Origin of the sequence: Streptomyces sp. NRRL F-525, from assembly GCF_000716605.1 — a bacterium.
GTDB lineage: Bacteria > Actinomycetota > Actinomycetes > Streptomycetales > Streptomycetaceae > Streptomyces.
In genome coordinates this window covers 1-55,579 of record NZ_JNXE01000017.1, presented here as the reverse complement: position 1 = coordinate 55,579, position 55,579 = coordinate 1, and the positions used below count along the sequence as shown (strand labels likewise).

General features: G+C 70.3%; 54 protein-coding genes and 1 pseudogene (1 of these 55 cut by a window edge). 17 read left to right on the top strand and 38 right to left on the bottom strand.

What is annotated here, in order from left to right; all coding sequences use genetic code 11:
* Positions 1-357, top strand: the final stretch of a protein-coding gene (locus OO69_RS24515; RefSeq protein ID WP_033282913.1) for an alpha/beta hydrolase fold domain-containing protein. 579 nt of this gene lie to the left of the window's left edge; 357 of the gene's 936 nt are visible here — the last part of the coding sequence; the start codon falls outside the window, past its left edge; it ends in the stop codon at positions 355-357.
* 66 nt (positions 358-423) lie between these two features.
* On the opposite strand, the gene OO69_RS24510 is transcribed toward OO69_RS24515, so the two are convergent.
* From OO69_RS24510 to OO69_RS24490, 5 genes are all read right to left on the bottom strand, one after another.
* On the bottom strand, positions 424-1,503 hold the full coding sequence (locus OO69_RS24510; protein ID WP_033282912.1) for an Ldh family oxidoreductase: 1,080 nt from the start codon (positions 1,501-1,503) through the stop codon (positions 424-426).
* A gap of 21 nt (positions 1,504-1,524) precedes the next feature.
* Positions 1,525-3,234 (bottom strand): thiamine pyrophosphate-dependent enzyme, encoded by a 1,710-nt coding sequence (locus tag OO69_RS24505; RefSeq protein ID WP_033282911.1) that lies wholly within the window; start codon positions 3,232-3,234, stop codon positions 1,525-1,527.
* Positions 3,235-3,247: 13 nt separating this feature from the next.
* Complete coding sequence (locus tag OO69_RS24500; RefSeq protein WP_033282910.1) at positions 3,248-4,108, bottom strand: amidohydrolase family protein; 861 nt, start codon at positions 4,106-4,108, stop codon at positions 3,248-3,250.
* Positions 4,109-4,263: 155 nt separating this feature from the next.
* A complete protein-coding gene (lhgO, locus tag OO69_RS24495) occupies positions 4,264-5,472 on the bottom strand; it encodes an L-2-hydroxyglutarate oxidase (RefSeq protein WP_033282909.1) in 1,209 nt (402 codons plus the stop codon).
* A gap of 47 nt (positions 5,473-5,519) precedes the next feature.
* A complete protein-coding gene (locus OO69_RS24490) occupies positions 5,520-6,968 on the bottom strand; it encodes an aldehyde dehydrogenase family protein (protein ID WP_199811014.1) in 1,449 nt (482 codons plus the stop codon).
* Positions 6,969-7,205: 237 nt separating this feature from the next.
* Between OO69_RS24490 and OO69_RS24485 the strand changes: the two genes are divergently transcribed.
* On the top strand, positions 7,206-7,493 hold the full coding sequence (locus OO69_RS24485) for a putative quinol monooxygenase (protein ID WP_033282907.1): 288 nt from the start codon (positions 7,206-7,208) through the stop codon (positions 7,491-7,493).
* 54 nt (positions 7,494-7,547) lie between these two features.
* Here OO69_RS24485 and OO69_RS24480 read toward each other — a convergent pair whose 3' ends face one another.
* From OO69_RS24480 to OO69_RS24425, 12 genes are all read right to left on the bottom strand, one after another.
* Positions 7,548-8,576 (bottom strand): methionine synthase II (cobalamin-independent)-like protein, encoded by a 1,029-nt coding sequence (locus OO69_RS24480; protein WP_033282906.1) that lies wholly within the window; start codon positions 8,574-8,576, stop codon positions 7,548-7,550.
* 3 nt (positions 8,577-8,579) lie between these two features.
* Complete coding sequence (locus tag OO69_RS24475; RefSeq protein WP_033282905.1) at positions 8,580-9,089, bottom strand: GlcG/HbpS family heme-binding protein; 510 nt, start codon at positions 9,087-9,089, stop codon at positions 8,580-8,582.
* On the bottom strand, positions 9,086-9,871 hold the full coding sequence (locus tag OO69_RS24470) for an alpha/beta fold hydrolase (RefSeq protein ID WP_033282904.1): 786 nt from the start codon (positions 9,869-9,871) through the stop codon (positions 9,086-9,088). The genes OO69_RS24475 and OO69_RS24470 overlap by 4 nt, the downstream gene beginning before the upstream one ends.
* A 26-nt stretch (positions 9,872-9,897) precedes the next feature.
* Positions 9,898-10,269, bottom strand: coding sequence for a VOC family protein (locus OO69_RS24465; RefSeq protein ID WP_019069936.1), 372 nt, complete (start codon positions 10,267-10,269; stop codon positions 9,898-9,900).
* Entirely contained in the window at positions 10,266-11,036 is a 771-nt protein-coding gene (locus OO69_RS24460) for a fumarylacetoacetate hydrolase family protein (RefSeq protein WP_033282903.1), read from the bottom strand. Before OO69_RS24460 ends, OO69_RS24465 begins: the two co-directional genes overlap by 4 nt.
* A 6-nt stretch (positions 11,037-11,042) precedes the next feature.
* Positions 11,043-12,491: an NAD-dependent succinate-semialdehyde dehydrogenase gene (locus OO69_RS24455; protein ID WP_033282902.1), complete on the bottom strand. Its 1,449-nt coding sequence runs from the start codon at positions 12,489-12,491 to the stop codon at positions 11,043-11,045.
* Between the two features lie 31 nt (positions 12,492-12,522).
* A complete protein-coding gene (locus tag OO69_RS24450; protein WP_033282901.1) occupies positions 12,523-13,443 on the bottom strand; it encodes a VOC family protein in 921 nt (306 codons plus the stop codon).
* A 98-nt stretch (positions 13,444-13,541) separates the two neighbouring features.
* On the bottom strand, positions 13,542-14,453 hold the full coding sequence (locus OO69_RS24445; RefSeq protein ID WP_033282900.1) for a LysR family transcriptional regulator: 912 nt from the start codon (positions 14,451-14,453) through the stop codon (positions 13,542-13,544).
* Positions 14,454-14,634: 181 nt separating this feature from the next.
* Complete coding sequence (locus OO69_RS24440; protein ID WP_033283059.1) at positions 14,635-15,585, bottom strand: sugar ABC transporter substrate-binding protein; 951 nt, start codon at positions 15,583-15,585, stop codon at positions 14,635-14,637.
* A gap of 38 nt (positions 15,586-15,623) precedes the next feature.
* Entirely contained in the window at positions 15,624-16,637 is a 1,014-nt protein-coding gene (locus tag OO69_RS24435) for an ABC transporter permease (protein WP_051801181.1), read from the bottom strand.
* Entirely contained in the window at positions 16,634-18,055 is a 1,422-nt protein-coding gene (locus OO69_RS24430; protein ID WP_234444517.1) for a sugar ABC transporter ATP-binding protein, read from the bottom strand. Before OO69_RS24430 ends, OO69_RS24435 begins: the two co-directional genes overlap by 4 nt.
* Positions 18,056-18,132: 77 nt before the next feature.
* Positions 18,133-18,714 (bottom strand): carboxymuconolactone decarboxylase family protein, encoded by a 582-nt coding sequence (locus OO69_RS24425; protein ID WP_078652551.1) that lies wholly within the window; start codon positions 18,712-18,714, stop codon positions 18,133-18,135.
* Between the two features lie 234 nt (positions 18,715-18,948).
* Here OO69_RS24425 and OO69_RS24420 point away from each other — a divergent pair, with 234 nt between their 5' ends.
* Positions 18,949-19,359, top strand: a complete 411-nt coding sequence (locus OO69_RS24420) for a cupin domain-containing protein (protein WP_033282897.1) — start codon at positions 18,949-18,951, stop codon at positions 19,357-19,359.
* A gap of 185 nt (positions 19,360-19,544) precedes the next feature.
* Here OO69_RS24420 and OO69_RS24415 read toward each other — a convergent pair whose 3' ends face one another.
* From OO69_RS24415 to OO69_RS24380, 8 genes are all read right to left on the bottom strand, one after another.
* Positions 19,545-20,888, bottom strand: coding sequence for an MFS transporter (locus tag OO69_RS24415; protein WP_033282896.1), 1,344 nt, complete (start codon positions 20,886-20,888; stop codon positions 19,545-19,547).
* 137 nt (positions 20,889-21,025) lie between these two features.
* Positions 21,026-21,976 carry a catechol 2,3-dioxygenase gene (locus OO69_RS24410; RefSeq protein ID WP_033282895.1) on the bottom strand — a complete coding sequence of 317 codons (951 nt, stop codon included), beginning with the start codon at positions 21,974-21,976 and terminating at the stop codon, positions 21,026-21,028.
* Complete coding sequence (locus tag OO69_RS24405; RefSeq protein ID WP_033282894.1) at positions 21,957-23,084, bottom strand: 4-oxalomesaconate tautomerase; 1,128 nt, start codon at positions 23,082-23,084, stop codon at positions 21,957-21,959. The genes OO69_RS24410 and OO69_RS24405 overlap by 20 nt, the downstream gene beginning before the upstream one ends.
* Positions 23,081-23,785, bottom strand: coding sequence for a 4-carboxy-4-hydroxy-2-oxoadipate aldolase/oxaloacetate decarboxylase (locus tag OO69_RS24400; protein WP_033282893.1), 705 nt, complete (start codon positions 23,783-23,785; stop codon positions 23,081-23,083). Before OO69_RS24400 ends, OO69_RS24405 begins: the two co-directional genes overlap by 4 nt.
* 2 nt (positions 23,786-23,787) lie before the next feature.
* Positions 23,788-24,537: a PIG-L deacetylase family protein gene (locus tag OO69_RS24395; protein ID WP_019057005.1), complete on the bottom strand. Its 750-nt coding sequence runs from the start codon at positions 24,535-24,537 to the stop codon at positions 23,788-23,790.
* 61 nt (positions 24,538-24,598) lie between these two features.
* Entirely contained in the window at positions 24,599-25,249 is a 651-nt protein-coding gene (locus OO69_RS24390) for a GntR family transcriptional regulator (protein ID WP_033282892.1), read from the bottom strand.
* Positions 25,250-25,433: 184 nt separating this feature from the next.
* Positions 25,434-27,311 (bottom strand): tannase/feruloyl esterase family alpha/beta hydrolase, encoded by a 1,878-nt coding sequence (locus tag OO69_RS24385; protein ID WP_234444516.1) that lies wholly within the window; start codon positions 27,309-27,311, stop codon positions 25,434-25,436.
* 58 nt (positions 27,312-27,369) lie between these two features.
* Positions 27,370-28,224 (bottom strand): LysR family transcriptional regulator, encoded by an 855-nt coding sequence (locus OO69_RS24380; protein ID WP_033282890.1) that lies wholly within the window; start codon positions 28,222-28,224, stop codon positions 27,370-27,372.
* Positions 28,225-28,292: 68 nt separating this feature from the next.
* Here OO69_RS24380 and OO69_RS24375 point away from each other — a divergent pair, with 68 nt between their 5' ends.
* On the top strand, positions 28,293-29,189 hold the full coding sequence (locus OO69_RS24375) for an EamA family transporter (RefSeq protein WP_234444515.1): 897 nt from the start codon (positions 28,293-28,295) through the stop codon (positions 29,187-29,189).
* A 24-nt stretch (positions 29,190-29,213) separates the two neighbouring features.
* Here OO69_RS24375 and OO69_RS24370 read toward each other — a convergent pair whose 3' ends face one another.
* The 6 genes from OO69_RS24370 to OO69_RS24345 form a co-directional block, all read right to left on the bottom strand.
* Positions 29,214-30,995: a flavin-containing monooxygenase gene (locus OO69_RS24370; RefSeq protein ID WP_033282889.1), complete on the bottom strand. Its 1,782-nt coding sequence runs from the start codon at positions 30,993-30,995 to the stop codon at positions 29,214-29,216.
* Positions 30,996-31,089: 94 nt separating this feature from the next.
* Positions 31,090-31,929 carry an SDR family oxidoreductase gene (locus OO69_RS24365; RefSeq protein ID WP_033282888.1) on the bottom strand — a complete coding sequence of 280 codons (840 nt, stop codon included), beginning with the start codon at positions 31,927-31,929 and terminating at the stop codon, positions 31,090-31,092.
* Positions 31,910-33,085, bottom strand: a complete 1,176-nt coding sequence (locus tag OO69_RS24360) for an NAD(P)/FAD-dependent oxidoreductase (RefSeq protein WP_033282887.1) — start codon at positions 33,083-33,085, stop codon at positions 31,910-31,912. Before OO69_RS24360 ends, OO69_RS24365 begins: the two co-directional genes overlap by 20 nt.
* Positions 33,082-33,279 carry a ferredoxin gene (locus tag OO69_RS24355; protein WP_033282886.1) on the bottom strand — a complete coding sequence of 66 codons (198 nt, stop codon included), beginning with the start codon at positions 33,277-33,279 and terminating at the stop codon, positions 33,082-33,084. The genes OO69_RS24360 and OO69_RS24355 overlap by 4 nt, the downstream gene beginning before the upstream one ends.
* 40 nt (positions 33,280-33,319) lie before the next feature.
* On the bottom strand, positions 33,320-34,561 hold the full coding sequence (locus OO69_RS24350) for a cytochrome P450 (protein WP_033282885.1): 1,242 nt from the start codon (positions 34,559-34,561) through the stop codon (positions 33,320-33,322).
* Positions 34,562-34,927: 366 nt separating this feature from the next.
* Positions 34,928-35,650, bottom strand: a complete 723-nt coding sequence (locus OO69_RS24345) for a response regulator transcription factor (protein WP_033283056.1) — start codon at positions 35,648-35,650, stop codon at positions 34,928-34,930.
* Positions 35,651-35,980: 330 nt separating this feature from the next.
* On the opposite strand from OO69_RS24345, the gene OO69_RS24340 reads away from it, so the two are divergent.
* Positions 35,981-36,745, top strand: coding sequence for an SDR family NAD(P)-dependent oxidoreductase (locus OO69_RS24340; protein WP_033282884.1), 765 nt, complete (start codon positions 35,981-35,983; stop codon positions 36,743-36,745).
* 215 nt (positions 36,746-36,960) lie between these two features.
* Here the strand turns inward: OO69_RS24340 and OO69_RS24335 are convergent, their stop codons facing one another.
* Positions 36,961-37,143: a hypothetical protein gene (locus OO69_RS24335; protein ID WP_033282883.1), complete on the bottom strand. Its 183-nt coding sequence runs from the start codon at positions 37,141-37,143 to the stop codon at positions 36,961-36,963.
* Between the two features lie 178 nt (positions 37,144-37,321).
* Here OO69_RS24335 and OO69_RS24330 point away from each other — a divergent pair, with 178 nt between their 5' ends.
* The 9 genes from OO69_RS24330 to hemC all read left to right on the top strand — a co-directional run bounded on the left by OO69_RS24330 (position 37,322) and on the right by hemC (position 47,395).
* On the top strand, positions 37,322-38,482 hold the full coding sequence (locus OO69_RS24330; RefSeq protein ID WP_033282882.1) for a sensor histidine kinase: 1,161 nt from the start codon (positions 37,322-37,324) through the stop codon (positions 38,480-38,482).
* Between the two features lie 22 nt (positions 38,483-38,504).
* Complete coding sequence (locus OO69_RS24325) at positions 38,505-39,149, top strand: response regulator (protein ID WP_033282881.1); 645 nt, start codon at positions 38,505-38,507, stop codon at positions 39,147-39,149.
* Between the two features lie 231 nt (positions 39,150-39,380).
* Positions 39,381-40,805 (top strand): sensor histidine kinase, encoded by a 1,425-nt coding sequence (locus OO69_RS24320; RefSeq protein ID WP_033282880.1) that lies wholly within the window; start codon positions 39,381-39,383, stop codon positions 40,803-40,805.
* Positions 40,802-41,491, top strand: a complete 690-nt coding sequence (locus OO69_RS24315) for a response regulator (RefSeq protein ID WP_033282879.1) — start codon at positions 40,802-40,804, stop codon at positions 41,489-41,491. Before OO69_RS24320 ends, OO69_RS24315 begins: the two co-directional genes overlap by 4 nt.
* Positions 41,492-41,643: 152 nt before the next feature.
* Positions 41,644-42,615: an ATP-dependent DNA ligase gene (locus OO69_RS24310; RefSeq protein WP_033283055.1), complete on the top strand. Its 972-nt coding sequence runs from the start codon at positions 41,644-41,646 to the stop codon at positions 42,613-42,615.
* A gap of 141 nt (positions 42,616-42,756) precedes the next feature.
* On the top strand, positions 42,757-43,533 hold the full coding sequence (locus OO69_RS24305; RefSeq protein ID WP_033282878.1) for an NPP1 family protein: 777 nt from the start codon (positions 42,757-42,759) through the stop codon (positions 43,531-43,533).
* A 77-nt stretch (positions 43,534-43,610) separates the two neighbouring features.
* The gene (locus OO69_RS24300; protein WP_033282877.1) at positions 43,611-45,173 is read left to right on the top strand and encodes an MGH1-like glycoside hydrolase domain-containing protein; all 1,563 of its coding nucleotides are present in this window, start codon (positions 43,611-43,613) and stop codon (positions 45,171-45,173) included.
* A gap of 205 nt (positions 45,174-45,378) precedes the next feature.
* Entirely contained in the window at positions 45,379-46,398 is a 1,020-nt protein-coding gene (locus OO69_RS24295; protein WP_033282876.1) for a questin oxidase family protein, read from the top strand.
* A 61-nt stretch (positions 46,399-46,459) separates the two neighbouring features.
* Complete coding sequence (hemC, locus tag OO69_RS24290) at positions 46,460-47,395, top strand: hydroxymethylbilane synthase (RefSeq protein ID WP_033282875.1); 936 nt, start codon at positions 46,460-46,462, stop codon at positions 47,393-47,395.
* A 46-nt stretch (positions 47,396-47,441) separates the two neighbouring features.
* Here the strand turns inward: hemC and OO69_RS24285 are convergent, their stop codons facing one another.
* From OO69_RS24285 to OO69_RS24270, 4 genes are all read right to left on the bottom strand, one after another.
* Positions 47,442-47,963 carry a hypothetical protein gene (locus OO69_RS24285; RefSeq protein ID WP_033282874.1) on the bottom strand — a complete coding sequence of 174 codons (522 nt, stop codon included), beginning with the start codon at positions 47,961-47,963 and terminating at the stop codon, positions 47,442-47,444.
* Between the two features lie 189 nt (positions 47,964-48,152).
* On the bottom strand, positions 48,153-49,013 hold the full coding sequence (locus tag OO69_RS24280) for an ABC transporter permease (RefSeq protein WP_033282873.1): 861 nt from the start codon (positions 49,011-49,013) through the stop codon (positions 48,153-48,155).
* Positions 48,973-49,869 carry an ATP-binding cassette domain-containing protein gene (locus tag OO69_RS24275; RefSeq protein ID WP_033282872.1) on the bottom strand — a complete coding sequence of 299 codons (897 nt, stop codon included), beginning with the start codon at positions 49,867-49,869 and terminating at the stop codon, positions 48,973-48,975. The genes OO69_RS24280 and OO69_RS24275 overlap by 41 nt, the downstream gene beginning before the upstream one ends.
* Entirely contained in the window at positions 49,866-50,321 is a 456-nt protein-coding gene (locus OO69_RS24270) for a MarR family winged helix-turn-helix transcriptional regulator (RefSeq protein WP_033282871.1), read from the bottom strand. The genes OO69_RS24275 and OO69_RS24270 overlap by 4 nt, the downstream gene beginning before the upstream one ends.
* A 143-nt stretch (positions 50,322-50,464) precedes the next feature.
* On the opposite strand from OO69_RS24270, the gene OO69_RS24265 reads away from it, so the two are divergent.
* The gene (locus tag OO69_RS24265) at positions 50,465-51,268 is read left to right on the top strand and encodes a VOC family protein (RefSeq protein WP_033282870.1); all 804 of its coding nucleotides are present in this window, start codon (positions 50,465-50,467) and stop codon (positions 51,266-51,268) included.
* Here OO69_RS24265 and glgX read toward each other — a convergent pair.
* A complete protein-coding gene (gene glgX, locus OO69_RS24260; RefSeq protein WP_033282869.1) occupies positions 51,246-53,384 on the bottom strand; it encodes a glycogen debranching protein GlgX in 2,139 nt (712 codons plus the stop codon). The two genes, OO69_RS24265 and glgX, sit on opposite strands and share 23 nt — an antisense overlap.
* A gap of 23 nt (positions 53,385-53,407) precedes the next feature.
* Positions 53,408-53,911 (bottom strand): hypothetical protein, encoded by a 504-nt coding sequence (locus OO69_RS24255; RefSeq protein ID WP_033282868.1) that lies wholly within the window; start codon positions 53,909-53,911, stop codon positions 53,408-53,410.
* 300 nt (positions 53,912-54,211) lie between these two features.
* Here OO69_RS24255 and OO69_RS24250 point away from each other — a divergent pair, with 300 nt between their 5' ends.
* Entirely contained in the window at positions 54,212-54,514 is a 303-nt protein-coding gene (locus tag OO69_RS24250) for a DUF5133 domain-containing protein (protein WP_033282867.1), read from the top strand.
* Positions 54,515-54,587: 73 nt separating this feature from the next.
* Positions 54,588-55,579: pseudogene (locus OO69_RS48895) on the top strand (maltotransferase domain-containing protein); the annotation flags it as partial.

Genomic DNA, 55,579 nt, shown 5'->3' with positions numbered 1-55,579 from the left:
GACAAGCACTCCGCCATCGCCAAGCCCGTGTTGCGGCCCTGGATGGCGGAGGTCTTCGACACGTCGTACGTCCCGGATCCGAAGGTGCGCGCCGACCGGCTGGTGTCGCCCGCGCATCCGTCGGACACCGCGGACCTGAAGGGCATCGCCCCGGCCCTGGTCATCACGGCGGAGTACGACCTGCTCAAGGCGGAGGGCATCGCCTATGCCGACCGGCTGCGCACGGCGGGGGCACTGGTCGAGCACGTAGACGTCGCCGGAGCCGACCATGGCTACGACGGCACGGACGACGAACGGGCCCTGCAGACCTACTCACTGATCGCCCGTCAGGTACGGGACGCCGTCGGCGCCGCCTGAACTCCCTTCCCTAGCAACGCACTTCGCCGACCATCCCCCTCGGACGGCCGGCGAAGTGGCTCTCGGTCACACGGACGGCACCGGCTCCGGCGGCGTGAGGCCGAACTTCCCGGCCGCCTCGGTCAGTTCCCGCCACACCTTGGGCGCGACGGGAATGCCCTTCGCACCCCGCCCCTCCGCGACCGCCGCGCTGCGCTCGCCTGGGTAGAAGACGCCCTCGGCGCCGTCCGCCGGCGGCAACTGCTTGAGGGTGCCCAGCGTTTCGTCGACCGCAGCGGTGAAGGCGGCGGGGTCTCCGAAGGCCGCCGGGTCGAGGGCGATGAGCAGCGCGTTCTGGCGGTGCTTGCGGCCCTGGGGGTCGTCCGAGTGGAACGCGGCGAAGATCGGCGCTCCGACCAGCACGCTGGTGAGCAGTTCGAAGGCCAGGGACATGCCGGAACCCTTGGCGCCGCCCAACGGCAGTGGCATGACCGCCAGTTCGGGGTCGGTGGTCGGGGTGCCGTCCGCGGTGGCCGCCGCGCCCTCGGGCAGCGGGGTGCCGCTCGCCTTCGCCTGGCGGATCTTGCCGAGGGCAATGGTCGCGGTGGCCATGTCGAGCAGCAGCGGGGCGTGAGACTCCGCAGGTACCGCGATGGCGAGCGGGCTGGTCGCCACGGCGGCGCCCTTGACCCCGGTGTAGCCCATGTTGGGCATCCCAGAGACATAGCCGATGCCGACGAGTCCCTGTTCGGCGATCTTCGACACGTAGTAGCCGATGGCACCGGTGTGCACGGTACGGCGGACCCCGACGGCGGCGACTCCACTGATCCTGGCCCGGGTTACCGCCTCGTCGGCTGCGGCGCTGAGGGCGACCGGACCGGGGGCGCGGTCGGCGTCCAGGACGGCGGCGGCCGGGGCGGTGGACTCGATCGTGATGTCGGCGTCGGCTTTGGCCACGCCCTTGGCCAGCAGCTCCAGGTAGGCGGGGACTCGGGCGATGCCGTGCGAGTCGACGCCGCGCAGCGCGGCCCACACGAACACGTCGGCGGTGGTGCGCGCCTGCTCGGCGTTCAGGCCGCCCTTCTCCAGGAGCGCGGCGGAGAAGGTGCGCAGGTCGTCAGCGGCGACAAGTACCTTGCCCGGCTTGGGCGTTGCGGTGTCGGACATGGTGGCGGATGCCTTCCTGGTTCAGCGGGTGACGAGGACGTCGACGACGGCGGTGGTGCCCTCCGCCACGGCCTTGAGCGCACGCTCCAGCGCGGGTGCGAGGGCCTCGGGTGCGTCGACGGTCTCGGTGTGCATCCCGAACGGCTCGGCGAACGCGGCGAGTCGGGGCAACCGGTGCAGATCGGTGCCGAGCCACTCACCGGTGTCGGCGGCGGCACCCTCGGGGTAGAACCTGCGGTGGTTGAGGTTCATCGACTTGTAGACGCGGTTGTTGAACACCACGATCAGCAACGGGAGTTCGTAGGCGTTGGACGCGTCGTACGACTGGATCACCGGGTTGTACGTGAACGCGCCGTCGCCGATGGTGAGCACCACCGGGCGTTCCCGCGCGGCGAGTTTGACGCCGAGCGCGACCGCGATGCCCTGGCCGAGGCCGCCCTGCACGTAGAAGTACGAGTCGGGGTCGGCCGTTTGGACATGGCGCTTGACGACCCGGCTGTGGGTGATGGTCTCGTCGACGACGATCGCGTCCTGGCCGTCGAGCAGCTTGCGCAGGGTCGCGGCGACGAGGACCGGGTCAACGCCCTCCGCCTGCGCGGCCTTTGCCTCGGCGGCGGCGATCGCGGCCTGCTCGTCGGCGTGCCGTTGCTCCTGGGCCGCACGGCGTACGGCGACGGACGCCTCGTCGAGATCCTTCGCCCGCTTGGCCAGCTGGCGCAGGGTGTTGGCGACGTTGCCTTCCAAGTACCGGTCGGCGAACAGGACTTGGTAGACGACGTGCGGGCGCTGTGGCACCTCGTCGATGACGACGACCGTCGCCTTGGAGGGGCGGCGCGACGGCGGGTAGAAGGGCGCGCGGCAGTTGACGAGGAGGATCAGGTCAGCCTCGTCCATCCACGGGCCGATGTCGCTGCCGGCGTGCAGCGGGTGGGTGCGCGGGAAGTTGCCGCAGACCGCCGAGTCGGGCTCGACGACCGGGATGTTCCACGCCTCGGCGAACGCGACCAGCGCCTCGAAACCGCCCGCCTCACGGCCGGCCGTCTCCGTGACGATGACGGGGTTGCTCGCCTCGCGGATCAACTGGGCGACGGGGTCGACCTCTTCGGGCGAGCTGTGCGTCGAGCCGGGCTGCACGATTGGCTTGGCCTCACGCCCGTCCCACTCCTCCAGCAGGATCTCCAGCGGGACGTTGAGGTACGCCGGTCCGGACGGGGCACGCCAGGCCAGTTCCGCCGCCCGCGTCACCATCGTAGGAAGGGTGTGGACGCTGGCGGCCTCGTTGGACCACTTGGTGAAGGGCTGCGCGATCTGGTGCGGGCCGCCGACGATGGACAGGTTGCGGTACCACTGGCCGCCGGGGTCCTGACCGGGGCCGTCGCCGTACGTGGTCGACTCCGAGGAGCTGACCACCATCGGGACGCCCGCGAGCAGCGCCCCGTGCACGGCCATCGAACCTTGGAGCAGACCGGGGGCGGCGTGCAGCAGGACGCCCTGCGGCCGGCGCTCGATGAGGCCGTAGCCGGTGGCCATGCCGACGGCGACGGTCTCGTGGGTCAGGTCCAGGTACTGCGGGCAGGGCAGTCCGTCGCGGTGGCGGCGGGCCAGGGACTCCCAGACGGGGGCCCACTCGGAGCCCGACGAGCAGAAGATGTAGTCGGCGCCGACGGCGTTGAAGGCGGTGACGAGAGCGTCGCCGCCGTCGGCGCCGGGGGTGTTGGTGGTGTCGGTCATCTCTCGTGCTTCCTCAGCCCTCGATCGGCCAGTTCAGGACCTCGGAGATACCGCGGCCCATGATCCATTCAAGCTCCTCGGGCGTGAAGTCCCAGTGCTTGGTGAACTGCTCGATCGTGTCGGTGTACGTGATGCCGTGCCCGAGCAGCCGCGTGATGTCCGTGCCGTAGAAGCAGCGCTGCGGGCCCATCTTGTCGACCATCTCGCGCACGTACTTCTGGATGTTGTTGTTCGGGAACGGCTGCGTGGAGTAGCCCGGGAGCGCCGAGAGCTTCACGTAGATGTTCGGGTGGGCGGCGAGGTCGGCGGTCTCCGAGACCCAGTAGCCGATCGCGTCGTCGACGCAGCGGGCCATGATGCCCATGTGGTCGATGATGATCTTCAGCTCGGGGTGCTTGGCGGCGATCTCGCCCAACTCCCGCTTCCAGATGGGCGCGTGGACCATCGTCGGGACGCGCAGCTCCTCGGCGATCGGCCAGTACCAGTCGTTGGTGCCGTCGATCATCCAGTTGCGGTCCTGCGGCCGGTGGAAGGTGAGCCGCGTGCCCTTCACATGCGGGTTCTGCGCGAAGTCCGCCAGCATCGCCTTGCCCTCTTCGGGCTTGTTCTGCGGGATGCGCGCCATGATCCCGAAGCGGTCGGGGTGCGCCTCGCAGGCCTCCAGGGCGTAGTCGATACGGTCGCCCTCCCAGGACGGCGGCAGGATCAGGGCCCGGTTCACGCCGGCCTCGTCCATGAGCTCCAGGGCCTCTTCGTAGGAGAAGGGGTCCTCGCGGTGTCCGTTGAGGCGGATGCGCTCCCGCGCGCCCGGGACCCAGGGGCGGTCCGGGGTCTCTTCCTTCCAGATGTGGATCTGCGTGTCGACAACGAACATGTCCTGAGCTCTTTCTCTCGAAGGTCTTACGAAGGTCTTGCGAAGGGGCCGGTGAGGTGGGTTACGGAACGAACGCTAGGCGGGCCGCGAGGCCTTGCCGAGTCCCGGGAGCGCAAGCAGTAGTTGCGCGAAACACCGCTGTACGCAGGGCATTCTCAGGTTGCGGACGGGTTGTCGAACACGGCGCCGACGATGTGCTCGGCGATCGCCATGGAGGCCGTCGCGGCGGGCGAGGGCGCGTTGCGTACGGCGGTGATCCGGCCGACCTGATGGATGCGGAAGTCGTCCACGAGGGTGCCGTCGGGGTCCAGTGCCTGGGCGCGGACGCCCGCCCCGCCGCGTACGACGTCGGAGACGCCGACACCGGGGACGTACAGCTTCGCGTCCTTCATGAAGGCCTTCGCGGACAGTGAGCCGCGGTACTCCTTGATGCCGGTGCGCCAGTGCTGGGCGGCCATCTTCCAGGAACCGGGGTAGGCGGCGAGCCCGGCGAGGTCCTTCAGGGAGAAGCGGCTGAGCTTGTAGCCCTCCCTGGCGAGGGCGAGGACGGCGTTCGGGCCGACCTCGACGCTGCCGTCGACCCGCGGGGTGAAGTGCACGCCGAGGAAGGGGTAACAGGGGTCCGGTACCGGGTAGATGAGCCCGCGCACCAGGTTCGTGCGCTCCGGCTTGAGGAGCATGTACTCGCCCCGGAACGGGATGATCCTCGGTTCCCGCTTGTCCTGCGCCAACTTCGCCACGACGTCCGAGTGGAGACCCGCGCAGAGGATCAACCGGTCGACACGGACACGCACTTGGCCCGATGCGACCTCGATCCCGCCGGGCACATTGGTGATGGACGTGACCGGGAAACCGAGCCGCACCTCGCCGCCGGACGCCTCGATGTCCTTCGCGAACTCCCGGGCGATCGCCGGGTAGTCGGTGATCGCGGTGCGCGGCGAGTGCAGCGCCGCGATACCGCCGGCATGCGGCTCCAGCTCCTTGATCTCCGCCTGGGAGATCTTGCGGAGCTCGGGCACGTGGTTGTTCCGGGCCCGCTCGTAGAGGCTCTCCATCCGGCCCAACTCGTCCTCGCGTACGGCCACGACGAGCTTGCCGATCTCGTCGTACGGCAGCCCGCGGTCCTGGCAGTACTCGCGCAGGATCGAAACGCCCCGTACGCACAGGTCGGCCTTGAGGCTGCCCGGCGCGTAGTAGATGCCGGCGTGGACGACCCCGGAGTTGTGGCCGGTCTGGTGGACGGCGACCTCGTGTTCCTTCTCCAGGACCACGACCCGGGTGCCGGGGCGGCGCAGGGCGATCTCGCGGGCGGTGGCCAGGCCCACGATGCCGGCGCCGACGATGCCGATCGTCTCGTCAGCCATCGGCATCCTCCTTTCTTTCGTGCCGAATCTCTGTCGTACCGACTTGATCAGGCGCCGAAGTGAATGGCTACGGTCTTGACGCGGGTGGAGAAGCGCAGGACCTCGTCGCCCTGCTCCTTGTAGCCAGTCCCGGAGTCGTGGAAGCCGCCGAACGGCAGGTGGACGTCCCAGCCGGGGGTCGTTGCGTTGACCGCGATCTGCCCGCACTCGGCCTCGTCCGCGAAGCGGTAGGCGGAGGCGAGGTCACGGGTGAACACGGCGGCGGCCAGGCCGAATTGGGAGTCGTTGACCGCGTCCACGGCCTGGTCGAAATCGTCCACGGCACGGACTGCGAGGACCGGTCCAAAGACCTCCTCGCGCCAGATCGCCGTCTCGGCGGTGACGTCGGCGAGCACGGTCGGCTGGACGAAGCAGCCGTGCTCGTGGTCGCCCTCGGTGTCCGCGCTGCCGCCGGTGAGGACGGTGGCGCCCTGTTCCACGGCCCCGGCGAGGTGGGCGAGGACACTGTCGCGCTGCTTCGGGCTGGAGAGCGGGCACAGGGTGGTCGCCGGGTCGCTGCCCGGGCCGACCTTCAGCGCCTCGACCTCGGCGACCAGGAGGCGCGTGAACTCCTCGTAGACCGGCCGCTCCACGACGACCCGGCTGGTGGCGGTGCAGCGTTGGCCGGCCTGCCCGAACGAAGCCGCTACGACGGTCCTCGCGGCGAACGGCAGGTCGGCGTCCTTGAGGACGACCGAGGCGTTCTTGCCGCCGAGTTCGCCCTGGAAGCGGACGTTGCGGTCGGCGAGACGGCGGCGGATGCGGTTGCCGACCTCGTTGGAGCCGGTGAAGGTGATGCCGACGATGCGCGGGTCGTCGAGGAGGGCTTCCTCGATCTCGGCGGTGCGGCCGGTGACGACGTTCAGCACACCGGCCGGCAGGCCCGCGTCGTGCAGGGCGCGGGCGAAGTGCAGGCCCGACAACGGTGTCTCGGTGGCCGGCTTGAACACGGCCGCGTTGCCAGTGGCGAGCAGCGGGGCGAGCTTGCGGGCCGGGGTGATCAGCGGGTCGTTCCAGGGGCTGATCACGAGGATCACGCCGATCGGTTCGCGCTGGGTGTGCACGCGGGTGTCGGGGCGGGCGTCGTGCAGGAGGGTGCCGTAGCCCTGGCGGGCCAGGCCCGCGTAGTAGTCGAGGAAGTCGGCGGCCTTGAGGGTCTCGCCGCGGGCCTCGGCGCCGGTCTTGCCGTTCTCGGCGGTGACGTCGGCGGCGATCTCGTCGACCCGCTCGCGGATCAGCCGGGCCGCCTCGGTGAAGACGCGGGCGCGCTCGAAGGGACTGGTGCGCTTCCATACGGCGAAGCCGCGCTCGGCGTGGTCGTAGGCGCGGGTGACGTCCTTGGCGGCGAGGGCGGGGATGCGCGCGAGGGGGGTGCGGACGTCGGCGGGGTTCTGCACCTCGATCCACTCGCCGGTCGTCACCCACTCTCCACCGGAGAGGGTTTCCAGGCTTCGCATGAAGATCACTTCCTTCGTCCGCCGCGGTGCGGGTCCGCGGTCTGCACAGTCAGCGGCCACAGTGGGCCGGATGCGACAACACACCATGTGGGGGCGGTGCCACCAGTCCCGCGGAGGCAGGCATTGCTTGCGCCGTGCGCAGGTCGGCGGAGGGTTGTTCCGTGCTGGAATCGGCGGGCCGGACGGCAGCCGCGACACGCCGCCGGGAATCCAGGAACCACCGAGGAGAGACACGACATGGCCTACGCCGTCATCGCCCACTACTTCTGCGAGCCCGCCGACGACGCCACCGTCCGTGCCGCGTTGCTGAAGGTGCGCGAGCTCACCCGTGCCGAGCCGGCGAACCTGGCGTACGAGGTGCACGCCGAGGCTGATGTGCCAGGCAGTTTCGTGCTGTACGAGCAGTACGCCGACCGGGCCGGTTTCGACGCGCACAAGGCCGCCGGGCACTTCAACGAGCTGATCGTGCAGACGATCTGGCCGCTACTGACCGACCGCAGGGTGACGTTCGCCGAGGTGCTCTGAGCTTCCGTGCACCCCCGCCGGGAAGCGCGTCTCCCGCGCTTCCCGGCCCGTACGTCAGAACTCGTTGCCCCAGACGTACCGTGCCACGGTCTCCACCAACTCGATCTTCCGGCGCTGCTGTTCGGTGCTCAGCAGTGGCCGGCTCGCCACATCGGCGAAGCCCCGGGACGGTGATACGGCTCCGTCCTCCAGGTCCTTGAACTCCCCCACCGCGTCGAGCCTGGCCATCACCGTGTCGATGTCCTCCAGCTCAGGCACGGTCGCGTCGACGACACCCAGGCAGAAGTCACGGTCCTCTGGAAGGGCCTTGACCAGGGCGAGTTCGGCCGGGGTGCCCTGGTCGAAGGGGAGGATCCAGCGGTCGGCGGCGATCTCGGCGTAGAGCTGCTCGGCGCGGGCCCCGTCGATCGCGGCGGGGACGACCGGGCCGGGAGCGAGGCCGATCCGTACGCCCTCGGGGCGGTCGTCCAGGCGTACCGCCAGGGCGTCCACAGCGAGCGCGTCCGCGAAGGACAGCGCGCCGGGGTCGGCCGGTTCGGTGGCCAACTGGCCCAGCAGGAGCGGGTTGTTGAGCTGGATCAGGCGGACGCCCTTGGAGACCAGCAGCTGTATCTCGGCGAGGACGATCTCCGCCAGCGCCTCCCCCAACTCCCGTGCGGAGGACGGACCGTGGCCCGGCTGGAAGGTGGTGGCGGCGAGGTACGCGGGTGAGGGCAGCGAGGCCTTCGGGGCGATCACCGTCAGTTCGGTGAGCCGGGCCGTCCAGTCCGCGAGGAGCGGGCCGTTGGCCTTGGGGAGGGACTCAGCAACCCAGCGGGTGAGGCCGTCGGCGTCCGTCTCGTCCGTGCGCCGGAATCCTGACACTCCGTCAAGGACCGCGCTGCGGAAGTCTTCCCGGGGGAAGTCTCCGTCGGTGACGACGGTGGAGCGGAGCTTGCGCTGGAAGACGATCGCGTCCTTGACCGCCTGAAGCTCCGCTTCCTTCAGGGCCTCGGGGTCGCCCGACGCGCGTGCGGCGGTGAGTTCGGCGGGGCGGACCAGGCTGCCGTGGTGGTCGATGCGGTAGTTGAACGTATCCGCCATGGGTCAGGCGTCCTTTCCGGACGAGGACGAGGACGAGGACGACGAGTCCGAGGCCGGGGCCGGCTTGCCCGCGACACCCCAGGCGGCGAACTCCAGTTCGTAGCCGAGCGAGGCGAGGACCTCCTCCGCGATCTGCTGATCCTCGTCGGCGGTACCGCCGGCGATGCCGAGGCCGCCGATGATCTCGCCGTCCTTCTTGATGGTGAGGCTGCCCTCGGTGGCCATGATCGGCATGGCGGCGCCCGGGAGTTGGGACAGCTGGCCGAAGAAGACGGGCTGGCTCTCCTGCCACTTCTTCAGCATCTTGCCGGGGCGCTGCATGATGGCGGCCGTGTACGCCTTGGCGCGGGCGATGTCCGGGGTGAGCGGGCGGGCACCGTCCGGGCGACGGATGGCGATGGGGAAGCCGCCCGCGTCCACGACGGCCACGCTCACCGCCTTCCCGATCGACTGGGCGCGCTTGTGGGCGGCGTCGATGATCTCCTCGGCGGCGTCCAGGGTGAGGCTGCTCATGCTGCTTCCTTCGGTGCGGTGAGGGTGCGGCGCAGGTGGGCGACGGCGGCGTTGTACTTCGCGGGCGTCTCCCAGTACATGGAGTGCGGGGCGTCCGGGACGATCTCCAGGTGGGAGCCGGGCAGCAGTTCGTGGGCGCGGGTCACGGTCTTCACGCTGAGCACCGCGTCCTTCTCGCCGGCCAGGAAGGCGACCTTCACACCGGAGTTCTGGATGTCGTCCAGGGACGGGCCGTCGGTGTCGAGGTTGCGCAGGTCCTGCATCTTGGCGACGTTGAACGTGCCCATCTGCTGGAAGAGGAAGGTCAGATCGGCGCGTTCCTGCTGGAACCTCTTGGTCAACAGGCGGTCGATGACCGGCAGTTTGACGGCCTCGGCGCGGTCGGCGGCGGCGAGTTCCTTCAGCTCGGGGTGGCTGATGCCACCCAGCGAGTGGCCGAGCACGACGGAGCCCACGCGCTCGGGGCGGAGCAGTCCGGCGCGGAGCGCGGCGACGGAGCCGATGGACTGGCCGACCAGCATGGCGTCGGTCAGGTCCTCCTGGTCCAGCACGGCGACGACGTCACCGGGGAAGTCCTGGCCGTCGAACTCGGGCATCGACGAGTCGGACTTGCCGAAGCCGCGGAGGTCCACGGTGACGACCGTGAACTCCTCACGCAGCGCGGCCACTTGCTGCCACCACGCGGCGTGGTGGCCGCCGCTGCCGTGCACGAACAGGATCGCCGGACCGCTGCCGTGGCGCTCGTAGTAGATGGAGGTGCCGTCGGAGTCGGCGATGGGCATGGGGGTGAACTCCTGTACGCGCGTGGTTAGTTGGGACGGCGGCCGTGGAAGACGAGCTCGATCATGGTGTGGTCGGGGTCGTGGATGTAGCAGAACTTCGACTGGTTCTCGGGGCGTTCGATCGGCCGGGTGTGCCGGATGCCCAGGTCCTTGAGGTGGGCGAGGAAGTCGTCCCAGTCGTCGACCTCGACGGCGAAGTGATAGGGCGCCATGCGCTCCATCTCCTCGACCGGGGTGAAGTGCAGGTCGAAGTTGCCCCGGGTCATCAGCACCACACGGGTGTTGGACTTGGGCATGATCCGCTTCATCCCGAAGACCTTCGTGTACCACTCGGCGGTGCGGTCGGGGTCGGTGGTGGGGAAGTTGACGTGGTGGATGTAGCGGGGTGCGCTGCTCATGACGGATTCCCTTCGCTGTGTACGGGGTTGGACAGGACGCCGATGCCGCTGATCTCGATGTCCACGGTGTCCCCGGGTTCGAGTTGGCAGGTGGACTCGGCACCCATCCACAGCACGTCCCCCGGGTGCATGGTGATGTGCTTGGTGAGCTCGACGATGTGGTCGAACGGGTCGAAGACCATGTCGCCGGTGGCGAACGAGGCGCGGACCTCCCCGTTCACACGGAGTGTCGTGGTCTGCGCGAGGGCATCGACGTCGGTCTCGATCCAGGGACCCATCGGCTTGAACGTGTCGCTGTTCTTGCTGCGCCAGAACGAACGGTCCTCGTGCTGCCAGGTGCGGGCGCTCACGTCGTTGCCGATCGTCCACCCGAAGACCGACTTGCGGGCCTCGTCGTAGGTGGCGTGCTTCAGGGTGCGGCCGATCACGGCGACGAGTTCGGGCTCGGCCTCGAAGCGGCCCTCGACCCCGGCCGGCTTGACGATGGGTGAACGGTGGCCGGTGAGCGCGTTGTTGGCCCGGTAGCCGACCTCGGGGCGGCTGGGCGTCTCGGCCTGAGCGTGCGCGATGTGCCGCGGGTAGTTCATGCCGACCGCGTAGAACACGGGCGGTACGACGACGGGCAGCCACCGGGCTTCTGCGACCGGCACGCTGCCGATCACGGACGGGTCGCCCTCAATCGGGGACTCGGACAGCAGCTCGATGTGCTCCTCCCCCACCCGGCCCCACACCGCCCGGCCGCCGACCTCAACGCGCGTGTACCTCATGGCGGTTCAGCCCGCCAGCAGGTGCGAGACGCGCTTGGTGATCAGGTAGGCGTCGAGGGCTTCTGGGCCGCCCTCCCTGCCGTAGCCGCTCTCCTTGACCCCGCCGGAGGGGGCCTCGGCGACGGAGCCGCCGCAGTGGTTGATGGAGAGGATGCCGGCCTCCAACGCGTCCGAGAGCTTCTCGGCGGTGGCGGCGGACTCGGTGAACCCGTAGGCGGCGAGGCCGTAGGGAAGGGAGTTGGCGATGGCCAGGGTCTCGTCCAGGTCCGTGAACGGGACGATCGGGGCGAGCGGGCCGAAGGGCTCCTCGTGCATCAGCCGCGCGTCCGCCGGTACGTCGGTGAGGACGGTCGGGGCGTAGAAGTAGCCGTCGCGCTCCAGGCGTTGGCCGCCGGTGAGCACCTTGGCGCCGCGTTCCACGGCGTCGGCGACCAGGGTCTCGATCGCGTGCAACCGACGCTCGTTGGCCAGCGGACCCATGGTGGTGTCGGCGTCGAGGCCGTCTCCTACGGTGACTTGCTGAGCGGCCTTCACGAACTCGGCGGTGAACTCCTCGACGATGCTCGCGTGGACGAAGAAGCGGCTCGGGGAGGTGCACACCTGGCCGGCGTTGAAGAACTTCGCCTGGGCTGCCTTGCGGGCGGATTTCACCGGGTCGGCGTCGGCGCAGACGATGACCGGGGCGTGGCCGCCGAGTTCCATGAGGGTGGGCTTCATGACCTCGCCGGCCTGGGCGGCGAGGAGCTTGCCGACGGGGACCGAGCCGGTGAAGGCGACCAGGCGGATCCGCGGTGAGGGGATCAAGTGGGCTGACACTTCGGACGGTTCACCGAAGACGAGGTTGAGGACCCCGGCCGGAAGTCCGGCGTCGGCGTAGCAGGCGACCAGCGCGGCGGCCGTGCCCGGTGTCTCCTCGGACGCCTTGATGACGATCGAGCAGCCGGCGGACAGGCCGGAGGAGAGCTTGCGATTGGGGCCGCCCACGGGGAAGTTCCAGGGCACGAACGCGGCGACGGGGCCGACCGGTTCGCGGCGGACGGTGAGGACCGTGCCGGGTGCCGACGGGATGATCCGGCCGTAGGCGCGGCGGGCGTCCTCGATGTGCCAGCGCAGGGTGTCGGCCGTGCGCAGGGCCTCGGTGGTGCCCTCGCGGAGCGGCTTGCCCTGCTCCTGGGCCATGATCCGGCCGATCTCGGGGGCGCGTTCGGTGATGAGGTCGGCGGCGGCGTGCAGGATCGCGGAGCGCTTGGCTACCGGGGTGTCGCGCCAGACGCGGAAGCCCTCGGTGGCCGCGTCGAGGGCGCGGTCGAGGTCGGCGGTGGTGGCGAGGGGTACGTCGCCGATCACCTTCTCGGTGGCCGGGTTCACGATCGGGGCGGTCCGTCCGGTGCCGCCCTGGCACCACTCGCCCGCGATGTACATGCGGACGGCGGGGTAGCCGTGGTCGGAGGTCATGAGTGGGTGCCCTCTCAGGCTGGGAGGAGAGTCAGGTGGCGGGGGCGTCCTGCTGGTCGCGGTTGGAGCGCAGCGCCCAGATGTGGTGCGGCGGGGTCGTCTCGTGGACGCGGGTCTCGTAGGTGTCGTCGACGCGGTCCATGTCCGCCGCGTACTCGACGCGTCCGCCGCACGGGGCGTGCAGGAAGCGGAAGACGTTCGAGCCGACGGTGTGCCGGCCGAGCTTGCGGGCCTCCCGCCAGCCGCGCTCGATCATGTAGTTGCCGCCTTCGATGACGTCGTCGAAGCCGGGGACCTCGTAGGCGATGTGGTTGACGCCGGCGCGGTCGGGGCGGTGGCACAGCAGCATGGTGTGCTGGTCGTCGTCGCCCGGTGCCTGCATGAAGACGCCCATCGGTTCGACGACGTCGGTGGGCCGGAAGCCGAGCCGCTCGGTGTAGAAGGCGACGGCCTCCTCGCGCCCGGCCTTCACGATGTTCAGCGCGACATGGCACATGCGCAGCGGGAAGGCCCGGGTGAGCGGTTCCAGCGCGGAGTTCCAGCGGTCGACGCTGCCCGAGACATTGGCGGGGCGCGGGGTGACGTCCGCGTTCTTCGGGCGGGCCAGCGTGAGTCCGACGCCGAAGCCGCTCTCGTCGACGGTGTGGTGGACGCCGTCGGCGCTCTCGTGGACCTTGCGGTCGCGGCCCAACTCGGCGACCAGCCGGGCCAGTTCATCCGGGGTGTCGACGCCCCACACGACCTCGCGGATCGTCGGCCCCGCCTCCACCGGCGGCGGCAGCGGGGGGCCGGGCACGGTGTCCAGATGGAGGGTCTGCCCGGTGAGGGTCTCGAAGACCGCGTGCTCCTCGGTCCGCTCCAGCAGGAACAGCCCGAAGTCGCCGAAGAAACGGACACATTCGTCTACGTCGTCGATCCCGTAGGTGACGGATTCGATTCTCTGGATTCCCATGGATGCCTCGTTTCGCGGGTCGCCCGGCGAGCCTAGATTTCGGGGCGTGAAGGCCTCAATGGTCCGGGCTCGTCTGAATTCGCAATCGTTTCTTGCGGCTACGACTCGATGGCCGGAATGGGGTTCTGCGAGAACCATTCGGCGAGGAAGTCCAGGAACACGCTGACCTTGCGCGGGGTGGCCTGCCCTGGGCCGTAGATCGCGAACAGGGGGCGGTCGGGGACCGCCAGCTCGGGGAGCAGGACCTGGAGGGCACCGGTCATCAGGTCGTCGTAGGCCGGGCGCTGGGGCAGCAGGGCGATGCCGCGGCCGTGGACGGCGGCCTTCTGGAGGGCGATGTACGAGTTGGACGAGAAGGCGATGTTACGGATCTTGTGCAGGGTCGAGGCGTGGCCGTGGCCGATGCGCCAGACCGGGTCGTTGACGTGCACGAGGCAGTCGTGGTGGGCGAGGCCGTTGGGCTCGGTGAGCGGGCCGCCGCGCTCCAGGTACGTCCGGGAGGCGCAGAGCACGAAGGGCAGCGAGGCGATCTTCTTGAGACGGACGCTGGAGTCGCGCAGGTCGCGGGTGTGGAAGGCGACGTCGAAGCCGCTGTCCAGGAAGTCGTACGTACGGTCCGACATGCCGCCCAGTTCGAAGCGCACGTGGATCTTGGGGTGGGCGGCGGAGAAGGCGGCGATCGCGTCGCCGAGGTCCAGGCTGCCTATCCACTTCGGGCAGATGATGCTCAGGGTGCCCTCGGCGCGGTCGTGGAGGTGCGAGATGACGGCGTCCTCGGCCTCGATCTCGTCGAGGATGCGGGCCGCGAACTCGGCGTACTTCAGCCCCGGTTCGGTGAGGCTGACCGAGCGGGCGGTGCGGTTGACCAGGCGGACGCCCACCTGCCGCTCCAGCTCGGCGACGTGACGCGACACGAGCGAGCCCGACGAGCCCAGCTTCTTCGCCGCGCCGCTGAAGCTCCCGGCCTGCGCGACGGTGACGAAGCTGTGCATGAGGAGCAGTCGATCCATGATTCCTCCGGAGGCCCACGGGTGCCAGGGGTGGGCCCCGGCGGCGGTGCCGGTCGTACTGATGGGTCCGTCCCCGGCCGGGATGTCCTGGTGGCGGCTCCACTTGGACATTCCGGCGATGTGACGGACAGGCGGCTCGGACAACAATGAGACGGGTGCCGCTCCCGGCACCGGACTCCGTTTACTTCGGGCAGTACTGGGGGGCCTTGCTCAGGTTGTCCTTGGTCACCAACAAAAGAGGAATGTTGGCAATTTTGTCAACCTTTTTCTTGGCCAACAGACCGACCGCGTTCTTCACTGCGGTCTGTCCTATCGCCATGGCCGAGTTGGCCACGGTGGCGGAGAGCCGTCCGTCCTTGACGGCGGCCAGGCCCTCGTCCGTGCCGTTGACGGTCACGATCTTCACGTCCTTCTTGCCGGCTGCGTCGAACGCCTTGCGGGCGGCGAGCGCCATGTCCTCGGAGGCGACGAACGCGTACGTCAGGTTCGGGTGGGCCTGGATCATGTTCTCCGCCACGTCCTGCGCCTTCACCGGGTTGAACATGCCCGGCTGGTTCGCGACCACCTTCGCGGTGCTGGGCAGCGCCTTGGTGAAGCCGCTCACCAGCAGGTCGGAGGCGGCGCCGGGCGCACCCGCGATGACGCCGACCTCGACGCTCCTGCCGCCCGCGTCCGTCGCGACCCAGCCGGCGTCCAGGGCGCCGACCTTGGGGAGGTCGACGACGGCCGCGCCGAGGATGTCGTTCACGTCGCTGGTGGCCACGGAGGTCAGATAGATCGGGATGTTCGCGGCCTTCGCCTTGGCGATGTCGCCCTTCAGCGCGTCCACGTTGACCGTCTGCACGATGAGCGCGCTGACACTGCGCGAGGTCATGTCCTCGATGTTGGACAGTTCGGTGGTGGAATTCTGGTGCGAGTTGGCGGTGAAGACCTTGGCGTTCTCCGTCTTCGCCGTCTGCTCGACCGCTTTCTGGAGACAGCTGTGGAACTCGGTGTCACCGCCGTTGACAAAACCGAGGGTGACCTCGCCGGAACTCCCGCTGTCGTCGCTCGCGCCACAACCGCTGAGTACGAGAGTGGTGCCGGCGAACGCGGCGAGCATGGATCTGCGGGAACGGAGCGACATTCTCACGGTGAACCGCCATTCAAAGAAGGAGTGGGTAAGGCCGGTCAATGACGTGCGGAACGTGCCTTGTGCATCTCGTTGGCGATGGCCGCGACGAGCAGCACCGCGCCGACGGAGACCGACTGGTAGTTGCTGGAGACCTGGAGCAGGTTCAGCGCGTTGGCGACCACCCCGAGGAGGACCACACCGAGCGCGGTGCCGACGACCGTGCCGTAGCCGCCGGCCAGGGCGGTGCCGCCGATGACGACCGCGGCGACGGCCTGGAGCTGGAGCGAGAGTCCGCCGGTGCCGGGGCTGCTGCCGCTGAGCCGGGACAGCAGCATCAGGCCCGCGAGGCCGGACAGGGCGCCGGTGAGGGCGTAGAGCGAGAGCTTGCGGGCGGTGACGTTGATGCCGCTGAGCCGGGCGACGTGTTCGTTGCCGCCGATGGCGAAGGCGTCGCGGCCGAACACGGTGAACCGCATGACCAGGGCGGTCGCCACCAGCACGAGGACCGCGACGACCAGCAGGTACGGCACTCCGAGGATCTTGTTGTTGCCGAGGGCGAACATCTTGGTGCCGATGGAGACGCTGACGCTGTCGAGGACGAGCAGGGCGACACCGTCGAGCAGGGTCGCCGTCGCCAGGGTCGCGACGAAGGGGGCCACGTTCGTGAACGTCACGACCACCCCGTTGACCAGTCCGATCAGCGTGGCCAGCACCAGCGAGACGACGACGGTGAACGCGGTGGAGTGGCCGTGGGCCAGCAACTGCGCCCCGACCGCGGTCGTCACGGCGACGTTGCTGCCCATCGAGAAGTCCATGCCGCCCGCGGTCATCAGCAGCGTGAGCCCGGCCGCGATCACGGCGACGACGCTGACCTGACGCAGGATGTTGATGACGTTCGTGTCGGTCGCGAACGAGTCGGTCCGCATCGAGGTCGCCACGATCACGACGATCAGGACGGCGATCAGCCCGGTGTGCGGGGCCCCGCGCAACGCGGCCAACGAGAGGCGGGGACGCGCTCTCCCGGGTGGGTCGTCGACGCCGGGGGCGTCGGGAAGTGTCTTGACGCTCACTGCGGTTGACCTCCGAGGGCGGTGGCGACGAGTTCGTCGTGGGTGATGGCGTCGATGTCGTGCTCGGCGACGGTCCGGCCGGCGCTGACGACGACGACCCGGTCGGCGAGGCGCATGACCTCCTCGGCCGAAGACGAGGCGAGGAGTACGGCGACACCCCGCGAGGCGAGGTCGTCGACGAGGGCGTGGATGTCGGCCATGGCCGCGATGTCGACCCCGTTGGTGGGGTCCTCCAGGAAGCAGGCGACCGGCTCGGTCTGCAGCCACTTGGCGAGCAGCACCTTCTGCTGGTTGCCCCCGGACAGCGCGCCCACCGGCGGGTTCCCGGCGAGCGCGACCACGCCGTAGCTACGGCGCAACGGGGCGGCCCGGCGGGCGAGTTGGGCCCGTCGGTGCGTCCGGCGGCGGGCGAAGCGGTCGCCGGCCAGCATCAGGTTCTCGTCCAGGGACAGCTCCGGGACCAGGCCGAGGGCGCGGCGGTCGCCGGTGACGCAGCGCAGGCCACTGGCGAGGGAGGCGTGAACCCGCCCGAAGGGCACCGGAGTTCCGTCCACGGCGAGGTGGCCGGTGTCGGGGCGGCGGCGCCCGGAGAGCAGGTCGAAGAGGCGCGACTGCGCGTCCCCGGCCGGTCCGAGCACGGCGACGATCTCGCCCTTGTGCACCTCGACCGTGAAGTCCCGCACGGCCCGTCCGTCGGTGAGACCGTGAACGGTGAGCCCGATCTCGTCCTTGGGGGCGGGCCGTTGGGACCGCTGCGACACGACGTCCCTGCCGACCATGCTCCGCACCAGACCGGCGGCGTCGAACTCGGCGGCCGGGGCGCTGCGGACGACCGCTCCGTCCCGCAGCACCGTGACCCGGTCGGCGACGGCCAGCACCTCGTCGATGTAGTGCGAGATGTAGACGACGGCGACGCCCTCGTCGCGGAGGGTGCGGACCAACTCCCTTATCTGCTGGGCCGCTTCGGCGCTCAGACAGGCGGTCGGTTCGTCGAGGATCAAAATGCGGCCGCCCCGGCGGACCTCGCGGGCCACCTCGACCATGGTCTGCTCGGCGACGGTGAGCGAACCCGCGGTCCGTGTCACGTCGATGTCGATGCCGAGGGCCTCAAGCGCCTTGCGGGCCTCGGAGTTGACCGCCTTCCAGCGCACCGCCCCGCCACGTGTCGGCAGGTCGCCCAGCATCACGTTCTCGGCGACGGTGAGCCCCATCGCCAGCTCCCGGCGCTGGGGTACCGACGCGATACCGAGCCGGCGCGCCTTGCGGACCGTAAGTCCGTGCTGCGCCTGCCCGTTGACCTCGACGGTGCCGGCGTCGGACTGGTGGACCCCCGAAAGGACCTGCACCAGCGTGGACTTGCCCGCCCCGTTCATCCCCATCAGCGCATGGACCTCGCCCGGGTACAGGTCGAGGTCCACGCCCTTCAGCGCGGCCGCGCCACCGAAACTCTTGGTGACCCCCCGGACGCGAAGTACCGCGCCTCCCCCCGGAGTTGTCACGGTCGTGGCTCGGTACCGTCGGCGCCGTCAGAGCTCTCCGGAGCGACACGGCCGTAGCCGCGGATGTCCGGGAACGGGGGCTCCTTGTCGGCCTGAAGGTCCACCTGGAAGGTGTTGAGGCACATGCCGAGCATGGTGAAGTTGCCGAGCGCGCCGATGGTGTCGACCAGGCCCTTGGAGCCGAAGTGCTCCAGTGCGGCGGCGAAGGTCTCGTCGGTGACGAAGTGCTCGTCGAGGATCTCGCGGCAGAACTGATAGAAGGCCTGGTCGGCCTCGTTGTCGAAGACGGCCTCGCGCTTCTCGGCGATCGCCTTGACGGCGGCCTCCGGGATGCCGGCCTCGATCGCCTGGTGCACATGGGCGTTCCAGGAGTACTGCGCGTCCCAGTTGCGGGCGGCCATCAGCAGCGTGAGTTCGCTCAGGTGCTTGGGGAGGCTGGAGTCGAAGCGGGCGAAGGCGCCGAGGGATTCGGCCCGTTCGCACATCTCCGGGCTGTGCAGCCAGACCCGGAAGGGTCCGCGGACGGCGCCGCGCCGGCCGGCGATGCGGGCGGCCAGTTCCTGCTGGCGCGGGTCCATTTCCTCTTCGGTGAGAACGGGGAGCCTCATGGGGCCGATACCTGCCTTTTCTTTCCGGCGCGTTACGTGCACGGTTCGTGAATCCGTGCGATGCGTGCCGACGGTACAGCCGGGTCCGGGAAGCTCACCCCTCTGGAAATGCAAGGTAAAGCTGCACGCCAGAGGGCACCCATTCACGCGCGCGAGGCCTAACGTCGTTCGACGCAGAAGCATGTAAGCGGAAAGGAAATCCGGATGACCACGATCATCAAGGTCGCGTCCGTGCCCGTGCTGGACCGGGGCGGTGCCGTCGTCACGACACCTCTCGTCACGACGCCGTCGGCGGGCGGGGAGAACCGGATCACCAGTGGGATGAGCGTGTATCCGGTCGGCTCCGGGGCGCCGTTGCACTCGCACAACTGCGACGAGCACGTGACCATCCTGGAGGGCCGCGCGGAGGTGGTGGTCGACGGCGAGGTGACGAAGCTGGAGCAGTACGACACGACGTACGTGCCCTCGCCGATCCCCCACCTGTTCCGGAACATCGGCGACACCCCGCTGCGCATCCTGTGGGTGTACTCGTCGGGGTACGTCACGCGGACGTTCACCGAGACGGGGAAGACGGTGGAACACCTGTCGGCGGAGGACCAGATGGGCAAGGACTGAGGCACAGCCTCGTCAACCGGCCCGCGCCTGCGCCCACTTGGGCGGCAGGCGCTTCTTCGTGTCCGGACGGATCAACACGACAGAGCAGCGCGACATAGCCGGACAGACCGACGCCGGCCCCCGCATCCCCTGCGGTGGCCGGCGTCCGGTCCTCGTCCCCGCGCACCCGGGACAGGTGTCCCGCGTCAGTGACTGGCGACCAACTCCTGCTCCACACCGGCCCGTTCGCCCTGCTTCGAGCTACGCAGCGCGGCGATGCCGATGAACACCATCGACGACAGACCGGCGATGGCGAAGGACGTGAAGCCCCAGTCGCCGTTGCCCGAGGCGAGCAGCTGGCCGCCGAGCCAGGGGCCGAAGACGGCGCCGAAGCGGCCCATGCCGGAGGTCCAACCGACCGCGGTGGCACGGTTGTCCGGGGTCGAGCGGATCGAGACGGTCGCGTAGATCATCGTCTGGGCGCTGTTGAGGAAGACGCCGGTCAGGAAGACGACCAGCATCGTCACCGCCTGGTTCATGTGGACACCGAGCAGGAAGACACCCACGGCGGTGAGCGCGAACCAGATCGCCGAGATGCGCGGAGCGCCGAAGCGGTCGGCAGCGCGGCCGGCGACGAGCATGCCCACGATGCCGCCGAGGTTGAACACGACCACGAACGTGAGGGCGTTGGCCAGTTCGTAGCCCTCGGCGCGCATCAGGGTGGGCAGCCAGGTGGCAACGCCGTAGACGAGGAGCAGGCCGCCGAAGGAGGCGAGCCAGTACAGCAGGGTCTGGAGCCATTCGCCGCCGCGGAAGAGGGCGAGCAGGGCGTCCCAGCGGTCGGCCGCCGTCTTCTTGCCTGCCGCGGCGGGCAGTTGGACCTCGAAGCGTTCGGCGAGGGCGTGGGCCTCGTCGGTGCGGCCCTTGGCGACCAGGAAGCTCAGCGACTCGGGCAGGAACTTCAGCAGCACCGGGACGAAGAGCAGCGGGAGCACGCAGACCCAGAAGGCGGCGCGCCAACCGACCGGTTCCACCAGCCACTTGGCCACGTAGGCGGAGAGGATGCCGCCGGCGTGGTGGGCGGTCATCAGCATGCCGATGGTGAGGGCGGTCCGGCCGCGCGGGGCGTAGTCGGAGACCATGCTGATCGCGGTGGGCAGCAGACCGCCGAGGCCGACTCCGGCGAGGGTGCGGCCGAGGCCGAAGACCTCGACGCTGCCCGAGACCGCGCAGATCCCGGAGGCGAGCGAGAACAGCGTCACGCAGCCGATCATCAGCTGCTTGCGGCCGATCCGGTCCGCGACCGTACCCGCGGTCAGAGCGCCCACCAGCATGCCGAAGGTGGCGTAGCTGCCGAGGTCACCGGCCTGGTCGGCGGTGAGACCGAAGGTCTTCGTCTCCAGCAGGTGCGGCAGCACCGAGCCGTAGATGAACATGTCCAGGCCGTCGAAGAGCACCGCCAGCCAGCACAGACCGATGACCAGGAGGGCCAGTCTGCTGGCGCGCGCGGACACGGCGGGCGACAGTGATGAGGAGGGGGAGGAAGACATCGTTGGTTACCTCTCGTGCTTGGTGCGCTAGACGCTAAGGAGCCACCCCCTCGATAGTCAACGTTTTTGTCAACAATCTCATCGACAATCGCTGGGGGGTGGCTCCCGCGTCCCGCTCAGTGGCTTTCGCGCGCCCCTCAGCGGACCGGCGGAGTCCCGTGCGTATGGAAGGACTCGATGGTCTTCAGGCCCCAGGCCTGCCCCTTCTTCCGCTCCTCCTCGGTCCAGGTGATCAGCGGCCAGTCGGGCGCCAGGACGAGTCGGGTGAGCGGGTTGCACAGCTCGATACGGTTGCCGCCGGGCTCGTAGACGTAGAGGAAGAACGTCTGCTGGATGGCGTGCTTGTGCGGCCCCGTCTCGATGAACACGCCGGTGTCGATGGCGAGATCGGCCGCGCGCAGGATGTCCTCGCGGGTGTCGGTCGCGAAGGCGATGTGGTGCAGCCGCCCGGTCGAACCGGTCCAGTCCTCGGTGTAGACGACGTCGTACGACTTGTTCGTGTACGTCAGCCAACGCGCCGCGATCCGCCCGCTGTTCAGCCGGATCTGCTCCGTCGGCCTTGCGCCCAGCACCTGTTGCTGGAACTCGGCACTGGAAAGTACGTCTGCGGCAAGGAAGTTGATGTGGTCCAGGCGCCGAACTCCGACGCCCCGGTTGGGCTTGGCCTGCGGCTGGTTCTTCAGCGCGGGCTTCAGCTCGTCGGGCGCCTGGTAGTACTCGCTCTCCCAGTACAGGGCGTGCTCGTGGCCGTCCGGGTCGGCGGTGACGTAGAGCTTGCCGAGGCCTGGCTCGTCCTCGACCCACCTGCCGGTGCCGCCCGCCTCCTCGATCGCCTTGATACGGCGCTGGAGGGCCTCCTCGCTGGAGGTGCGCAGGGCGAGGCGGCCGAGACCCGGCTGGTCGCGGGCGGTGAGGACCAGGCTGTGGTGCTCGTAGTCGTCGTAGGTCCGCAGGTAGACGGTGTCGCCGTCCTGGCCGTTGACGGTGAGGCCCAGGTAGTCGGTGAAGAAGGCGACACTGGCGTCCAGGTCCGGGGTGAAGAGCTGGGCGTGGCCGATATGGGCGATGTCACCGAGCGGCGGAGCCATCGTTGCCTCCAAGGGGGCGTGCGGGTACGGGAGTTGAGGCGGCGGGCCGGGGGAAGACCGTGCCGTCGAAGATCTTGCGTGCGGTGCGGACGACCGCCGTTCTGCGGACCACGGGAGCGGAGCCCTCGGATCCGGCGACCACGCTAGTTTCGATGTCTAGGAATCCGCTGGGATGCTCGATGCGAATTCGGTCACTTTGTGCGGGTACCTCCGCGATGCCCTCCCCCACCCCGCCGGGGACGAGGAGCCCCGCCGCCACGCTCGCGGCGCCCAGGACGCCGATCGAGGTGTGGCAGCGCACCGGGATGAAGGTGCGGGTCATCACCGCACCGCCGTCCCTGGGCGGTGCCAGCAGGCTGAGCTTGGGGATCGTGGTGTGCTCGACGTCACCGAGGCCCATCAGCTTTCCGGCCGCCAGGCGGATCTCCCGCAGGCGGTCGGCGAGAGTGACGTTCTCCTCCAGGTCGGCGGGCGTCTCGTACCCCGTGACGTCCAGTGCGGCGGCGGGGATCAGGACGACCGGCATGCCGTTGTCGACGCACGTCACCTCGGCGCCGGCGACCACGTCACGCACGCGGCCGGTCGGCAGCAACGGGCTTCCGCCCTGCGGGAACTCGATCACCACCGGTGCGGAGGTACCGGGCACGCCGGATATCTCGGCGGTGCCCGTGTAGTCCACCCGCCCGCCCGGAGTCGGGAAGCTCGCGATCGCCAGTTCCCCGGTGTTGAGCATCCGGATGCGGACGGAGGTCTCGCCGTCACCGGGGGCCACGAGCCCTCGCTCCACGGCGAACGGGCCTATTCCGGCGAGGATGTTGCCGCAGTTCTGACGATCCGTCACCTCGGGGCGGTCGACGGCCACTTGCAGGAAGAGGTAGTCGACATCGGCCTCAGGGTCGACCGAGGCCGAGACCACGCCGACCTTGCTGGTGAGCGGGTGGGCGCCGCCCAGGCCGTCGATCTGGCGCGGGTCGGGACTGCCCATGACGCGCAGCAGCAGGTCGTCGCGTTCGGCGGGGTCGGCGGGGAGGTCCTCGGCCAGGAAGTAGGCGCCCTTGGAGGTGCCGCCGCGCATCAGCATGCAGCGCACCTCCGCGGGCCCGGTCACGACCCGGCTCCGGTGTACTCCTCGTACGACCGGTACTCGACGCCGAGTTGCTTGAGAGTGTCCCGCAACCCGTAGCGGTCCAGGCCGAGTTGGCCCTCCAGGAAGGCGGCGCGGGTGGCGGCCTCCTTGGCCTCGCGCGCCTCGGACTTCTCGGCGGTCTCACGGGCCTTCTCGCGGGGTACGACCACGACGCCGTCGTCGTCGGCGACGATCACGTCACCGGGGCGGACGACCTGGCCGTCGATGGCGATCGGCACGTTGACCGAGCCGCCGGTGGCCTTGACGGTGCCCTGCGAGGAGACGGCGCGGGACCAGGCGGCGAAGCCCATGTCGCGCAGCTCCTGGGTGTCGCGGATGCCGGTGTTGAGGACGACTCCGCGCACCCCGCGCTTCTGCAGCGCGGTGGCGAAGAGCTCGCCGAACAGGCCGTCCGTCGACGGGGAGGTGGTGGTGACGACGAGGATGTCGCCCTCGCCGCACTGCTCCACGGCCGCGTGGATCATGAGGTTGTCGCCGGGCCAGCTGAGCACGGTGACCGCGGTGCCCGCGACCCGAACTCCCTGCTGGACAGGGCGGATTGACGACCCGAGCAGACCCGTGCGGCCCATGGCCTCGCTGACGGTGGCGACACCGAAGGCGGCCAGCGCCTCGACGTCCTTCGCGTCGGCCTTCGGGGGGTTGGTGACGATGACGCCGCCCATCGTTATGCCAGCTCCTTCGCGATCTGCGGGTACGGGCGCATGTACGCCTCGGCCATCGTCTTGTGGGCCAGGCCCAGGTTCGGGCCGGCGTTGCGCTTGAGCTGGACGCCCCGGCGGACGGCCAGGTCGGTGTAGTAGTCCCACAGGTGCTGCTGGGCGCCGAGGCACTCCATCGCCTTGCGCTTGGTGTCCCAGACCTCGGTGATGTCTAGGAGGACCTCGGGCTTGAAGCCGCTCATCTCGGGCTGGTGCGGCTCGAAGTAGAAGACCGGCGGGGCGCCGATGATCTCGCCCTCGCCGGGGTAGCCGATGGCCTGCGCGAGGACGCGGGCCTCCAGCGCCATCCGGTTGGCGGCCGGGTGGTCGCCGTTGTACGGGTCCTCGGTGGGGTGGGTGAGCACGACGTCGGGCTGCGTGGCGCGGTAGACCTCGACGAGCTTGTCGGTCAACTCGGCGGTGGCGACCAGGGGGTAGTCGCCCGCGTCGAAGAAGCGGACCTCGGCGCCGAGGGTGGCCGCGGCGCGCTCGGCCTCGTCCCGGCGTATCGCCTTGATCTCGTCCAGCTTCTTGCCCTCGCGCCAGGCCTTCGCGGACTCGCCGCGCTCGCCGAAGGTCAGACAGGCGATGGTGACCTTCTCGCCGCGGGCGGCGGCCAGGGCGATGGCTCCGCCCGCCCGCCAGACGAAGTCCCCGGCGTGCGCCGTGACGACGAGTGTCGATCGTGGGGTGGCGGGCGCGTTGCCGTGCGTCATGACTCGAATCTCCTTGATGGACAGGTGTGCGCCCGCCCCAGGTGCGCCGAGGCGCCGCGCGTCAGTCGCGCAACGCTTCGATCACACTGGTGAGATGGGCGCGGACGGCCGCCTCGGCCGCCTGCGGATCCCTGGCCGTGATCGCCTCGATCATCGCCAGATGCTCACTCAGGGACTGCTGCGGACGCCCCGGCCGCAGCGCCAACTGGAAGCGGTGACGCACCAGTTGGGCATTGAGCCGCTCCAGCAGGGTCACGGCCGTCTGCTGGCCGGAGAACTCCCTCACCTTGTGGTGGAGTTCGCTGTTGAGCTCGGAGTAGGTGACCGGCTCGCCGTCGGCCACGGCCTTGGTCATGGCCCGGCCCAGGTCCGCCAGTTCGGTCAGCTGCTCGTCGCTGGCCGCGACGGCCGCCTTGGCCGCGCACAGTCCCTCCAGGACCATGCGGCACTCCGTGATGGCGACCGCTTCCTCCACGGTCACCACCCGCACCCGGGAACCCCGGTTGCGGATCCGCTCGACCAGTCCCTCGGCCGCCAGATCGATCAGCGCCGCCCGGATGCTGGCCCGCGTCACATCGAACTGCTCGGCGAGTTCGTTCTCCACCAACCGCTGTGCCGGTGCCATGTCGCCCTGCAGGATCGCCTGCCGCAGCTGCGTAAGCGCATGCTGCTTGGCCTGCTCCCCGGTGCTCGGACGGGCTTCTTTCGGCATCGTTGCCCTCCCTGAGTGAGTGCCTGTCGAACCTAAATCTAGCCAAACACGATTGTCAACAATTTTGTCCGCCGTATTGCACGCATGCCTCCGCCCATACTTACCGCAGACACGCCACTGCCCGCCCATGGACCGGCCATGGACGGGCAGTGGACAGCGGATTTCTACGATCTTCTCATGCTGTCTACGGCTTGTGACGCCCGCAGCTCATCGACTTGCCGTCCTTCGTCTCGCACCACTCCTGGTAGCCGGAGGTGAAGGAGCCCGCCCACTTGAAGTGGTCGTCGGGAAGCTTGTCGGGCGTGTAGGCGCGGTAGTTGGCCGCGTCCTTCTTGTCGCCCGAACCGTCGTAGGCGACGAGTTGCGGGTACGGGTAGACGGGCCGCGTGTACTCGACGGTGGGCGCGCTGCTGTCGGCACTCGCCGAAGCCTTGGTGTCCTTGGTGTCGCCGCCGCCGAGCTGACCGCCCGCCGGTCCCCCGGGCTGGTTGCCTCCGCTGGTCTTGGACGCGATGACGGCGCCGGGGGCCTTGCCGGTCTCCCGCCAGGAGATCAGCTGGCTCAGCAGGTCGAAGCTGTCGGGCCCGTCACCGCCGCCGCAGTGGTTGACGCCGGGGAAGAGGTACAGCCGGTAGAAGTCGTCGGCCTTGTCCTGCCCCATGGTGTCGATCACGGCCTGGCGGTAGGCGCGGGTGCCGGTGGGCGGGATGTTCGGGTCGGTCAGCCCGTGCCACTGGATCAACTTGCCGCCCGCCTCATGGAACTTGGTGAGGTCGGGATCGGTGGCGTCGTAGATCCCGGAGACCTCGCGCTGGTAGGCCTTGAAGGTGTCCACGGTGAACAGCGACCCGTCGAGCTTCAGCGTGGGATCGGCCTCCCACTTCCCGACCCAGCGCAGGAACCCGAGCCCGATCCCGTACAGCTGCACCGAACTCTGCCCCTGCCCCGCCTTCGGAATGAACAGCCCCTCCCAGGCGGTCTCGGAGCCGTAGGGCTGCCCGCCGGTGTAGAGGTGGGTGCCGTCCGGGGCGGTCACACCCGCGTACGCCTTCCGTACGACGTCGGCCTGGTCGGAGGTCAGACAGCTCGAACTGTCCTTGTTGTCCGCGCACTTGAGGCTCGCCGGGTCGAAGGCGCAGGTCGCCGGGTCCTGGATGAGGTCGTTGTTCAGCTTGGGGTCGGCGCACTTCGCGAGGACGGCCTTGTGCAGCATGGCGAGCTTCGAGGCGGGCAGGATCGTCGAGCCGTCCGCGCGGAAGTCGATCGTCGAGAGGTAGGCCTCCTGCATCGCGTTGAGCGCGGTCTGGTTGAAGGCCGGGGCGCCGACCAGGGCGGCACTGAAGTCGCCGGGGTAGCGCTGCACCTCCATCAGCGTCTCGCGCCCGCCGTCCGAGCAGCCGTCGTAGTAGGAGTACGTCGGCTCGGCGCCGTAGAACGCCTTGGTGATCGCCTTGGCGGCGGTGGCGAAGGCGTGCTCGGAGCGGTAGCCGAAATCGACCTTGAGCTGGGGGTTCGTCGCCCAGACCTCGGCGGAGCCGCCGCCCATGCCCGAGGTGGAGACGTGACCCTGGTTGTCCTGGCCGAGGGCGAAGGAGCCGTCGGTGACGGGGGCGCAGCCGGTGGAGGCGGCGGGCTGGGCGCTGACGCCGACCATGCCGCAGTAGCCGCCGCAGCCCTCCTGGAGGTAGCGCTGCCGGTACGTCTTCGTCGGCAGCCGCAGTTCGAACTGGATCTGCGGGGCGACCGTGCCCTTGACGTCGCAGTACTCGTACGCGTTCGAGCCGCTCTTGGCCACCACGCTCGCGGAGGCGACGGAGGTCGCCGCGTCGTCGAGGGCACCGAAGTCCTTCTGCAGCAGGTCGGCGCAGGAGATCTTCGGTTTGGTGACCGGCAGGTCCTTCCCGACGTCACCGGCGGCGGTCACCCTTGTGACGCGCGCGTCGGCGTCCGCCGAGAACGTGTCCGGCAGCAGCGCGAGGCCGGTGACGAGGGCCGCGGCGACGACGGCCACCAGGATGACGATCCTCGTCCGCTTCGACGAGTGGGCATGACCAGGGCTCATGGTGTCAGCGTCGAGTCGGCCCCCGGCGGAGGCCACCGCCGTGGGCCACAAGGGTGACTCAGGGCTCGCGGTAGAGCGCGGTGAGCAGTTCCAGCACGGCCTGGGTGGCGGGGTGCGGGTCGTCCTTCCACCAGGCGAGCCGTACGGCGATGGGCTCGGCGTCACGCACCGGACGGTAGACGACTCCGGGCCGCTGGTACTGGTTGGCGGTCGCCTCCGCGGTCATGCCGACGCTGCGGCCGGTGGCAATCATGGTGAGCCAGTCGTCCACGTCGTGGGTGTCCTCGGTGGCGGGCCGGGAGTCGGGCGGCCACAGGTCGGCGGTCGTGGTGCCGGTACGGCGGTCGACGAGGAGGGTGCGCCCCGCGAGGTCGGCCAGCCGGACCGAGCGGCGCCGGGCGAGGGGGTCGTCGGAGGCCATGGCGCACAGCCGTCGCTCCAGCCCGACGATGGCCGACTCGAACCGCCGGTCGTCCAACGGCCTGCGTACTACGGCGAGTTCGCAGGCGCCTTCGCCGAGCCCGGCGGTGGCCGAGTTGACGCGGACCAGGTGCAGGTCGGTCTCCGGGTGCGTCCGGCTCCAGCGGCGCTGGAAGGGCAGCGTGTGCCGGCCGAGCGCCGACCAGGCGTAGCCGATCCGCAGATGGACGTGGCCCGAGGTGGCGTCACGGACCAGGTCGTCGACCTCGGCGAGCACCCGCCGGGCGTGGGCGACCACCCGCAGCCCGGTGCCGGTCGGGGTCACCGCCCGCGAGGTGCGCCTCAACAGCCGTACGCCCAGGGCGCGTTCGAGCGAGGCGAGAGTGCGGGAGACGGCGGCCTGGGAGACGCCGAGGGTGGCGGCGGCGTCGGTGAAGGTGCCCTCGTCGACGATCGCGACGAGGCAGCGCAGCTGTCTCAGCTCCAGATCCATGACTCCAGCGTATAGATCGTCCCGTTGTTGCATTTTGCGCAAGTGCTGATCAGGCGCACGATCGGAGCATGTCTGGAGCCTCCTCAGCGACAACTCCCCTGCCCACCACGTCACACGGCACCCCGCAGCCGTCCCGCGTGGGCCTGGCCGGGGTCGCCACCATGGCCGGCAGCGGGCTGTCCAACCAGATCGGCGCGGCGATCGGCTCGCTCGCCTTCCCGGTCATCGGGCCCGTGGGGGTCGTCGCGGTACGCCAGTACGTCGCCGCCGCCGTCCTGTTCGCCGTGGGCAGGCCCCGGTTGCGGGAGTTCGTCTGGCGGCAGTGGTGGCCGGTGCTGCTGCTGGCCGTGGTGTTCGGGACGATGAACCTGTCCCTGTACACCGCGATCGACCGTGTCGGCCTCGGGCTGGCGGTGACGCTCGAGTTCCTGGGCCCGCTGTCCATCGCGCTGGCCGCGACCCGGCGCCGCGTGGACGCCTGCTGTGCGCTGATCGCGGTGGCGGGCGTGGTCACGCTGATGCGGCCGCGCCCCTCGGCCGACTATCTGGGCATGGGACTGGGGCTGCTGGCCGCCGTGTGCTGGGCGTCGTACATCCTGCTCAACCGGACCGTCGGACGGCGCATACCCGGAGCGCAGGGTTCGGCGACGGCGGCCGGGGTGTCCGCGCTGATGTTCCTGCCGGTCGGGATCGTCGTCGCGGTCCGGCATCCGCCGACGCTCACGGCGGCCGCGTGCGCGGTGGCGGCCGGGGTGCTGTCGTCGGCGGTGCCGTATCTGGCCGACCTGTTCACGCTGCGCCGGGTGCCGGCTCCGGCGTTCGGGCTGTTCATGAGCGTCAACCCGGTGCTCGCGGCCGTGGTCGGGTGGATCGGCCTCGGGCAGCGGCTGGGCTGGGCGGAGTGGGCGGGCATCGGTGCCGTCGTGGCCGCGAACGCGCTGAGCATTCTCACCACCAGGGACTGAGACCCCCGCCCCTCCGCCGTCACCTCACTCCGCCAACACGTCACCCATGTCGCCGTCCTCCCGCCACTCCCTGAGCAGCGCGTGGAACTCGATGGGACCGCCGCCGTACGACTCGCTGCGCTCAGAGGGCTTGCCCTCGTTGTTGTAGTAGCCGGGCGTGCACTCGGCGAGGAACGCGTAGGTGTCCTGCGCCTTCTCACGGATCGTGGCGATCCACGCCGTCTCCGCCTCGGCGGTCGGCTCGACGTACCGGGCCTGGCGCTTGCGGGCCTCGGTGACGACCCCGGCGACATGCGTGGCGCGTTCGTCGAGGATGTGGACCATGTTCACGGCGGAGGCGCTCTGGATCGAGCCGAACTGGAACAGGTTCGGGAAGCCGTGCACGGTCACCCCGTGCAACGTGCGCGGCCCGTCCGCCCAGCTCTCCGCGAGGGTCACCCCGCCCCGGCCCCGGATGTCGATGCCCATGCGCTGGGCGGACCCGACGCTGAGATCGAAGCCGGTGGCGAAGATCAGGCAGTCCACCTCGTGCGCGACTCCGCCCACCACCACGGCGTTCTCGGTGACCCTCTCGACCCCGCCCTGGTCGGCCGTGTCGACGAGCGTGACGTTGGACCGGTTGAAGGTCTGCAGGTAACTGTCGCTGAACGTCGGCCTCTTGCACATGTACCGGTACCAGGGCTTGAGCGCCTCGGCGGTCGCCGGGTCCGAGACGAGCGCGTCCACCCGGGCCCGCAGCTCATTCATCTTCCGGAAGTCGGCGACCTCGGCCGTCTCCGCCGAGCCCGCTCCGCCGCTCCCCGACAGAAACGTCCGCAGCAGCGCGGCACTTGTGGTCCACCCGTCGTCGACCAGGTCCTCGGCCGCGCCCCCACCGGCCACGTGAGCGAGGAAGTTGTCCCTACGACGCTGCTGCCAGCCGGGGCTGAGCGTCCGGGCGAACTCCGGATCGGTGCGCCGGTTGCCGCGTACGTCGACGGAGGACGGGGTGCGCTGGAACACGTACAACTGGTGGGCGTCGCGCCCGAGATGGGGCACGACCTGGATCGCGGTGGCGCCGGTGCCGATGAGTCCGACGCGCTTGTCGGCGAGCCCGGTCAGACCGCCGTCCGCGTCGCCGCCGGTGTAGCCGTAGTCCCAGCGGCTGGTGTGGAAGGTGTGACCCCGGAAGGTCTCCATCCCCGGGATGCCGGGCAGTTTGGGGCGGCTGAGCGTGCCGAGCGCGACGACGACGTAGCGGGCCCTGATGCGGTCGCCGCGGTCGGTGGAGACGAGCCACTCCAACTCGTCCTCGTCCCAGGTGAGTTCGGTGACCTGGGTCTGGAAGCACGCGTCACGGTAGAGGTCGAAGTGGCGCCCGATGGCGCGCGCGTGCTGCCGGATCTCCTCCCCCGGCGCGTACTTCCACTCGGGGACGTGACCGACCTCTTCCAGCAGCGGCATGTAGATGTACGACTCGATGTCGCAGTGGATGCCGGGATAGCGGTTCCAGTACCAAGTGCCCCCGAAATCCCCGCCCTTCTCGATCACCCGGATGCCCTGGACCCCGGCCTGGCGCAACCGTGCGGCGGCGAGCAGACCACCGAAGCCACCGCCGACGACCACGACCTCGACGCGGTCGGTGAGCGGTGCGCCGGTGATGCCGGCGTCGGCATAGGGGTCGTCCGCGTAGTAACCGAACTCGCCGGTCGCGCCCCGGTATTGGGCACTGCCGTCCGGGCGGATCCGGCGGTCGCGCTCGGCCCGGTACCTGGCGCGCAGTTCCTCCGGATCGAAGCCGAGGCCGGTGTGGGGGGTGACGGACATGCTGGTCCTCTCTGCGGTGGGCGAGGGGTGCGATGCGGTACGACAGGGCCGGACGCCGGTGTCCGTGGGGTGACCGGCGTCCGGGGCGGGACGGTCAGTGCCGCATGTGCCGGCGGACCCAGGCGGCCTGCCCGCCGTCGACGAGCAGGTCGGTGCCGGTGATGAACTGGGCCTGCGGGCCGGTGAGGAAGGCCACCGCGTCGGCGATCTCGCCGGGTGTGCCGGTGCGTCCCGCTCCGCAGTCGTCGAGCATCTTGAGCATGTGCCCGCCGTGCGGCGACTCGGCCTCCGCCTTCGACATCGCGGTCGAAATGACGCCGGGGCTCACGGAGTTGATGCGGGCGCCGCGCAGGTTCCAGGCGAGCGCGGCGGCCTCCACGCGCACGTGGTTGGCGCGCTTGGCGACCATGTAGGCGCGCAGCGAGTCGTCCCCCACGGCCGCGACGACGGGCAGGGAGAGCAGTTCCTCCGCCGGCAGGGTCGCGAGCGCGGCCTCGTCCTCGGGGCTGAGCGAGGCGTAGTGCCCGGCCATGCTGGAGACGGCGACGAGTGCGGTGCCGCGCCCGGCGACCGCCTCGAAGGCGTCGATCACATGGACCGTGCCCAGCAGGTCGACCTCCAGGATCGTCCGCGCCGAGGCGATCGAGGCGGAGACCCCGGCGGTGTGCGCCACGGCGACGACCCGGCCCTCACCGGCCGCCGTCCGGGCCAGCTTGTCGACGGCCGCATGGTCGGAGATGTCGGTGAGGACGCCGTGCGCCGCGTAGCCCTCGGCCTTCAACGCGGCGACGGTACGGTCGAGTTGACCGCGTGAGGCGTCGGCGAGGAACAGGGTGCGGCCGCTGCCGAGGCGGCGCGCGATCGCCGTCCCCATGCCTCCCGCACCGGTGACCACGACGACGTCGCGGGGTTCCTCAGACGGTCGTTGCGCCATGGACGGCCTCCTGCCAACTCGCTCCGGCCACGATGGCCTGTCGCCATACGCGGATCGCCTTGGGCGGCATGCCGACCGCGAGGGCGCCAGTGAGCCGGTCGCCGGTGCGGTAGGCGGCCACGAACCGCCGCTCGCCCAAGTCCCCGTCCACCACGGCGACTTCGTCGTGGCCGCGCAGATAGCCGTAGGCCTGGATCTTCATGTCGTACTGGTCGGACCAGAAGTACGGCACGGGTGAGAACGCCTTGCGCGCCTCCGAGTCGAGGAGGTTGCGTGCGGCGGCCATGCCCTGTTCGGCGGCGTTGGTGCGGTGTTCGATCCGCATCGACGTCTCGAAGAGCGGGTTGTACCAGCGGGCGACGTCACCGGCCGCGTACACGTTCTTGGCGGCCTCGCAGTACTCGTCGCACACCACGCCGTCACCGACGGAAAGCCCGCTCCCGGCGAGCCACTCGGTGTTGGGCAGCGAGCCGATCGCGACGAGCACCTCGTCGGCCTCGATCTCCTCGCCGGCCCCGAGCCGTACGCCCTCGTCGGTCACCTCGGTGACGGAGACACCGGTGCGCAGCTTCACGCCGTGGTCCACGTGCGCCTGCGCCAGCACCTGCCCGACCTGCTCGCCGACGGCGTGCGCCAGCGGCACAGGGGCCGGTTCCAGCAGGGTGACCTCGGCGCCCAGGCGCCAGGCCACGGCGGCGGCCTCCGCGCCGAGGAAACCGGCGCCGACCACCACCAACTTCCGCCCGGGGCCCAGCCGTTCACGCAGCATGAGCGCGTCGTTGAGGGTGCGCAGCACATGCGCGCCCTCGCCGGGCAGCCGCCGCGGTCGCACTCCGGTGGCGATGATGAGCCCGTCGTACGACACCTGCGCGCCGTCCGAGAGCCACACCTCCTGCGCGGCGACGTCGAGCGCGGTCGCGGCGACGCCGAGACGCAGGTCGAGGTCGTGCGCGCTCAGATCGGCCGGGGTGCGCAGGGCGATCCGGTCGGGTTCCCACTCGGCGGCGAGGACCTGCTTGGAGAGCGGCGGCCGGTCGTAGGGCAGGTGCGGTTCATCGCCCACGAGGGTCAGCGTGCCGGTGTAGCCCTCGCGGCGGAGGGTCTCGGCCGCCGCGAGTCCGGCGGCCGAGGCTCCGACGACGACGATCCGTGTCACTGCTCCACCAGTCGGATGGCCGCGGCCGGGCAGACCGCCACGGCTTCCCGTACGTCGTCGAGGAGTTCGGCGCCGGGCTGCTCCTCCAGGAGGATCGCCACGCCGTCGTCGTCACGCTGGTCGAAGACGTCGGGGGCGGCGACCACGCACTGCCCGGAGGCGACGCATTTCGGTTCGTCGAGTTCGACCTTCATGGCCGTGTCCTTTGCTCTCGGTTCGTTCGTGAGGGGGGTGTCACCAGGCGACGGGCAGGCAGGCCACGCCGTAGGTGGTGCCGGTGCGGTCGAAGGCCAACTGCTCGATGGGGGCGGCCAGTCGGAGGGTCGGGATGCGGCGGTAGAGGGTGCCGTAGACGACCTGGAGTTCGAGGCGGGCGAGGTTCTGGCCGAGGCACTGGTGGGGGCCGTAGCCGAAGCCCTGGTGCTGGCGGGCGGAGCGGGTGATGTCGAGGCGGTCGGCCTCGGGGAAGGCCTCGGGGTCCCAGTTCGCGGCGTGCAGGTCGAAGATCATGCCCTCGCCGGCACGGATGGTGACGCCGCCGATCTCGATGTCCTCCTTGGCGACGCGGCGGACGCCGGTCTGCACGATGGTGAGGTAGCGGAGGAGTTCGTCGACCGCGCCGGCGATGACCTTCGGGTCGTCCGTGTCGCGCACCAGGGCGAGTTGGCCGGGGTTCTGGAGCAGGGCGAGCGTGCCGAGGCTGATCATCGTGGCGGTGGTCTCGTGCCCGGCGATGAGCATGGCGACGCCCATGTGGACGGCCTCGGTGCGGGTCATCTCACCGTTGTTGACGCGCCCGGCCATCTCGGACAGCACGCCCTCGGCCGGGTGCTCCAGCCGCAGCCCGATGAGCTTGTCCAGATAGGCGGCCAGCGCGCCGCTCGCCGCCCGCGCCTCCTCGGGCGACGCGGCGCTGTCGAGGGCGATGCTGCTGTTGCGCTGGAAGAAGTCGTGGTCCTCGTACGGCACTCCGAGCAGTTCGGCGATGACCAGCGAGGGGACGGGCAGGGCGAGCGCGGTGAGCAGGTCGGCCGGGTTGGGGCCGGCCAGCATGCCGTCGATCAGCTCGTCGACGATCTTCTGAATAGGTGCCCGCATGGCCTCGATCCGCTTGACGACGAACGGGGCGTTGACCGTCCGGCGCAGCCGGGTGTGCTCGGGCGCGTCGGTGTTGGTGATCATCCGCGGGGTGTGCGGGGCGATCTCGGCGCGGTGCGCGTTGACGTAGGGGAAGCCCGATTCCAGGTCGTCGTCGCTGACGCGGGGGTCGGTGAGCAGGGCGCGCTGGTCGGCGTGGCGGGTGATCAGCCAGGGCGTGGTGCCGTTCCAGATGCGGACGCGGCTGATCGGTTTCCCGTCGCGCAGACCGTGCACGGCGGGCGGCGGGGCGAGGGGGCAGCGCGCGTCCCGCTGCATCGGGTATTCGGGGACCGCCGCTGCCGTGTCGGGCGCGGTGTCGGTCAGGGTGTCGGCCATGTCTCTCCTCGGTGGTGGGGGGCTCCACGTGGGGGCGGAGCGCCGGGGTACTGGGATCGAGGCCTCGATGAGCACATGCAAACAGAGCGGGCTGACGCCTTCCGGTCAGTTCCCTGACAACAACCTGACGTGGCCCAGATCACACGTCGACACTGTTGCCATGAACCGGACAGAGATGTCAGGGAGGGTCAACTCAGATGAATTACAGGCGAGTTGACCGACGTGTGCGTGACGCCACCGACTCGCCGACGCAACAAGAAAAGGGCGGCACCACGTCACCGTGACACCGCCCCGCACCCCACTTCACGGGGTGTCCATATTTGCTCCGCACATCCCTTGCAACTCTCCGGCGGAGCACTCACGCGCTCACCCTTCACCGGCCGCCCGTCCGAGCCAGTAGCCGAAACCCCGGCGCGTATGGATGAGCGCCGGGCCTTCCTGGTCCACCTTGCGGCGGAGGCGGGAGACGAGCTGCTCCATCGCGTTGCCGCCGCGGAAGTCGCCCCAGACGTACCGGCTGATCTGCTCCTTGGACAGCACCTTGTGCGCGTTGACGAGGAGGTGGCGCAGCAGCCGGTACTCCGCGGGCGTGAGGTCGAGGGTGCGCCGTCCGCGCCGCGCCTGGCAGGTGGTGTCGTCCAGGACGAGGTCGGCGTAGTGCAGCGCGCCGTCGCGTCCGCCACCCCGGCCGCGCAGTAACACCTGGATACGGGCGAGCACTTCGGCGATCCGGAAGGGCTTGGTGACGTAGTCCCGCTCCCCCGCGCCCAGTTCGGGCAGCAGCTTGTCGAGGGCGTCCCAGCCGGTGAGCAGGAGGACGGGCGGGCGGTGCGTGACGAGGCGGCGGCCCTGCGCGAGGGCGTCCATCTCGGGCAACTCCGCGTCGATGACGACCAGTTCGAACCGCTGCTCCGCGAGCCGGGAGACCACCTCGGTGCCGTTGCCGGCCGTCCTGATCCGGTAGCCCGCCAACCCCAGTGTCGTGGAGAGGAGTTCGGCGTTGTCCGGCTCGTCCACGGCGACGAGCAGATGCTGCCCGCCACCGCGGGCGAGTGATCGTGTCTCACTGATGCTGTCGTACGTGGACATGGGCATCACCCTACCGTCCTGCTTGCCTGACTCAAGCAATGTACATTCGATTGCTTGACTCAAGTAAGTCAGATACGCTTGCCTAACTCAAGGAAGCCCGCCGCAGCGGTGGGCCACCAGGAGTCAGGAGCACAGCTGAGCCCTCGCTCACCAGAGCCGGGGCCGCCTTGAGCGGAAGGCGGCCCCCGCGCCGAACCCGTGGGGACGGGGGTCGGCGCTGTCCCGGACCCGGCCGCCGCCACTCCCCCGGATCGGCGCCGGGTCCGGGGACAAACCGTCTCCCCCACCTCGGGACGACCGCGGCGGACCCGCGGAACCAAGGAGTACGCCATGCACGGCATCGGTCTTGAAGGACGCAGTGTCGTCGTCACCGGGGCGGGGTCCGGGATCGGGCGAGCCGCCGCTCTGCAGTTCGCGCTCGCCGGTGCCGAGGTCGTGGTGGCGGACCTCGACCGGGCGGGCGCCGAGCGGACGGTCAAGGAGATCGAGCACGACGGCGGTTCCGCCGTGCGTGTCGTCGGCGACCTGAGCGAACAGGCGGTGGTGGACGAGGTCGTCGCCACCACCGTCGACGCGTTCGGCGGCCTGGACGTGCTGATCAACAACGCCGGCATCATGGACCGGATGTCGGCCCTCGCGGACACCGGCGACGCCGAGTGGGAGCGGGTCCTGCGCGTCAATCTGACAGCGCCCTTCCTGCTCACCCGGGCCGCGCTGCCGCACATGCTGGCCGCCGGGCGCGGCGCGATCGTCTTCACCGCTGCCGAGGCCGGTCTGCGCGGAAGCGCGGCGGGCGCCGCCTGCACCGCCGCCAAGCACGGCGTCGTGGGCCTGGTGAAGTCCCTCGCCGTGATGTACCGGGGCCAGGGTATCCGCGCCAACGCGATCGCCCCCGGGGCCACCGCGACGGGCATCACCTACGACGTCGACGCGCGGGCCCACGGCCCCGGGGTGATCGGCCCCGGGCTCGTGGCCTCCGACCGGATCGCCTTCCCGGAGGAGCAGGCGGCCGCGCTCGTCTTCCTCGCCTCCGACGCCGCCCGGCACATCAACGGCGCCGTGCTGCCCGTCGACGACGGCTGGAGCGCCGTATGACGGGCGCACCGGGACAGGTCACGGGGGCCCAACGGCCGCCATTCGGCGGGCAGTTCGTGGAAGCCGTAGACGGGACCGTCGTGTTTGAACGGGATCTAATCGAGGCCGGTGCTCCTGCGGCAGTTGGAGACAGCGTGGACACTGAGCCCGGCGAACCGCCGCTCCGCCTCGATGAGGATCAACTCCCCTGTGCCGCCGACCTGTTCGGGCGACCGTCAGGTCACTCGCCTGCGGGTCCGGTACAGGCTGACGCCCGCGCCCAGCGCGACGGCGCCCATGCCCACGGCGGTCAGCACGGCCTGCGCGCCGTGGGTGACGAAGGGCGCGGCCGTGGCGACGAGCAGGTTGAACAGGAACAGGAACCACAGCACGGGTCTCGACGCGAGCAGCGGCGTCATGGGTGGTTTCCTCCGGATCGAGAAGACTTGGATCTTGGCTGACGTGTTGCCTCTACGATTCCGTCGTTCGCCCGACGCCACGAGGGAGCGATCTCCCGGACCCGCGGTGGAGCGGGCTACACCCGTGCCGGGTCGTCGGCTCCCGCGTGCCCGGGCCGATGCGCCTAACCTGATCTCCATGCGCGCTACCGTGCGGCAGGCCGCCCGAGCCACCCTCCAGCTGGTCCTCTCCGCCGCGATGGCCTTCGGGTCGTACATATTCGTCACCGTGCTCCTGATCACCGCGATCGCCACGGCCGCGGTGGTCGGCGCGTTCATGCTCCCGGAGACAGTGCTGCTGATACGGCGGATCGCGGGGGCCAAGCGGCATCAGGCGGGCAGGTGGACGGGCCGGAAGATCCCCGAGGCGTACCAGCCGCTCACCGGCACCGTGCGGGAGCGGGTGCGCACGGCGGTCCGCGACCCGAGCACGCTGACCGACTTCCGCTGGATGGTCGCCTACTACGCCTACGGCACGCTGCCCGTGCTGATGCTGCCGCTGTGGCCGCTGGGTCTGGTCGTCGACGGAGTGTGGTGCGGGCTGTTGCGCCGCAAGGCCGTCGTCCTGCCGCTGATCAGCCGGCTCGCGGATCTCGACGCGCACTGGTCCACCGTCCTGCTGAAGCCCTCACCCAAGGCCCAACTGGCCGTACGGGTCGAGGAGTTGGTGCAGACCCGGGCGGGCGCGATCGCCGCGCACGGCGCCGAGCTGCGGCGGATCGAACGCGATCTGCACGACGGCACCCAGGCGAGGCTGGTCTCGCTCTCCATGCGGATCGGGCTCGCCAAGCGGGCCTACGACCAGGACCCGGCGGCGGCGCGCAAGATGCTCGACGACGCGCAGACGCTGGCCGAGGAGGCGCTGACGGATCTGCGGCACGTGGTGCGCGCGATCCATCCGCCGATCCTCACCGACCGCGGCCTGGTCGGCGCGGTGCGCGCGCTCGCCGCCAGCAGCGCGCTCACCGTCACCGTGACCGTGGACGGGCTGACCGACGGACACGACGGGCCGCGGGCCCCGGCGGCGGTGGAGGCGGCCGCGTACTTCGTGATCGCCGAGTCGCTGACCAACGCGGCCAAGTACAGCGGCGCCGACCGCGCCGACGTCCGTCTCGCCCGCGCCCGCACCGGACTGCTCGTCCGGGTGCGCGACGAGGGCCGGGGTGGAGCCGACGAGGCAGGGGGTTCGGGGCTGCTGGGTATGCAGCGCCGGGTCGCCGCGCTCGACGGCAGCGTGACCGTGACCAGCCCCGTGGGGGGACCTACCGTGATCGAAGTGGAGCTGCCGTGCGTCTGGTGAGCGTAGTTGAGGCGGAGCTGTCGTGAGGGTCGTGATCGCCGAGGACAACGCCCTGCTCAGGGAGGGCCTGGTCCTGTTGCTGACCTCGGCGGGGCACGAGGTCGTGGCCGTCGCCGGGAGCGGGCCCGAGGTGCTGCCCGCACTGCTCGAACACCGGCCGGACGTGGCCGTGCTCGATGTGCGGATGCCGCCGGGCTTCCGTGACGAGGGGCTGCGGGCCGCGCTGGAGGCCCGGGAGAAGATCCCGGGGCTGCCGGTGCTGGTGCTGTCGCAGTACGTCGAGGAGTCGTACGCCGCCGAGCTGTTGGGCATCGGTGCGAGCGGAATCGGCTACCTGCTCAAGGACCGGATCGGCCGCGTGGACGAGTTCCTCGACGCGCTGGACCGGGTGGCAGCAGGGGGTACGGCGCTGGACCCCGAGGTGGTGACCGAGCTGCTCACCCGGCGCCGCAATTCCCCGCTGGACTCACTCACCCCGCGCGAGCGCGAGGTGCTCAAGCTGATGGCGGAGGGCCACGACAACACGACGATCGCGAAGACCCTGGTCGTCACGGAACGCGCGGTCAGCAAGCACATCGGCAACGTGTTCCTCAAGCTGAGCCTGCCGCCGAGCGACAGCGGGCACCGCCGGGTGCTGGCGGTGCTGGCGTATCTGCAGAACGTGTGACGCGCGCGCCGCCGGTCGTGCTCGCGGATGACACGGGCGGCGGCGCGTACGGCGTTCTCAGTACCGGCGGACTGCGGTGTGAGGAGCGGTGATTGTCGGCAGCCGTACGACGACGGGACGGGGGTCCGGCTGGGAGTGTGGGCCGGTCCCCGGGCAGCGGATGCGGACCAGGCACTCCGCCCCGTGACCGCCCTCCTGCCCCTCGCCCCAGGAGCCCCACCGGAGACACCCATGAACGACAGCCTGCAGCGTTACGCGGACGAGCACGTCCGCACCGTCGACACCATGTCGGCCGTGCTGCTGTTCGCCATGTTCCTCTTCGGCAGCGAGCTGGGCGCCCCCGGCGGTCCCCGGCCGGACGCGGTGGGCCCCACGATCACGCTCGCCGCGGTCTCGTGCGCGGCCCTGCTCTGGCAGCGCGGCCGTCCTCGTACCGTCGTCGCGGTCACGGCGTCGGCGGCTGCCGGGGCGAGTGCGCTGGGCCACCTGCTCACCCCGCTGATCCTGGGCCCGCTGATGCTGGCGCTGTACCGGCTGGCCGTTCTCACCGGCCGCACCACGGCCCGCCGTTGCTTCCTCGCCTCGGCCACGCTGGTGGTGACCACGGCCACGGTGGTCGACCCGGTCCACCACCCCTGGCCGTTCAGGACCGTCGGCCCGGCCGCGTGGCTGCTGTTGCCGGTCGTCGCCGGGAACGCGGTCCGGCTGCGGGAGGCGTACCTGGAGGCGGTGCAGGCGCGGGCCGAGTACGCGGAGCGCAGCCGGGAGGAGGAGGCGCGGCACCGGGTGGCGGAGGAACGGATGCGTATAGCAAGGGAGTTGCACGATGTCGTCGCCCACCATCTGGCGCTGGCCCACGCGCAGGCCGGTACCGCGGCGCACTTGGCCGGCACGCACCCCGAGCACGTGCGGAAGATCCTGACGGAACTCGCCGGTACGACGTCCTCCGCGCTGCGCGAGATGAAGGGCACGGTGGGTCTGCTACGCCAGCCCGACGACCCCGGCGCCCCTCTGACCCCGAGCCCGGGCCTGACCCAACTCGCCGAACTGACCGGGGCGTTCGGGTCCGCGGGGCTCACGGTGACCGTGACGACGGAGGGCGAACCGCGCCCGCTGTCCCCCGGGGTGGACCTGACGGCCTACCGGATCGTGCAGGAGGCCCTCACCAACGTCAGCAAGCACACCACGAGCCGGTCGGCACGGGTCCGGTTGCGGTACTCCTACGACCGGTTGACCGTCACGGTGACTGATGACGGGGTGGGCGCGGGGGGTACTGCCGGGCCGGCACCGGGCCAGGGGTTCGGGCTGACCGGGATGCGCGAGCGCGTGCGGTTGGTCGGCGGCGGCCTCCGGGCGGGGCGCCGGGGTGGGAGCGGCGACGGGGCGAACGCGGTGACGGCCACGGCGCCGGCTCCCGCCCACGGCTTCGGACTCAACGGGATACGCGGGCGCGTCCGGTCCGTCGACAACACCCTCCAGGCCGAGCACCCTGCCGAGATCGCCGCCCACGGCTTCGGACTCATCGGCATGCGCGAGCGTGCCCGGTCCGTCGGCGGTGTCCTCCAGGCCGGGCACCGGGTCGAGGGTGGTTTCGAAGTCACCACCGAACTGCCGCTGTATCCCAGCGTCCCGGAATCAGCAGAGAGAACCCCATGACCATCCGCGTGCTGCTCGCCGACGACCAGGCCCTTCTGCGGGCCACCTTCCGGATCCTGATCGACACCTGCGAGGACATGGAGGTGGTCGCCGAGGCGGCCGACGGCGCCGAGGCGATCCTGCTGGCCGGTGAACACCGCCCCGACCTCGTCCTGATGGACATCCGCATGCCCGGCACCGACGGTCTGACCGCCACGACCGCGATCTGCGCCGACCCGGCGCTGTCCGACACCCGCGTCCTCATCCTCACCACCTTCGAGGTCGACGAGTACGTGGCACAGGCCCTCCGGGCGGGCGCCAGCGGTTTCCTCGGCAAGGACGTCACCGCCGACGCCCTGCTGTCGGGCATCCGCACGGTCGCGTCCGGCGAGTCGCTCCTCTCCCCGCTCGCCACCCGCACCCTGATCGCCCGCTTCCTGGCCACTCCCGCACAGGGCGCCCGGCTGGCCGTACCCGGCCAACTCGACGCCCTCACCGCCCGCGAGCGCGAGATCATGGCCATGGCCGCCGAAGGCCACTCCAACGACGAGATCGCCGAGAAGCTGTACGTCAGTCCGCTGACGGTACGCACGCATGTGCACCGCGCCATGGCCAAGCTCGACGCCCGCGACCGCGCCCAACTCGTCGTGATGGCCTACCAGTCGGGGCTGGTGCAGGCACCGCCTCCACCGGTGCCGGAGTTCTGACGCGGTCCCCGCAGACTCGTCCACCAGCCTCACGAACCACCCCGTTCAGGCGAACCCACCGCAAAACACGCGTGCCACCCCCCACTCCCGTCGACACCTCTGCCGTGACCCCACCGTCTCCTCCACCACCAGTGCTCCCTCACATCTCCCCCATGCTCGCCACCCCCGGCACCCTCCCACCCACCACCCAGGACCCCCACTGGGCCTACGAGACCAAACAGGACGGCCAGCGCGTCCTCGTCCACCTCCCCGGCGACGGCAGCGTCCTCCTACGCGCCCGCTCCGGCGAGGACATCACCGCCGCCTACCCCGAACTGCTCCCCCTCGCCCGGGAGTTGGGCAGCACCCCGGCGATCCTCGACGGCGAGATCCTGGCCCTGGACGAACAGGGCCGCGCCGACTTCCAGTTGCTGCAGGGCCGGATGGGCCTGGCCGGATCCCCCGCGCAGGCGGCGCGCCGAGCCGCCGAAACACCCGTCCACCTCGTGCTGTTCGACATCCCCCACCTCGGACAGCCACTCCTCGCCCTCCCCTACGTCCACCGCCGCACCACCCTCGAACAGCTCGACCTCAACGGCCCGTACTGGTCAACTCCCGCCGCCCTCACCGGACATGGCGCCGAGGCGCTGCAAGCGACCCGCGACCACGGGCTGGAAGGCCTCGTCTGCAAGCGGCTGAACTCGGTGTACGAACCCGGGGTCCGTTCCCGCACCTGGATCAAGATCCGCAACCTGCGCAGCGAGGACGTACTCGTCGGCGGCTGGGTGCCCGGCAAGGGGCGCCTGACGGGTCTGCCCGGCGCGGTGCTGGTGGGGCAGCGCGCGAACGGCCGGCTGCGGTACGTCGGCAATGTCGGCACCGGCTGGAGCGAGACCGAGCGCGCCGAACTCGCCGTACTCCTGCAGGCGGCCGGGACCGACACATCCCCCTTCGACCCCGTACCGCCGGTGGCCAACGCCCGCTGGGTGGTGCCTCGGCTCGTCGGCGAGGTCCGGTACAGCACCCGCACCCGGGCCGGGATGCTGCGCCAGCCGTCCTGGCTGCGGCTGCGCCCGGACCTCGCGCCGGAGGAGTCGGCGGCGGACGTACCAGACGCCATGTCCGAGGATATTCCGGACAGTTGAGGAAGTTGCGTAGATCAAGTATTGGGCGGGCCGTTACCGGAGTGACACTCCGACCCCTTGGCGCGTACATGGAAAGTCGGGATCATGAAAGCCCTTTCCCCCCCGCCACAGCCGTCGGGCTGCGCCCGAGAGGAGGACGCAGTGTCGTCCCAGAAGTCCCGAACCCGCCGCACCAGGTGGTTCGCCGGTCTCGGCGGTGCCGCCGCCCTGGTCATCGCCTTCCCCAGCGCCGCCTTCGCCGCCCCGCCCACCGCGCTGCCCGCGAACGCCGAAGCCGCCGAGCAGACGTATCTGCCCGCCTTCGACTACGACACGGACGGCTGCTACCCGACGCCCGCGATCGGCCCGGACGGGACGATCAACGGCGGCCTGAACCCGACGGGTTCGCTCAGCGGCGAGTGCCACGACGCCTCGGACCTCGACAACACCAACAGCTACTCGCGCTACAAGTGCAACAACGGCTGGTGCGCGTACATGTACGGCCTGTACTTCGAGAAGGACCAGGCCGTCGCCAACTCCAGCATCGGCGGGCACCGCAACGACTGGGAACACGTCGTGGTGTGGGTCCAGAACGGCACGATCCAGTACGTGTCGACGTCCAACCACGGTTCGTTCACCGTGCACGCGGCCTCCGACGTCCGCTTCGACGGCACGCACGCCAAGATCGTCTACCACAAGGACGGCATCGGCACGCACGACTTCCGGCTCGCGAACGCGAACGACGAGCCGCCGGAGAACGACAAGCACACCTGGCAGTACCCGCCGCTCGTCGGCTGGAACGGCTACCCGGCGGGCCTGCGCGACAAGTTGAGCGCCTACGACTTCGGCAGCGCCAACTTCGGGCTCAAGGACGCGAACTTCGCGGCCCACCTCACATCGGCCGAGCCCTCCGGAATCACGTTCGACCCCAACGCCTGACTCAACCCTTCAGGGGGGACCATCGTTCTCAGGGTTCCCGGAGTCACCTCGACCCCGGGAGCCCGAGAGGACGGAACGTGGCAGCTGAACGCGGGATCTCACGGCGGGCTCTCCTGATCGCACTCGGCATCGCCGGGGCGACGGCGGTCCCGGCGGGTGCGCAGGGCCCGGCTCCCGGGAACGGATACACCATGCCCACCCTCGCCTTCGACGACCAGGCCGTCCAGCGCCGCCTCGGCACCGTCTACGCCTCCGCGCTCAGATCCGTGTCCGGCGCCAACACGATCGGCGCCGACCGCGTGGTGTACGACAAGGCCGGCCTGCTCAGCTACCCGCCCGGCACCGTCGTCCGGGCGGGCGGCGGCTATCCCGCGCCGCAGCGCTGGACCCGGGACGCGGCCGTCAACGCGTGGAGCGGGGTGAGCCTGCTGGCGCCCGACGTCGGCCGCAACACCCTGTGGTCCGTGGTCGACCACGCGCGGGACGGCCTCGTGGTCCAGCAGGACAACCAGTGGTGGGACCAGATCGTGTGGGTCCTGGCCGCGCACCACCACTACCTGGTCACCGGCGACCGGGACTTCCTCACCCGGGCCCACGACACGTCCACGCACACCCTCGCGGCCCGCCGCGCCCAGCACTACAACTCCTCCTTCGGCCTCTTCGAAGGCCCCGGCTTCATGAACGACGGCATCTCCGGCTACCCCAGCCCGCCCGCCTCGACGTCCGTCCACTCCTCCTTCGTCCTCGACCACCCGCACGCCGACAAGCTGATGTGCCTGTCGACCAACTCCCTCTACTACGGCGCCCACCTCGCCCTCGCCGCCATGTCCGAGGCCCTCGGCCACCCCGTACAGGCCGCCTCGTTCCGCTCGGACGCGGAGCGCCTGCGCACGGCGATCGACAAGCACCTGTGGCGCGCGGACGCCGGCACCTACGCCTATCTGGTGCACGGCGAGGGATCCGGCGCCGGGCACGTCGACACCTCGCAGGAGGGCGCTGGCCTGGCCCTCGCGATCCTCCTCGGCGTCGCCGACCCCGAACGCGCCGTCCAGCTCCTCGACTCCACGCACTGGCAGCCGTACGGCATCGTCAACGTCTGGCCGCACTTCCCGCGCTTCGACGACCGGCATCCCGGACGGCACAACGTGATGGTCTGGCCGATGGTCCACGGGCTGTACGGCCAGGCCGCCGCCGACGCGGGTCGCCCCGAGCCGTTCGCCCTCGCGGTGGACACCCTCGCCGATCTGATCACGGCGAGCGGCGGCTTCTACGAGCTGTACAACTCCGTGACCGGCGCGGTGGACGGTGGCTGGCAGGGCGGCGCGAGCGGGCACGCCGACCACTTCGTGTCCCAGCCCGACCAGACGTGGTCGGCGACGGCGTATCTCCGCCTGATCCACGACGGCCTGTTCGGCCTGACGTTCACGGACGACTCGCTACGGCTGTCCCCGTGCCTGCCGTCGAACTGGGGGGCGGTGAGTCTGCGTGGGCTGCCGTATCGGGGGATGACGCTCGACGTGATGCTGAGCGGGGGTGGGAGTCGGGTCACGTCGTGCACGGTCGACGGGGTTTCGGGTGAACCCGTTGTGGCTGCCGACGGGCGGGGACATCGCGTGATCTCTATCGTGCTGGCGGGGTGATGTGCGGCTGCGCCGCGGGGCCCGGAAGTGTCGTCGTTCGGCTGCCGCGCAGTGGGGGCTGGTCGCGCAGTTCCCCGCGCCCCTTAGGACCAGGGCGTTGCCCAGGGCCTGCCCGTCTCGGTCTGTGGGCCTAGGTCCGGGGGTGGGCGGCTCTTCCTCCTCCGGACCGTTCTGCGGACGTGGTCCCGCGCCTAGCGTTCTGGGCATGGATACGAGCGGAACGTTGGAAGAGGCATTCGGGCGACTGCACTCCACCGGGCCCGAGCGCGACGGGTGGCTCAGTAACCACGCTCCGATGGTCGCCGAGGCGCTCGCCGCGCGCGGGCAGGCGGGGGCCGTTCACCGCTGGCTCGATCTCTACCGGGACAAGCTGAAGGACTTCCCCGAGCCGGTGGCTGCCGTCACGGACGCCAACTGGCCTGCCGCGCTGGGGGATTCGCGCCGGGCCGCCGACTGGATCGGCTACTTCTCCCGGGCCCTCGCCGAGCGGCCCTGGCAGGACGTGCTCGCCGTGTGGTGGCCGCGGCTGCTGCCCGGGATCGCCGCGGGCGCCACCCATCCGGTCATCCGCGTCGGGCATGCCGTACGGGCCCTCGGCGGGGAGGAGAACGAACCCCGGCTCACCGAACTCGCCCACGGGCTGGGGTATTGGGCGGCGCGGCATCAACCCGTGTCGGGGATCGTCGAGTTGACCGCCGGGCCCACCGCCGCCGGTGCACTCGATGACGTGCCGCCGATCGTCGGCGGAGTGGTCGGATTCCGGGCGCGGCTGGGCGCCGTACGTCAACTGCCCGTCTGGGCGGGCGAGGTGAGGGATCCGGACGTGGCTCGGGAGCGGCTCGCCGAGTTGGTGCGTGCGGCCACGCATCGTTACGCGACTCACGGGCACGGCGAGCCGACCATGCTGGTGCACGCGGCGACGGCGCCCAACGCCGTGCTGCGCGCCCTGGACGCGCTGCCCCGCGAGCTGTGGGCGCCGAGTCTGCACGCGGCGTGGACGGCGTCGGCCGCCGTCACCGCGATGTACGCGCCGAGGGAGGCGATCGCCTACGTTCCGCCCTCGCGGGTTACGGCCGAAGAGGTGATGGAGCGGGCCCTGGAACATGGGGACGAGCACGTGATCAAGTTGACGGACACCGCCCTGGATGTCGGGGACGAGCGGGCTCTCGCCGCCGCTCTGCGGGCCGTGGAGATCAGTGAGCCCCTTGTGCGGGGGCAGGCCTGAAGCTGTTGCCAGGTGTACCCATCGGTCAACGCGGGCATGCCGGACGGTCTATCGTGTCCGCATGTCCGTGCCCGAACTGATCCGTATCGTCTCCCGCGACTCGCCCATGGCGCTGGCCCAAGTGGAGCGTGTGCGCGCCGAGTTGGCCGTCCTTCATCCGCAGGTGCGCACCGAGGTCGTGCCGGTCAAGACGACCGGTGACAAGTGGATGGGCGATCTGTCCCTGGTCGAGGGCAAGGGGGCGTTCACCAAGGAGGTGGACGCCGCGCTGCTCGCCGGTGTGGCGGATCTAGCGGTGCACTGTGTGAAGGACGTGCCCGCCGATCGTCCGCTGCCGGCCGGTACGACGTTCGCCGCGTTCCTGAAGCGGGACGACATCCGTGACGCCCTGGTCCACCCGGGCGGGCTCACCCTCGACGAGCTGCCGCCGGGCACCCGGATCGGCACCTCGTCGGTCCGCAGGGTCGCGCAACTCGCCGCCACGCACCCGGAGTTGGAGTGCCTGCCGTTCCGCGGCAACGTCAACAGGCGGCTGGAGAAGCTGGCGGCGGGTGAGGCCGACGCGCTGCTGGTCGCGATGTCGGGCCTGGAGCGCATCGACCGGACGGACGTGATCAGCGAGGTGCTGTCGCCCGAGGTGATGATGCCGCCGATCGGCGCGGGCATCCTCGCCCTGCAGTGCCGCGAGGGCGACACCGACGTCATCGACACGGTCAGCGGGCTCGGTCACCCGGAGACGCATCGCGAGGCGACCGCGGAGCGCATGTTCCTGCACGTCCTCCAGGGGCACTGCAACAGCCCGATCTCCGGGTACGCGCAGGTCGACCGGAGCGGTGAACTGTCGCTGCGCGCCTGCGTGTTCACCCCGGACGGCAAGACCCGGCTCAACGCCCACGAGTGGGCGGGCCGCCTCGACCCGGCGACGCTGGGCACGTCGGTGGCGGTGGCGCTGCTGCGTCAGGGTGCCCGGGAGATCATCGACGGCATCCCGCACTAGCCGGGAGTCGCACAAAGGCGCCGGGGCTCGGCGTGGCCCCGGAGTCTCAGGGGGTGCCGGGTTCCGCCTGGTCCTGGTCCCGGAGGAACTTGCTCACCTGGTGCGCCAGGCCGTCCCGCCCGATCCCGGCGGCGACGGCCGCCTCGCACAGGCCGATGCCGCCCGCCCACAGGCGCCGCTCGGTCCACTCCTCCTCCACCCGCAGCTGGACCTGGACGTCCACCTGCTTCAGGGAGTCCTCCGCACCGGCCGCGTAGATGACGGCGGTGGCGCGGCGCAGCGGATAGACGTCGAAGCCCTCGATGAACTGCGAGCTGCGCCAGTCGATGAAGGCGCTCTCGCCGTCCGGGCCGACCCTGACGTCGATCTGACCGTCCTCCAGGTGGATGCCGTAGTGCCGCGCGCCGCGGTTCTCGACGGTGACACGGAGCGTGAAGTAGGTCAGCCCTTCGGCGGCGTCGTCGCGTCCGCGTGGCGGCTCGGCGGCGGCCAGGCTGTGGACGCGGACACGCAGACCGGCATGTTCGTCGTACTCCTGCCAGTCCCCGACCACGTTCGGCTCGTACACAGTGCACCCTCTCGACCTCAGAGAGCTGCTTCCTATCTGTGTGCTCAGCGCACTGTCAAATGAGCAGAATGCGCTGTGGCCAGCGTTTTCGTCCGCTTGATCACTGATCAAGCCGTGCGCAGGAAGAATCCGCTTTCCGGCCGTCGAATCCTGGCCGGGAGCGTGCCGCACATCACGTCCCGTCCAAGATCAGCGGGCGAGCCGTCCGAGCAGGGAGGAAGCGGCCGCGATACCCAGCGCGGCGGCCACCAGCAACACCGCGAAGTCGGTGCCCACATGGGACGGGGTGCCGAGCAGCAGCCCGCGCAGCGCGTCCACTTCGTAGCTCAGCGGGTTCACCTTGCTCACCGCCTGCAGCCAGCCCGGCATGATCGCCACCGGGTAGAGGGCGTTGGAGCCGAAGAACAGCGGCATGGTGATCGCCTGTCCGAAACCCATCAGCCGGTCCCTGCTGAGCACGATGCCGGCGATGGTCATCGACAGACAGGAGAAGAAGGCCGAGCCGAGGATCACGATCGCGCCGACGCCGATCAGCTTCAGCGGGTTCCAGGTCAGCGCGACGCCGAGGATCGCGGCGATGACGACCACGACGACGGCCTGGATCAGCGACTTCACCCCGGCCGCGAAGGCCTTTCCGGTGATCAGCGCCGAGCGCGGGGTCGGGGTGACGAGGAGCTTGTTGAGGATGCCCGCGTCGCGCTCCCAGATGATCTGGATGCCGTAGAAGATGGCGATGAACATCGCGGACTGGGCGATGATGCCCGGGGCGAGGTAGTCGATGTAGGGGATGCCGCCGGTGGGGATCGCCTTGATGCGGGTGAAGGTCTGGCCGAAGATCAGCAGCCACAGGGCGGGTTGGACGGCGCGGGTGTACAACTCGGTGCGGTCGTGGCGGAGTTTCTGGAGTTCGACCGCACACATCGCGATGACGCGGGCGGGCAACAGCCGCCATCCGGCCCGGGGTTGGGGCGGGGTCAGGAGAAGGTTCAGGTCGTTCTGGCGGGCTGGGTCAGCCGACGCGGTTCGCGGTGCGGCGGGTGCTTCGGACATCGCGGAAACCTCCTGACTGGTCTTCGAGACCGCTGCCGGCTATGTCCCGGAAGACGTCCTCGAGAGTGGGCAGCGGATCGGTGGCGGGCGCTCCGTCGGCGCGGCGGCGTTCGCCGAGGCCCTCGCGGAGCTGGTCCGGGGTGCCCAGGGCGCGGATGCGGCCGCGGTGCATGAGGCCGACGCGGTCGCAGTACTGGTCGGCCTCGTCCATGTAGTGGGTGGTGACCAGGACGGTCATGCCGGTCGCCTCGCGCACGGCGTTGATGTGCTCCCACACGCTGGTGCGGGCGATCGGGTCGAGGCCGATCGTGGGCTCGTCGAGGATGAGCAGGCGGGGCGCGCTGACCAGGGCCTGCGCGAGTTCGAGGCGCCGGACCATGCCGCCGGAGTAGGTGTTGGCGAGCCGGTCGGCGGCGTCGGTGAGGTCGACCGCCCGCAGTGCCTGGGCAACGCGGGCGGCGCGTTCTCTGCGCGGGACATCGAAGACGCGGGCGAAGAGAGCGACGTTCTCACGCCCGGTGAGCCCGCTGTCGGCGGACAGCTGCTGCGGGACGTAGCCGAGCATGCGGCGCACCGACATCTGTTCCTTGGCCGTGTCGTGGCCGAAGACGTGGACCATGCCCGCCGGGACCGGCAGGAGGGTGGTGATACAGCGGATCGCCGTGGTCTTCCCGGCGCCGTTGGGGCCGAGCAGTCCGAAGACCTCGCCCTCCCCCACGGACAGGTCGAGCCCATCCACCGCGGTCGTCTCGCCGAAGGAATAGGCGAGCCGGGTGCAGCTGACGGCCGCGGACCGCCCGGCGGTGGTGGCGGTGCCGGTATCGCTGTCGGTGTCGGTATCGATGTCCGGCGTCATGACTCCTCGGCCTCCTCGTGCAGATTGACGGCCAGCTGGCGCAGGGCCGGGATCGCCGCGCGCAGCGCGTCCCGGTCCGCCTGGTCGAGACGGTCCACCTGGCCGCGGACGAGGGCCGCGCGCCGTTCGTGCCAGTCGCTGAGCCGGGTCTTGGCCGTCTCGGTGAGCTGGAGGCGGGCTGCGCGCCGGTCGGCGGGGTCCGTCCCGCGGATCAGGAAGCCGTCCCGGGCGAGCTGGTTGACGAGCGTCGACACCGAGTTGCTCGCGAGGAACAGCTCCTTGGCCGCGTCCGAGATGCCGATTCCGGGCCGGACCTCGACCAGCCGCAGCAGCTCCACCTCGGCGCCGCGCAACCGCGGCAGGGTCATCTCGCTGCGCAGCCGCCTGCGGATCAGCCGCTGGACACCGACGAGCGCGTCGGCCAGCTCTTCCGGGAAGTTCTCCGTCTCCACACTTGGGAGATTACCTCTTTAGCAGAGGTAACTAACCCAAAAGGATGGTCAAGACACCGGCTCGGGAGGCAGCGGGACCGGTTCCGGTTGGACACTGGTGGAGACCGGTGGCCGCCGGTCCACGAGATCGGAACGCGACTGCCATGAGCCACGACAGGAATACGTCCCTCGGAGAACCGGACTCCGTCTCCACCCGTTCGGTGTTCGGCGCCCCCTGCTGGGTGAGTCTCACGAGCCGCGACGTGGAGAACACCGAGGCGTTCTACGAGGCCGTGTTCGGCTGGAAGTGGCGCTCGGCCAGCCTCGGCGACCGCTTCCGGATCGCCACGGCGAACGACATCCCGGTGGCCGGTCTGGCCGCGGTGGCCTCCATGTGGCAGGTCGCGGTGGCGTGGACGCCGTACTTCGCCGTGCCCGACGCGGACGTGGCCGCGGCCCGGGTCCGGGAGCGTGGCGGCACGGTCGCCGTGGGACCGCTCTCCTTCCCGCCCGGCCGCGCGGCCCTGCTCGGCGACCGGGACGGCGCGACCTTCGGCATCTGGGAGGGCGACCTCGTCCGAGGCTGGGAGACCTGGCGCCGCTCGGCCCCCGCCTTCGTCCGGCTGCGCACCCGCGACGCCTTCGACGCGGCGATCTTCTACGGCGAGGTCCTCGACTGGGCCTCGGCCGACCCGCAGAGCTGTGATGTGCGGTACGAGGGCGAAGAGGTCGTCCTGCGCAGCGGCGGGAACGTGGTGGCCCGCATCGAGTCGGGCGCCCTGGAGGCGGCCCCCGACCCGACGGTCCGACCCAACTGGCAGGTCCACTTCGCGGTCTCGGACATCAGGTCCTGCGCCCGGGTCACGGAGGCATACGGCGGGAGCGTGCTGCGGGAGAACCGCACCGAGGCCGTCCTGCGCGACCCCGACGGCGCCCGCTTCACGGTCACCTCCCGCGACGCCCCCTGACCCGCCCCTCCTCCCGGGCGGGCCGCGACAACAGCACGAGACTGCGCGCTTCTACGGCCATCTCGGTGCCGGCCTTGTGTTCCGTCTCGTCGGGGCTGCCCTGCGGCTCGGCGGTGTCGATCAGGGTCGTCCAGCGCTCGCCGTAGGCGACGTCGGGCAGCCGAAATCCGACGGGCTCCCAGTAGCTGTTCAGCAGGAGCAGGAAGGAGTCGTCGACCACCGGCCCGCCGTGCGGGTCGCGTTCGGCGATGGCGTCACCGTTGAGGAAGACGCCCACGCAGTGCGCGTCGGAGCGCTGCCAGTCCAGATCGGCCATCTCACGGGCGTCGGGCAGCAGCCACACCAGATCGGGCAACGGCTGCCCCGCGTGCACGGCGGTCTCACCGCGGAAGAACCGGCGCCGCCGCAGCACCGGATGCGCGGCACGCAGCCCGATCACATACCGCGTGAAATCAGCGAGTTCACGCTGCTCGGCGCTCAACTCCCAGTCGATCCAGGAGACTTCGTTGTCCTGGCAGTAGGCGTTGTTGTTGCCGCGCTGGCTGCGCCCCAGCTCGTCGCCGTGACCGAGCATCGGGATGCCCTGCGAAAGGAGCAGCGTGGCAAGGAAGTTGCGCTGCTGACGGGCACGCAGCTCCAGCACGGCGGGATCGCCGGTGTCCCCCTCGGCACCGCAGTTCCAGGACCGGTTGGTGCTCTCACCGTCCCGGTTCCCTTCCCCGTTGGCCTCGTTGTGCTTGTCGTTGTACGAGACGAGGTCGCGCAGGGTGAACCCGTCGTGCGCGGTGACGAAGTTGACACTGGCGCGCGGACGCCTACGGCTGTGCTGGTACAGGTCGGAGGAACCGGTGAGCCGGGACGCGAACTCGCCGAGCGTGTGCTCGCCGCCGCGCCAGAAGTCCCGTACGGCGTCCCGGTACTTGCCGTTCCACTCCGACCACAGCGGCGGGAAGTTGCCGACCTGGTAACCACCTTCGCCCACGTCCCACGGCTCGGCGATGAGCTTGACGCGGCTGATCACCGGGTCCTGCTGGATCAGGTCGAAGAACGCCGACAGCCGGTCCACCTCGTGGAACTGCCGGGCCAGTGTGGCCGCGAGGTCGAAGCGGAAGCCGTCGACGTGCATCTCGGTGACCCAGTAGCGCAGCGAATCCATGATCAGCTGGAGGACGTACGGGTGCCGCATGAGCAGGCTGTTCCCGGTGCCCGTCGTGTCGTAGTAGTGGCCCCAATCGCCGTCCACCAGACGGTAGTAGGAGGCGTTGTCGATGCCACGGAAGGAGAGGGTGGGGCCCTTCTCGTTGCCCTCGGCCGTGTGGTTGTAGACCACGTCGAGGATGACTTCGAGTCCGGCCGCGTGCAGCGCCTTCACCATCGACTTGAACTCGGTGACCTGGCGCCCGCGTTCACGGTGGGCGGCGTAGGCGTTGTGCGGCGCGAAGAAGCCGATGGTGTTGTAGCCCCAGTAGTTGGACAGCCCCCGGTCCTGGAGCACCCCGTCCTGGACGAACTGGTGCACCGGCATCAACTCGACGGCGGTCACCCCGAGTTGGACGAGGTGCTCGACGACGGCCGGGTGCGCGAGCCCCGCGTACGTCCCCCGGAGTTCCTCGGGAACCTCCGGATGGGTGCGGGTCAGCCCCTTCACATGGGCCTCGTAGATCACGGTGTCGGCGTACGAGCGCCGGGGCGGCCGGTCGTCGCCCCAGTCGAAGGCCGGGTCGGTGACCACGCCGAGCATGCCGTGCCCGGCGCTGTCACCAGGTGCCGGACCGGCCGAACGCTCGTACAGCGAGGGGTCGTTGTCGATCTGGCCGTCCACCGCCCGGGCATACGGATCGAGGAGCAGCTTCGCCGGGTTGCAGCGGTGCCCGAGGGCCGGAGCCCACGGACCGTGCACCCGGTAGCCGTAGCGCTGACCCGGCCCGATCCCCGGCAGATAGCAGTGCCACACGAAGCCGTCGGCCTCGGTGAGCCGAATGTCCCGGTGCCGCCCTTCGTCGTCCACGAGGACGAGGTCGACGCGTTCGGCGACCTCGCTGAACAGGGCGAAGTTGGTGCCCGTCCCGTCGTACACGGCCCCCAAGGGAAAGGGGTGCCCGTTCCAGACGGGCACCCCTTTCCGGGACGGGCTCGCGGTCACTTGGCGTCCTCCAGGACGCCGTGCGTCGGGCGGGCCGGCAGGACGGCCGGTACCTCGCGCGGGAGTTGGAGCGTCTCCCGCAGCCGCGGCGCGGGCGTCCTCGGGACGCGCGGGACGCGTTCGCCGCTGCGGGCGCGCTGCGAGAACCAGATGACCTTGCTCCCGGTGTCGGTGGCGCAGCAGCCCCAGCCGTCGCTCATCGCGGCGATGCGGGCGAGGCAGGCGCGCAGGTCCTGGTCCGGGCGCAGATCGCGGTCGTTGTCGCCGATGGCGGTGATCAGGTGCTGGCCGTTCCACCACAGCTCTATGGACGTGTGCTTGTCCGTGGCGTGCTCGTCGATGGCCCGCAGCAGCAGCTCGGCGCCGCGACAGACGGGCTCCACGAGGATCTCCAGGTCCCACAGCCGGAGGTGGGCGGCCAGAATGCGCCTGACCTGCCCGACCCGTTCCTGACTGACGTCCACATCGAGGTGGTAGTAGCACGGCACTGCGGTCTTCATCTTCGTTGGCTCCTCACCGGCGGAACTCTCGCTCCGCCTCTGCCCCCTGCGGGGCCCGGCCCCGAACACGAAGCGTGAGCACTGATCGCTTCTGAGTCAGCTCCACTGTGCGAGCGCTAGGCCATTCGTGCAACACGAGCGACGGGTGAGGTAGTTGAAGAACCAACAAGACGCTGGGTCATCAGGTGTGCACCATGAGTGAAAGCCTCGACTGCCGTGACGGAGCCATGACGCTCCGGGTACGGCCGCCACCCGACGGTCGGGAACCGCGGTCCGCCGAGGCGAAAGGTGAACAGCGCCATGCTGCTACCCGCCAAAGCCGAAGTCGCCCGCCACCTGCGGCGCTATCGGGCGTGGGAACGCGTGATGCTCGCGTCGCCGGGCGACCGGACGGTACGGGCCACCTTCGAGGACTCGGGCTACACCTTGTGCGTGCTGATGGGGAAACGCTGCGCGCGCGAGGCCGCGGAAGCCGCCGAACGCTTTCTGCGCGGCGGCCGGAGCACGTACCAGCAGGAGCAGAACGCCCGCCCCCGTACGGCGGCCGTCGTGCACCGCGGGCCGCCCGTCGCGGTCGATCAGCGTTCCCCGGTGGGAAGGTAGTCCCCCTTCCGGCCCAGCTTGGACCCACGGCCGGGCGAACAGCCCGGCCTCGAGCACGGCGGAGGTGAGACCCATGAACGCGACCCCGGCAGCCATCGGCCGCATTCCGGTACGTGACGTACGCCCGTCCGTGGACAGCGGCGCCCGCCCGGCGAAGGCGGTGGTCGGCGAGACGTTCCAGGTCACCGCCACCGTCTTCCGCGAGGGCCACGACACGATCGGCGCCAATGTCGTGCTCCACGACCCGGACGGCCGCCGCGGCCCCTGGACCCCGATGCGCGAACTCGCCCCCGGCAGCGACCGCTGGGGCGCCGAGGTCACCCCGGACGCGACGGGCCGTTGGTCCTACGTCGTGGAGGCCTGGGGCGACCCCATCGCCACCTGGCGCCGGGCCGCCCGCATCAAGATCCCGGCCGGCATCGACATCGGCCTGATGCTGGAGGAGGGCGCGGAGCTGTACGCCCGAGCCGCCACCGGGGTGCCCGAGGGCCCGGCCCGCGCCACGATGCTGGCCGCCGCGGAGACGCTCCGCGACGACACGCTGCCGGTGGGGACGCGGTTCGTGGCCGCGTTGACGCCGGGGGTGGACGGGGTGCTGGAGCGGTATCCGTTGCGGGAGTTGGTCACGGTCTCCGAGCCGAGGTCTCTGGTGGTCGAGCGGGAACGGGCGTTGTACGGCGCCTGGTACGAGTTCTTCCCGCGCTCCGAGGGCACGGTCGAGATCCCGCACGGCACGTTCCGCTCGGCCGCGCGGCGGTTGGACGGGATCGCGGCGATGGGCTTCGACGTCGTGTGTTCCACCACCGCCCCGACGGGACGATCGCGTACGCGGAGAACCCGCCGAAGAAGTACCAGGACATCTACCCGATCGCCTTCGACCGGGACATGGACGGGCTCATCGCGGAGACCGTGCGGGTACTACGGCACTGGATGGACCACGGCGTGCGGATCTTCCGCGTCGACAACCCGCACACCAAGCCGGTCGTGTTCTGGGAGCGGGTGATCGCGGAGATCAACGGCACCGACCCCGACATCATCTTCCTGGCCGAGGCGTTCACGCGCCCG

What these genes read in the sequence shown, in the direction of transcription:
- OO69_RS24510 (WP_033282912.1), bottom strand. Translation starts at nt 1,503, where the DNA reads ATGTCCGACACCGCAACGCCCAAGCCGGGCAAGGTACTTGTCGCCGCT.
- OO69_RS24505 (WP_033282911.1), bottom strand. Translation starts at nt 3,234, where the DNA reads ATGACCGACACCACCAACACCCCCGGCGCCGACGGCGGCGACGCTCTC.
- OO69_RS24500 (WP_033282910.1), bottom strand. Translation starts at nt 4,108, where the DNA reads ATGTTCGTTGTCGACACGCAGATCCACATCTGGAAGGAAGAGACCCCG.
- lhgO (WP_033282909.1), bottom strand. Translation starts at nt 5,472, where the DNA reads ATGGCTGACGAGACGATCGGCATCGTCGGCGCCGGCATCGTGGGCCTG.
- OO69_RS24490 (WP_199811014.1), bottom strand. Translation starts at nt 6,968, where the DNA reads ATGCGAAGCCTGGAAACCCTCTCCGGTGGAGAGTGGGTGACGACCGGC.
- OO69_RS24485 (WP_033282907.1), top strand. Translation starts at nt 7,206, where the DNA reads ATGGCCTACGCCGTCATCGCCCACTACTTCTGCGAGCCCGCCGACGAC.
- OO69_RS24480 (WP_033282906.1), bottom strand. Translation starts at nt 8,576, where the DNA reads ATGGCGGATACGTTCAACTACCGCATCGACCACCACGGCAGCCTGGTC.
- OO69_RS24475 (WP_033282905.1), bottom strand. Translation starts at nt 9,089, where the DNA reads ATGAGCAGCCTCACCCTGGACGCCGCCGAGGAGATCATCGACGCCGCC.
- OO69_RS24470 (WP_033282904.1), bottom strand. Translation starts at nt 9,871, where the DNA reads ATGCCCATCGCCGACTCCGACGGCACCTCCATCTACTACGAGCGCCAC.
- OO69_RS24465 (WP_019069936.1), bottom strand. Translation starts at nt 10,269, where the DNA reads ATGAGCAGCGCACCCCGCTACATCCACCACGTCAACTTCCCCACCACC.
- OO69_RS24460 (WP_033282903.1), bottom strand. Translation starts at nt 11,036, where the DNA reads ATGAGGTACACGCGCGTTGAGGTCGGCGGCCGGGCGGTGTGGGGCCGG.
- OO69_RS24455 (WP_033282902.1), bottom strand. Translation starts at nt 12,491, where the DNA reads ATGACCTCCGACCACGGCTACCCCGCCGTCCGCATGTACATCGCGGGC.
- OO69_RS24450 (WP_033282901.1), bottom strand. Translation starts at nt 13,443, where the DNA reads ATGGGAATCCAGAGAATCGAATCCGTCACCTACGGGATCGACGACGTA.
- OO69_RS24445 (WP_033282900.1), bottom strand. Translation starts at nt 14,453, where the DNA reads ATGGATCGACTGCTCCTCATGCACAGCTTCGTCACCGTCGCGCAGGCC.
- OO69_RS24425 (WP_078652551.1), bottom strand. Translation starts at nt 18,714, where the DNA reads ATGGACCCGCGCCAGCAGGAACTGGCCGCCCGCATCGCCGGCCGGCGC.
- OO69_RS24420 (WP_033282897.1), top strand. Translation starts at nt 18,949, where the DNA reads ATGACCACGATCATCAAGGTCGCGTCCGTGCCCGTGCTGGACCGGGGC.
- OO69_RS24415 (WP_033282896.1), bottom strand. Translation starts at nt 20,888, where the DNA reads ATGTCTTCCTCCCCCTCCTCATCACTGTCGCCCGCCGTGTCCGCGCGC.
- OO69_RS24410 (WP_033282895.1), bottom strand. Translation starts at nt 21,976, where the DNA reads ATGGCTCCGCCGCTCGGTGACATCGCCCATATCGGCCACGCCCAGCTC.
- OO69_RS24400 (WP_033282893.1), bottom strand. Translation starts at nt 23,785, where the DNA reads ATGGGCGGCGTCATCGTCACCAACCCCCCGAAGGCCGACGCGAAGGAC.
- OO69_RS24395 (WP_019057005.1), bottom strand. Translation starts at nt 24,537, where the DNA reads ATGACGCACGGCAACGCGCCCGCCACCCCACGATCGACACTCGTCGTC.
- OO69_RS24390 (WP_033282892.1), bottom strand. Translation starts at nt 25,249, where the DNA reads ATGCCGAAAGAAGCCCGTCCGAGCACCGGGGAGCAGGCCAAGCAGCAT.
- OO69_RS24385 (WP_234444516.1), bottom strand. Translation starts at nt 27,311, where the DNA reads ATGAGCCCTGGTCATGCCCACTCGTCGAAGCGGACGAGGATCGTCATC.
- OO69_RS24380 (WP_033282890.1), bottom strand. Translation starts at nt 28,224, where the DNA reads ATGGATCTGGAGCTGAGACAGCTGCGCTGCCTCGTCGCGATCGTCGAC.
- OO69_RS24375 (WP_234444515.1), top strand. Translation starts at nt 28,293, where the DNA reads ATGTCTGGAGCCTCCTCAGCGACAACTCCCCTGCCCACCACGTCACAC.
- OO69_RS24370 (WP_033282889.1), bottom strand. Translation starts at nt 30,995, where the DNA reads ATGTCCGTCACCCCCCACACCGGCCTCGGCTTCGATCCGGAGGAACTG.
- OO69_RS24365 (WP_033282888.1), bottom strand. Translation starts at nt 31,929, where the DNA reads ATGGCGCAACGACCGTCTGAGGAACCCCGCGACGTCGTCGTGGTCACC.
- OO69_RS24355 (WP_033282886.1), bottom strand. Translation starts at nt 33,279, where the DNA reads ATGAAGGTCGAACTCGACGAACCGAAATGCGTCGCCTCCGGGCAGTGC.
- OO69_RS24350 (WP_033282885.1), bottom strand. Translation starts at nt 34,561, where the DNA reads ATGGCCGACACCCTGACCGACACCGCGCCCGACACGGCAGCGGCGGTC.
- OO69_RS24345 (WP_033283056.1), bottom strand. Translation starts at nt 35,650, where the DNA reads ATGTCCACGTACGACAGCATCAGTGAGACACGATCACTCGCCCGCGGT.
- OO69_RS24340 (WP_033282884.1), top strand. Translation starts at nt 35,981, where the DNA reads ATGCACGGCATCGGTCTTGAAGGACGCAGTGTCGTCGTCACCGGGGCG.
- OO69_RS24335 (WP_033282883.1), bottom strand. Translation starts at nt 37,143, where the DNA reads ATGACGCCGCTGCTCGCGTCGAGACCCGTGCTGTGGTTCCTGTTCCTG.
- OO69_RS24330 (WP_033282882.1), top strand. Translation starts at nt 37,322, where the DNA reads ATGCGCGCTACCGTGCGGCAGGCCGCCCGAGCCACCCTCCAGCTGGTC.
- OO69_RS24320 (WP_033282880.1), top strand. Translation starts at nt 39,381, where the DNA reads ATGAACGACAGCCTGCAGCGTTACGCGGACGAGCACGTCCGCACCGTC.
- OO69_RS24315 (WP_033282879.1), top strand. Translation starts at nt 40,802, where the DNA reads ATGACCATCCGCGTGCTGCTCGCCGACGACCAGGCCCTTCTGCGGGCC.
- OO69_RS24310 (WP_033283055.1), top strand. Translation starts at nt 41,644, where the DNA reads ATGCTCGCCACCCCCGGCACCCTCCCACCCACCACCCAGGACCCCCAC.
- OO69_RS24295 (WP_033282876.1), top strand. Translation starts at nt 45,379, where the DNA reads ATGGATACGAGCGGAACGTTGGAAGAGGCATTCGGGCGACTGCACTCC.
- hemC (WP_033282875.1), top strand. Translation starts at nt 46,460, where the DNA reads ATGTCCGTGCCCGAACTGATCCGTATCGTCTCCCGCGACTCGCCCATG.
- OO69_RS24280 (WP_033282873.1), bottom strand. Translation starts at nt 49,013, where the DNA reads ATGTCCGAAGCACCCGCCGCACCGCGAACCGCGTCGGCTGACCCAGCC.
- OO69_RS24275 (WP_033282872.1), bottom strand. Translation starts at nt 49,869, where the DNA reads ATGACGCCGGACATCGATACCGACACCGACAGCGATACCGGCACCGCC.
- OO69_RS24265 (WP_033282870.1), top strand. Translation starts at nt 50,465, where the DNA reads ATGAGCCACGACAGGAATACGTCCCTCGGAGAACCGGACTCCGTCTCC.
- OO69_RS24255 (WP_033282868.1), bottom strand. Translation starts at nt 53,911, where the DNA reads ATGAAGACCGCAGTGCCGTGCTACTACCACCTCGATGTGGACGTCAGT.
- OO69_RS24250 (WP_033282867.1), top strand. Translation starts at nt 54,212, where the DNA reads ATGCTGCTACCCGCCAAAGCCGAAGTCGCCCGCCACCTGCGGCGCTAT.